General features: G+C 58.4%; 55 protein-coding genes (1 of these 55 only partly in view). 28 read left to right on the top strand and 27 right to left on the bottom strand.

Annotated features, from left to right (window positions below):
• The 3 genes from R6W86_RS09110 to R6W86_RS09100 form a co-directional block, all read left to right on the top strand.
• Window positions 1–354, top strand: partial view of a CocE/NonD family hydrolase gene (locus R6W86_RS09110; RefSeq protein ID WP_410329047.1) — the final stretch only. It extends 1,365 nt beyond the left edge of the window; only the last 354 of its 1,719 coding nucleotides appear in the window; its start codon lies off the left edge, out of view; it ends in the stop codon at window positions 352–354.
• A gap of 105 nt (window positions 355–459) precedes the next feature.
• Window positions 460–834 carry a hypothetical protein gene (locus R6W86_RS09105; protein ID WP_410329046.1) on the top strand — a complete coding sequence of 125 codons (375 nt, stop codon included), beginning with the start codon at window positions 460–462 and terminating at the stop codon, window positions 832–834.
• A gap of 72 nt (window positions 835–906) precedes the next feature.
• A complete protein-coding gene (locus R6W86_RS09100; protein ID WP_410329045.1) occupies window positions 907–1,434 on the top strand; it encodes a GGDEF domain-containing protein in 528 nt (175 codons plus the stop codon).
• Here the strand turns inward: R6W86_RS09100 and arcC are convergent.
• From arcC to R6W86_RS09060, 8 genes are all read right to left on the bottom strand, one after another.
• A complete protein-coding gene (gene arcC / locus R6W86_RS09095; RefSeq protein ID WP_410329044.1) occupies window positions 1,424–2,329 on the bottom strand; it encodes a carbamate kinase in 906 nt (301 codons plus the stop codon). The two genes, R6W86_RS09100 and arcC, sit on opposite strands and share 11 nt — an antisense overlap.
• 15 nt (window positions 2,330–2,344) lie before the next feature.
• The gene (locus R6W86_RS09090; protein WP_410329043.1) at window positions 2,345–3,346 is read right to left on the bottom strand and encodes an ornithine carbamoyltransferase; all 1,002 of its coding nucleotides are present in this window, start codon (window positions 3,344–3,346) and stop codon (window positions 2,345–2,347) included.
• An 18-nt stretch (window positions 3,347–3,364) separates the two neighbouring features.
• Window positions 3,365–4,594, bottom strand: coding sequence for an arginine deiminase (locus tag R6W86_RS09085; RefSeq protein ID WP_410329042.1), 1,230 nt, complete (start codon window positions 4,592–4,594; stop codon window positions 3,365–3,367).
• A 23-nt stretch (window positions 4,595–4,617) separates the two neighbouring features.
• The gene (locus R6W86_RS09080) at window positions 4,618–6,063 is read right to left on the bottom strand and encodes a YfcC family protein (protein ID WP_410329041.1); all 1,446 of its coding nucleotides are present in this window, start codon (window positions 6,061–6,063) and stop codon (window positions 4,618–4,620) included.
• Window positions 6,064–6,140: 77 nt separating this feature from the next.
• Complete coding sequence (arfB, locus tag R6W86_RS09075) at window positions 6,141–6,554, bottom strand: alternative ribosome rescue aminoacyl-tRNA hydrolase ArfB (protein ID WP_410329040.1); 414 nt, start codon at window positions 6,552–6,554, stop codon at window positions 6,141–6,143.
• Between the two features lie 67 nt (window positions 6,555–6,621).
• Window positions 6,622–7,281 carry a hypothetical protein gene (locus R6W86_RS09070; protein ID WP_410329039.1) on the bottom strand — a complete coding sequence of 220 codons (660 nt, stop codon included), beginning with the start codon at window positions 7,279–7,281 and terminating at the stop codon, window positions 6,622–6,624.
• Window positions 7,282–7,388: 107 nt separating this feature from the next.
• Window positions 7,389–8,822 (bottom strand): sensor histidine kinase, encoded by a 1,434-nt coding sequence (locus tag R6W86_RS09065; RefSeq protein WP_410329038.1) that lies wholly within the window; start codon window positions 8,820–8,822, stop codon window positions 7,389–7,391.
• On the bottom strand, window positions 8,819–9,544 hold the full coding sequence (locus tag R6W86_RS09060) for a response regulator (protein WP_410329037.1): 726 nt from the start codon (window positions 9,542–9,544) through the stop codon (window positions 8,819–8,821). Before R6W86_RS09060 ends, R6W86_RS09065 begins: the two co-directional genes overlap by 4 nt.
• 218 nt (window positions 9,545–9,762) lie before the next feature.
• Here R6W86_RS09060 and R6W86_RS09055 point away from each other — a divergent pair, with 218 nt between their 5' ends.
• From R6W86_RS09055 to R6W86_RS09045, 3 genes are all read left to right on the top strand, one after another.
• A complete protein-coding gene (locus R6W86_RS09055) occupies window positions 9,763–10,107 on the top strand; it encodes a hypothetical protein (RefSeq protein ID WP_410329036.1) in 345 nt (114 codons plus the stop codon).
• Window positions 10,108–10,170: 63 nt separating this feature from the next.
• Entirely contained in the window at window positions 10,171–10,695 is a 525-nt protein-coding gene (locus tag R6W86_RS09050) for a cytochrome b (protein ID WP_410329035.1), read from the top strand.
• Window positions 10,696–10,792: 97 nt separating this feature from the next.
• Window positions 10,793–11,902, top strand: coding sequence for a histone deacetylase (locus R6W86_RS09045; protein ID WP_410329034.1), 1,110 nt, complete (start codon window positions 10,793–10,795; stop codon window positions 11,900–11,902).
• A 77-nt stretch (window positions 11,903–11,979) separates the two neighbouring features.
• Here R6W86_RS09045 and R6W86_RS09040 read toward each other — a convergent pair whose 3' ends face one another.
• Both R6W86_RS09040 and R6W86_RS09035 read right to left on the bottom strand, forming a co-directional pair.
• Entirely contained in the window at window positions 11,980–14,508 is a 2,529-nt protein-coding gene (locus R6W86_RS09040) for a chemotaxis protein CheB (protein ID WP_410329033.1), read from the bottom strand.
• Window positions 14,508–15,125 (bottom strand): PAS domain S-box protein, encoded by a 618-nt coding sequence (locus tag R6W86_RS09035; RefSeq protein ID WP_410329032.1) that lies wholly within the window; start codon window positions 15,123–15,125, stop codon window positions 14,508–14,510. The genes R6W86_RS09040 and R6W86_RS09035 overlap by 1 nt, the downstream gene beginning before the upstream one ends.
• A 252-nt stretch (window positions 15,126–15,377) precedes the next feature.
• Here R6W86_RS09035 and R6W86_RS09030 point away from each other — a divergent pair, with 252 nt between their 5' ends.
• The 3 genes from R6W86_RS09030 to R6W86_RS09020 are packed head-to-tail and all read left to right on the top strand — an operon-like array spanning window position 15,378 to window position 17,993.
• Window positions 15,378–15,779, top strand: coding sequence for a DUF4398 domain-containing protein (locus tag R6W86_RS09030; protein WP_410329031.1), 402 nt, complete (start codon window positions 15,378–15,380; stop codon window positions 15,777–15,779).
• The gene (locus R6W86_RS09025; protein WP_410329030.1) at window positions 15,776–16,630 is read left to right on the top strand and encodes an OmpA family protein; all 855 of its coding nucleotides are present in this window, start codon (window positions 15,776–15,778) and stop codon (window positions 16,628–16,630) included. Before R6W86_RS09030 ends, R6W86_RS09025 begins: the two co-directional genes overlap by 4 nt.
• A 4-nt stretch (window positions 16,631–16,634) precedes the next feature.
• Entirely contained in the window at window positions 16,635–17,993 is a 1,359-nt protein-coding gene (locus R6W86_RS09020) for a diguanylate cyclase domain-containing protein (protein ID WP_410329029.1), read from the top strand.
• Between the two features lie 8 nt (window positions 17,994–18,001).
• Here R6W86_RS09020 and R6W86_RS09015 read toward each other — a convergent pair whose 3' ends face one another.
• A complete protein-coding gene (locus tag R6W86_RS09015; RefSeq protein WP_410329028.1) occupies window positions 18,002–18,724 on the bottom strand; it encodes a Crp/Fnr family transcriptional regulator in 723 nt (240 codons plus the stop codon).
• Between the two features lie 182 nt (window positions 18,725–18,906).
• Between R6W86_RS09015 and R6W86_RS09010 the strand changes: the two genes are divergently transcribed.
• The 4 genes from R6W86_RS09010 to R6W86_RS08995 are packed head-to-tail and all read left to right on the top strand — an operon-like array spanning window position 18,907 to window position 21,754.
• Window positions 18,907–19,218 (top strand): hypothetical protein, encoded by a 312-nt coding sequence (locus tag R6W86_RS09010; protein ID WP_410329027.1) that lies wholly within the window; start codon window positions 18,907–18,909, stop codon window positions 19,216–19,218.
• A 41-nt stretch (window positions 19,219–19,259) separates the two neighbouring features.
• Window positions 19,260–19,880, top strand: a complete 621-nt coding sequence (locus R6W86_RS09005) for a DNA polymerase ligase N-terminal domain-containing protein (protein WP_410329026.1) — start codon at window positions 19,260–19,262, stop codon at window positions 19,878–19,880.
• Entirely contained in the window at window positions 19,858–20,715 is an 858-nt protein-coding gene (ligD, locus tag R6W86_RS09000; protein ID WP_410329025.1) for a non-homologous end-joining DNA ligase, read from the top strand. The genes R6W86_RS09005 and ligD overlap by 23 nt, the downstream gene beginning before the upstream one ends.
• A 31-nt stretch (window positions 20,716–20,746) precedes the next feature.
• Complete coding sequence (locus R6W86_RS08995) at window positions 20,747–21,754, top strand: Acg family FMN-binding oxidoreductase (RefSeq protein WP_410329024.1); 1,008 nt, start codon at window positions 20,747–20,749, stop codon at window positions 21,752–21,754.
• A gap of 3 nt (window positions 21,755–21,757) precedes the next feature.
• Here R6W86_RS08995 and R6W86_RS08990 read toward each other — a convergent pair whose 3' ends face one another.
• Window positions 21,758–22,951, bottom strand: a complete 1,194-nt coding sequence (locus tag R6W86_RS08990) for a multidrug effflux MFS transporter (protein ID WP_410329023.1) — start codon at window positions 22,949–22,951, stop codon at window positions 21,758–21,760.
• A 160-nt stretch (window positions 22,952–23,111) separates the two neighbouring features.
• Here R6W86_RS08990 and R6W86_RS08985 point away from each other — a divergent pair, with 160 nt between their 5' ends.
• The 4 genes from R6W86_RS08985 to R6W86_RS08970 all read left to right on the top strand — a co-directional run bounded on the left by R6W86_RS08985 (window position 23,112) and on the right by R6W86_RS08970 (window position 28,429).
• Window positions 23,112–25,694 carry a DUF2339 domain-containing protein gene (locus R6W86_RS08985; protein ID WP_410329022.1) on the top strand — a complete coding sequence of 861 codons (2,583 nt, stop codon included), beginning with the start codon at window positions 23,112–23,114 and terminating at the stop codon, window positions 25,692–25,694.
• A gap of 37 nt (window positions 25,695–25,731) precedes the next feature.
• Window positions 25,732–26,781 carry a mechanosensitive ion channel family protein gene (locus tag R6W86_RS08980; RefSeq protein WP_410329021.1) on the top strand — a complete coding sequence of 350 codons (1,050 nt, stop codon included), beginning with the start codon at window positions 25,732–25,734 and terminating at the stop codon, window positions 26,779–26,781.
• A gap of 356 nt (window positions 26,782–27,137) precedes the next feature.
• Window positions 27,138–27,602: a fibronectin type III domain-containing protein gene (locus R6W86_RS08975; protein ID WP_410329020.1), complete on the top strand. Its 465-nt coding sequence runs from the start codon at window positions 27,138–27,140 to the stop codon at window positions 27,600–27,602.
• Window positions 27,603–27,730: 128 nt separating this feature from the next.
• Entirely contained in the window at window positions 27,731–28,429 is a 699-nt protein-coding gene (locus tag R6W86_RS08970) for a crotonase/enoyl-CoA hydratase family protein (RefSeq protein WP_410329019.1), read from the top strand.
• 76 nt (window positions 28,430–28,505) lie between these two features.
• Here the strand turns inward: R6W86_RS08970 and R6W86_RS08965 are convergent, their stop codons facing one another.
• From R6W86_RS08965 to R6W86_RS08935, 7 genes are read right to left on the bottom strand one after another with little or no spacing between them, the layout of a single operon-like run.
• Window positions 28,506–29,036: a cytochrome C gene (locus R6W86_RS08965; protein WP_175497223.1), complete on the bottom strand. Its 531-nt coding sequence runs from the start codon at window positions 29,034–29,036 to the stop codon at window positions 28,506–28,508.
• Between the two features lie 11 nt (window positions 29,037–29,047).
• Window positions 29,048–29,569: a methylamine dehydrogenase light chain gene (locus tag R6W86_RS08960; protein ID WP_410329018.1), complete on the bottom strand. Its 522-nt coding sequence runs from the start codon at window positions 29,567–29,569 to the stop codon at window positions 29,048–29,050.
• Between the two features lie 17 nt (window positions 29,570–29,586).
• Window positions 29,587–30,198 carry a methylamine dehydrogenase accessory protein MauD gene (gene mauD / locus R6W86_RS08955; RefSeq protein ID WP_410329017.1) on the bottom strand — a complete coding sequence of 204 codons (612 nt, stop codon included), beginning with the start codon at window positions 30,196–30,198 and terminating at the stop codon, window positions 29,587–29,589.
• A gap of 1 nt (window position 30,199) precedes the next feature.
• Window positions 30,200–30,739 carry a MauE/DoxX family redox-associated membrane protein gene (locus R6W86_RS08950; protein ID WP_410329016.1) on the bottom strand — a complete coding sequence of 180 codons (540 nt, stop codon included), beginning with the start codon at window positions 30,737–30,739 and terminating at the stop codon, window positions 30,200–30,202.
• Window positions 30,740–30,750: 11 nt separating this feature from the next.
• Window positions 30,751–31,890, bottom strand: coding sequence for an amine dehydrogenase large subunit (locus tag R6W86_RS08945; protein ID WP_410329015.1), 1,140 nt, complete (start codon window positions 31,888–31,890; stop codon window positions 30,751–30,753).
• Between the two features lie 34 nt (window positions 31,891–31,924).
• Entirely contained in the window at window positions 31,925–33,334 is a 1,410-nt protein-coding gene (locus R6W86_RS08940; protein WP_410329014.1) for an aldehyde dehydrogenase family protein, read from the bottom strand.
• 15 nt (window positions 33,335–33,349) lie between these two features.
• Window positions 33,350–34,672 carry a hypothetical protein gene (locus R6W86_RS08935; protein ID WP_410329107.1) on the bottom strand — a complete coding sequence of 441 codons (1,323 nt, stop codon included), beginning with the start codon at window positions 34,670–34,672 and terminating at the stop codon, window positions 33,350–33,352.
• A 261-nt stretch (window positions 34,673–34,933) separates the two neighbouring features.
• Here R6W86_RS08935 and feaR point away from each other — a divergent pair, with 261 nt between their 5' ends.
• Window positions 34,934–35,845 (top strand): transcriptional regulator FeaR, encoded by a 912-nt coding sequence (feaR, locus tag R6W86_RS08930; RefSeq protein WP_410329013.1) that lies wholly within the window; start codon window positions 34,934–34,936, stop codon window positions 35,843–35,845.
• 27 nt (window positions 35,846–35,872) lie between these two features.
• Here the strand turns inward: feaR and R6W86_RS08925 are convergent, their stop codons facing one another.
• Window positions 35,873–38,065 (bottom strand): LemA family protein, encoded by a 2,193-nt coding sequence (locus R6W86_RS08925; RefSeq protein WP_410329012.1) that lies wholly within the window; start codon window positions 38,063–38,065, stop codon window positions 35,873–35,875.
• Window positions 38,066–38,376: 311 nt separating this feature from the next.
• Between R6W86_RS08925 and R6W86_RS08920 the strand changes: the two genes are divergently transcribed.
• From R6W86_RS08920 to R6W86_RS08900, 5 genes are all read left to right on the top strand, one after another.
• Complete coding sequence (locus R6W86_RS08920) at window positions 38,377–40,773, top strand: M48 family metallopeptidase (protein ID WP_410329011.1); 2,397 nt, start codon at window positions 38,377–38,379, stop codon at window positions 40,771–40,773.
• Between the two features lie 142 nt (window positions 40,774–40,915).
• Entirely contained in the window at window positions 40,916–41,551 is a 636-nt protein-coding gene (locus R6W86_RS08915) for a DUF1326 domain-containing protein (RefSeq protein WP_410329010.1), read from the top strand.
• 16 nt (window positions 41,552–41,567) lie between these two features.
• Entirely contained in the window at window positions 41,568–42,323 is a 756-nt protein-coding gene (locus tag R6W86_RS08910) for a DUF2182 domain-containing protein (protein ID WP_410329009.1), read from the top strand.
• Window positions 42,324–42,402: 79 nt separating this feature from the next.
• A complete protein-coding gene (yeiP, locus tag R6W86_RS08905) occupies window positions 42,403–42,969 on the top strand; it encodes an elongation factor P-like protein YeiP (protein WP_410329008.1) in 567 nt (188 codons plus the stop codon).
• A 122-nt stretch (window positions 42,970–43,091) separates the two neighbouring features.
• Window positions 43,092–43,457: a thiol-disulfide oxidoreductase DCC family protein gene (locus tag R6W86_RS08900; RefSeq protein WP_410329007.1), complete on the top strand. Its 366-nt coding sequence runs from the start codon at window positions 43,092–43,094 to the stop codon at window positions 43,455–43,457.
• Between the two features lie 33 nt (window positions 43,458–43,490).
• Here R6W86_RS08900 and R6W86_RS08895 read toward each other — a convergent pair whose 3' ends face one another.
• Entirely contained in the window at window positions 43,491–44,186 is a 696-nt protein-coding gene (locus tag R6W86_RS08895; RefSeq protein WP_410329006.1) for a pseudouridine synthase, read from the bottom strand.
• A 137-nt stretch (window positions 44,187–44,323) separates the two neighbouring features.
• Here R6W86_RS08895 and R6W86_RS08890 point away from each other — a divergent pair, with 137 nt between their 5' ends.
• Together R6W86_RS08890 and mtgA are read left to right on the top strand one after the other, a co-directional pair.
• Entirely contained in the window at window positions 44,324–45,235 is a 912-nt protein-coding gene (locus R6W86_RS08890; RefSeq protein ID WP_410329005.1) for a malate dehydrogenase, read from the top strand.
• 86 nt (window positions 45,236–45,321) lie between these two features.
• Entirely contained in the window at window positions 45,322–46,023 is a 702-nt protein-coding gene (mtgA, locus tag R6W86_RS08885) for a monofunctional biosynthetic peptidoglycan transglycosylase (RefSeq protein ID WP_410329004.1), read from the top strand.
• Between the two features lie 30 nt (window positions 46,024–46,053).
• On the opposite strand, the gene R6W86_RS08880 is transcribed toward mtgA, so the two are convergent.
• Both R6W86_RS08880 and R6W86_RS08875 read right to left on the bottom strand, forming a co-directional pair.
• Window positions 46,054–48,060: a PA domain-containing protein gene (locus tag R6W86_RS08880; protein WP_410329003.1), complete on the bottom strand. Its 2,007-nt coding sequence runs from the start codon at window positions 48,058–48,060 to the stop codon at window positions 46,054–46,056.
• 253 nt (window positions 48,061–48,313) lie between these two features.
• On the bottom strand, window positions 48,314–49,069 hold the full coding sequence (locus R6W86_RS08875; RefSeq protein WP_410329106.1) for a spermidine synthase: 756 nt from the start codon (window positions 49,067–49,069) through the stop codon (window positions 48,314–48,316).
• 99 nt (window positions 49,070–49,168) lie between these two features.
• Here R6W86_RS08875 and R6W86_RS08870 point away from each other — a divergent pair, with 99 nt between their 5' ends.
• A complete protein-coding gene (locus tag R6W86_RS08870) occupies window positions 49,169–49,921 on the top strand; it encodes a hypothetical protein (protein ID WP_410329002.1) in 753 nt (250 codons plus the stop codon).
• A 17-nt stretch (window positions 49,922–49,938) separates the two neighbouring features.
• Here the strand turns inward: R6W86_RS08870 and R6W86_RS08865 are convergent, their stop codons facing one another.
• Entirely contained in the window at window positions 49,939–50,391 is a 453-nt protein-coding gene (locus R6W86_RS08865; protein WP_410329001.1) for a winged helix-turn-helix transcriptional regulator, read from the bottom strand.
• Window positions 50,392–50,744: 353 nt separating this feature from the next.
• Between R6W86_RS08865 and R6W86_RS08860 the strand changes: the two genes are divergently transcribed.
• A complete protein-coding gene (locus tag R6W86_RS08860) occupies window positions 50,745–50,927 on the top strand; it encodes a hypothetical protein (protein WP_410329000.1) in 183 nt (60 codons plus the stop codon).
• Window positions 50,928–51,090: 163 nt separating this feature from the next.
• The gene (gene putA, locus R6W86_RS08855) at window positions 51,091–54,717 is read left to right on the top strand and encodes a bifunctional proline dehydrogenase/L-glutamate gamma-semialdehyde dehydrogenase PutA (protein WP_410328999.1); all 3,627 of its coding nucleotides are present in this window, start codon (window positions 51,091–51,093) and stop codon (window positions 54,715–54,717) included.
• 66 nt (window positions 54,718–54,783) lie between these two features.
• Here the strand turns inward: putA and R6W86_RS08850 are convergent, their stop codons facing one another.
• The 3 genes from R6W86_RS08850 to R6W86_RS08840 form a co-directional block, all read right to left on the bottom strand.
• Window positions 54,784–55,314, bottom strand: coding sequence for a hypothetical protein (locus tag R6W86_RS08850; protein ID WP_410328998.1), 531 nt, complete (start codon window positions 55,312–55,314; stop codon window positions 54,784–54,786).
• 149 nt (window positions 55,315–55,463) lie between these two features.
• On the bottom strand, window positions 55,464–56,120 hold the full coding sequence (locus R6W86_RS08845; protein WP_410329105.1) for a lytic transglycosylase domain-containing protein: 657 nt from the start codon (window positions 56,118–56,120) through the stop codon (window positions 55,464–55,466).
• 166 nt (window positions 56,121–56,286) lie between these two features.
• Window positions 56,287–56,868, bottom strand: a 582-nt coding sequence (locus R6W86_RS08840) for a dicarboxylate/amino acid:cation symporter (protein WP_410328997.1), incomplete at its 5' end; no start/stop codon positions are given.

The following is a 56,868-nucleotide window of genomic DNA, read 5'->3' as shown; positions in this document are numbered from 1 at the left end:
ACAGCCAGGCTTGCAGTGTCTGATCTGACGGGTCGTTCAACCTGTGAGGTGGCGCTTGATCCCTATGCCGCCGGTTGTGATCCGATTGTGTTTGTTGGCCTTGGCAAACGTGCTGACGGAGAGAGCCGCTGGCAACTGATCGACGATCAGATCAAACCTGTGCGAGGTCTCAAGGACCAGGAAATCATCGAGCTGGTCGGGGTTGCTGAGGCTCTGGCGCCTGGAGATGAGCTCGCCTTGTTGATCTACGGTTTCCATCCCCAGTACCCAGCGAGTTGGTCGCGGGATGCGTTCGTGCCCTTCGTCAATGTTGAGGGAACGGTGCAGTTGCCGGTGTTGCAGGGAGAGCTGTAAGGCACGATGGTACCCGGGCAGGGGTTCCAAGGCGGGACTGGCTTGGCCCAAAGGTGCGGAGTCTTTATCATCACGGACCACCTTCAAAAACCTGGAAGTCCGCCGATGAAGTTCCCAATGGTCACCGTCACACTGGTTTCACTTGCGCTGATCTTTGTCCTCTGGGACCAGACCCGGGAAAAGCCCGAGCCGGTAGACGCCAGCCGCTTCGTCAATCTGGCGACCGATCCGGTTCAGCGGAGCGTGGTCGTGGACTGGCTGGTCACGCAGGTTCCTGCTTTCTGTGAGCAGGCTACCGGCCAGCCTGCGGGCACGGATCTGCATTCAGGTTGCGTGAAGGAGGGCAAGGCACGTAGCTCTTCCTGTCGGCGGGCAATGAACGACCGGTTCCCGAGTATTGTGGCGTCTGATGCAGTCTTCCGGGATCTGTCGATCACCATGATGAATTGCCTGGTGCCGCAATCTGGCCTGGTCAAATGATGTTTTACATTGGAAAGATGGAGCTTTGTGGCGTTGAATTAACTTACCGGGTTCCTGGGGACTGCGGTAGCTTTGTATGTTGCCTTCACCACGGCTGCCGGGGCTGGTCCGTTTATCCGTGAGTATGAGTCTCACAGCGCATTGCTCACTCAGGAGTTTACGGTACTTTTTACCGTAATGGTGCTGTACATCGCAGCGTTTGTGCATCAGAACCGCCGGAAATCGAATGAACTTCGCGAGGCTCTTTCTGAGGTCTGGCAACTGAACCAGGCCTTGGAAGAGAGGGGGCGTCGCCACACCGAGGAGCTGTATGAGGCCAACCAGCGTCTGCAATTACTGGCGCTGACCGATGAGCTGACCGGAATTGCCAATCGGCGAAAGATGAAACGTCTTGGAGAGAATGAAGTAAAACGAAGCGAACGTAGTCAGCAGCCCTTTTCTGTCATATTGCTGGATATAGATTATTTCAAAGGCGTAAACGACCAATACGGACATGCTGTTGGCGACCGTTGCCTGCAAGAGTTTGTGCGGGCCATCGGGTCATCACTTCGATCGGTGGATCGCTGGTTTGAGGGGCGCAATCCCGAGACTAAGGGGTAACACAGGTTCCGGCCCGGCGTTCAAGAATTGCCAGGGCATCCTCCAGCCTGCCAATACCACTGATGCCACCGCTTTCGACGAAATTGCCCGCTGCCGCCATTTTGGGCCCCATGGAGCCAGCCGGCAGGTTCAGCTCGCGGGCCTCAGCGAGGGTCAGTTCGTGGACAGGGGTGGCAGTGTCTTTGCCAAAGTCCCGGTAGATGGCATCCACATCAGTGAGCAGCAGTAAGGCATCGGCCCCCAGTTGTTGGGCCAGCAGCGCGCTGGCGGCATCCTTGTCGATGACGGCCTCCACGCCAACCATGCTGCCATCGTCACGGCGAAGAATCGGAATGCCGCCGCCTCCGGCGCAGATCACGACGACGCCCTGCTCCAGCAGGAGTTTGAGCACCCGAATGTCGGGGATCTCCAGGGGGACGGGCGAGGGCACGACCCGCCGCCACTTGTCACCGTCCTGGGCTATCTGCCAGCCTGCGGCTTCGGCCCTGGCCTCTGCTTCCTTCCTGTCGTAAACCGGCCCGACGAATTTTGTGGGTTTGCTGAAGGCCGGGTCATCCTTGTCAACCAACACCTGGGTAAGCAGGGTCGCCACTGGCCGATCGTGGCCCAGGACATTTTCCAGCTCCTGCTCGATGATATACCCGATCATGCCTTCGGTTTCGGCGCCCAGTACGTCCAGCGGGTAGGCTTCGTCCGGCTTGTAGGCGGCCCCCTGCAGAGCCAGCAGACCTACTTGTGGCCCGTTGCCGTGGGTGATGACCAGTTGATGACCGGCCTGGATGATGCCGGCCAGTGCCTCTGCGGCGATCTTCACATTGGCGCGCTGGGCCTGGGCTGTCAGGGGTTCACCGCGCCGCAACAGGGCGTTGCCTCCCAGGGCTGCTACTACAAGCATGTCAGGTTCCTCCCATCAGTTGCCCAGAGTGGCGACCAGTACTGCCTTGATGGTGTGCATCCGGTTCTCCGCCTGGTCGAATACGATGGAGGCCGGGCTTTCAAAGACCTCCTCGGTCACTTCCATGGCCTCAATGCCGAACTCTGCCTGTATTTCCTTGCCCACGGTGGTTTCCGTATTGTGGAAGGCCGGCAGGCAATGCATGAACTTTGTCCGGGGATTGCCGGTTTTTTCCATCAGGGAAGCATTCACCTGATAGGGCTGCAACAGTTTAATCCGCTCGGCCCACTTTTCCTTGGGTTCGCCCATGGACACCCACACGTCGGTGTAGACAAAATCAACGCCCGCCACGGCGGCATCAATGTCTTCAGTGATCAGGATTCTGGCGCCGGTGGCACTGGCAATTGACTGGGCCTCGTTCTGAACCTCTTCTCCGGGCCAGCAGGCTTTGGGGGCACACAGGCGTACATCCATACCCATTTTGGCGCCACCAATGAGCAGGCTGTCGCCCATGTTATTGGCGGCGTCCCCGATGAAAACAAATGCCACGTCCCGCAGGGGTTTTTCCACGTTTTCCTGCATGGTCAGGAAATCCGCCAGTATCTGCGTGGGGTGGAATTCATTGGTCAGGCCATTGTAGACAGGTACACCGGCGTACTGCGCCAGTTCCTCAACAACCGCTTGGCCGAATCCCCGGTATTCGATGGCGTCATACACGCGGCCCAGTACCCTGGCGGTGTCCTTGACGGATTCCTTGTGGCCGATATGAGTGCCGGTTGGCCCCAGATAGGTTACCCGGGCGCCCTGATCGAAGGCCGCAACCTCAAACCCTACCCGGGTCCGGGTGGAGTTCTTCTCGAAAATCAGTGCGATGTCCTTGCCCTTTAGCTGTGGCACTTCGGTGCCAGCGTATTTGGCGGTTTTCAGGTCCGCGGAAAGCTTGAGCAAAAAACTGATTTCCCGGGGCGTAAAATCCCGCAGGGTCAGGAAATGCCGGTTCTTGAGATTAAAAGCCATGACTCTGCTCCTTCCTTGTCAGACTGCGTCCCGTATTGTCGGGCAGCTCATGCACCGTCCGCCGCCTCTTCCCCGACCCAATTCCGCACCGGGTATCGGAAGCACTTCGATGCCAGCCGCTTCCAGGGCGGCATTGGTGTCATCATTGCGATCGTAGCCAATAACGACCCCCGGGCTCAGGGCCAGTACGTTATTACCATCGTTCCACTGCTCCCGTTCCCGCTCCGCGGGCGTGTCACCACCGGTGGCGATTACCTCCAGGGAAGGGTAGCCAAGTACATCGGCAACAACGTCAAACAGCGGCCGGGGATCCTGCTCAAATGACAGATGCTTGCCATCCTTGCCCGGGCGCAGGTCGTAACACACCATTTCATCGGCGACTTCCTTGAAGCTGGTCACCACGTTGCCTCCACAGAAGGTGAATACGGTATCGAGGTGCATGGCTGAGCGGGTTTTGGGAATCTGGCAGGCAATCACGCGCTCCGCGATTCCGCTATCAAAGAGGGCCTTGGCCAACTGACCGATGGCCTGGGGTGAAGAACGCTCACCCATGCCAACCAGGACCGCGCCATTGCCTACCGGCATGATGTCACCCCCTTCCAGGGTAGCCAGAGCATGGTCCTTGAGGGGGTCACCCCAATGCACGTTAACCTTGCCGGCGAACGCCGGGTGGTAACGGTAGATTGCGCTCATCAGCAATGTTTCCGGCTTGCGCGCGGCCCAGTACATGGGGTTCAGAGTGACACCGCCATAAATCCAGGCGCTGTTGTCCCGGGTGAACAAAAAGTTCGGCAGCGGTGGAAGTACAAATCCGTGAGGCCCCAGGTGGTTGCCAAACAGCCCGGCAGGGTCGAAAGGCAGGTCTCCCACTTCCAGCCCGCCAATCAGGAATTCTGCCAGGGTCTGGCCCGGAAGCCCGTCCATCCAGGCGCGGAGGTCGGATACCATGCCCACGCCAATATGATTCCAGGTAATCCGGTGGTCGAGAATCCAGGCCCGTGCTTCGGGAATATCAAGGGTTTCTGCCAGCAGTTCGTTAACATCCAGCACGTCCACGCCCCGGGCCCGCATCAGCCCGGCGAATACGTCGTGGTCTTTCTGGGCCTGCTTGACCCAGAATACATCGTCAAACAGCAGTGCATCACAGTTGGAGGGTGTCAGTCTCCGATGGGCAAGTCCCGGGCGGCAGACGATGACCTGCCGGAGGGTGCCGGTTTCGGAGTGAACGCCAAGAGTGTTCTCAGCCATGTCGCAGTCTCCTTTGCCGTGAGTCAGAGAAACGCACCGATACTGATGACCACACTGATGAACACCGTGAGGATCAGTAACAGGGGCCAGATAAAAGCCAGCCAGCGGTCGTAGGAGACCCGGCCAATGGCCAGGCCACCAACCACCACGGCGAAGGTCGGGTTGATCAGGTTGACCAGTCCGTTGGCTGACTGGTAAGCGGTGACTACGAGATCACGCCCCACGTTGGCGAAGTCCGCCAGCGGCGCCAGGATAGGCATGGACAGCACCGCAAGACCGGATGAGGACGGCACAAAGAAACTCATGCCCACTTCCAGCCAGAACATCACGTTGATAAAGGCCAGTTCCGGCAAGCCACCCAGGGTGGTTTCCGCGCTATGGAGAATGGTGTCGGCAATCATGCCCTGTTCCATGATCACCACAATGCCCCGGGCCAGGCCGACGACCAGCGCCACGCCCAGCAGGTCGCGGGCACCGTCCACAAAACTGCCGGTCAGCTTCTTCTCGCCCAATCGGGCGACCAGACCGATCACGATGGCCGACCCCAGGAAAAGCGCACCCATTCTGGCCATCCACCAGCCCTGGGAGGAGACACCCCAGATCATTACAGCAAACGTTAGTGCGAAAATAATCAGGGCGATTTTCTGGGTACCCGTCAGGGTGAAATCTTCAATCTCCTCATCACCTTTAAGAAAAATCTTGCGGTGGGCCTCTCTCTGTTTGGCAACCACGGAACGGGATGGGTCCGCCTTGACCCGCTGCGCGTAGCGCATAACGTAGGCGGCACAAATGATGAGGCCTCCCACCAGCAGCACGAGCCGTAACATAAGGCCATCGGTGAATGGAATTTCCGCGGCATTGGAGGCGATAACGGTGGCGAACGGGTTAATGGTCGACCCCAATACCCCGATGCCGGCGCCAACCAGGATGACAGCGACCCCGGTGACCGCGTCATATCCCGCCGAGATGATCACCGGAATGAGAATGGCATAGAACGCCAGGGTTTCCTCTGCCATGCCGTAGGTTGTACCTCCGATGGCAAAGAGCGTCATCAGGATCGGGATCATCCAGATCTCCCGGCCCTCCAGCCGGTGCATGGCACTGCGGATGCCTGTGTCGATAGCGCCGGTGGCATTCATGACACCCAGAAACCCGCCCAGGAACAGAATGAACAGGGCAACATCAATCGCGTTGGCCGCGTAACTGTCCGGATCATAAAAACCCGCCGTTGGCGCCAGCATCACGTCCACAAAACCCTGTGGGTTGGGATCGACCGTTTCATAGGTGCCAGGCACGGCAACCTCGCGCCCGACCTCTTCGTTCATGACCCGTTCGTACTGCCCTGCTGGAATAATCCAGGTGAGCGCTGCAACCAGGATGATCAGTAGAAACAGAATGGTATAGGCTGTGGGAAACCGAGTGGCCAACTCTTCTTCAGGATTCGATGCGGGTTGTTTTTCGTCTGCCATGTTGCCTCCCCTGGCTCCGTGATGAGACTGTCAACCAAACCCAGTATAGACCTCAACGTCACTTGTGCAGCACGCAATCAGGCTTTCACCTTGCCGCGCAGCGCCTTGATCTTTCCTTTTTGGGTTTTCCGGTCCACCCGACGCCGCTGCGAACCCTTGGTCGGGCGGGTCGGCCGGCGGGCCTTCTGCGGTTTTACGGCGTTCTGGATCAGCTCCTTCAGGCGCTCGAGCGCATCTTCCTTGTTCTGCTCAAGGGTGCGGAAGGATTGCGCCTTGATCACTACGATGCCGTCTTTGCTGATGCGCTGGTCGGACAACGCCATGAGTCGCTCCTTGTAAAAGGGCGGCAGGGTGGAGTGGAGAATATCGAAGCGCAGGTGAACCGCCGTGGCTACCTTGTTCACGTTCTGGCCACCGGCACCCTGGGCGCGGATCTGGGTGACCTGGATTTCCCAGTCGGCGAGTTCGACGGCGTTGGAGATTTTCAGCATGGTATGGTGATGGAGTCTGTTGGTGGTTTGGTTGTTGTAACTTTCTGCGCAGGCCAACGGGGGCCAGCTAGCTTCGGAAAAGCCTCGGATTACGCTCGATGAAACCGTCAATCCAGCGCTCGAGAAAGGATCTTGCATCCGGTTTTTTCAGGTAACGCCATCCCAGGAAAGAGATCACGAACGCGCCAATTCCATCCACGATCAGGTCCCACATGGTATCGGTCAGCCCCGAGGGGTCGCCCAGCATGGGTTTCTGCATGTTCATGCCGAAGAGCGAGTCCATGGCAAACTCGAAGATCTCCCAAAGGGCACCGACACCCAAGGCAAACAGGAAGGCAAAGAACGCCACGAAGCCGGGCTTCATGTGCACATGAATCTTCTCCGTTTCGTTCATGATATGAACCAGCAGAAAGCCGATGATGCCCAACAGGAACCCGGACATGGTATGCAGCGCCATATCCCACCACCAGAACCGGGTGTAGTAATCGCGGATCTCGCCAAGAAATAGCGAGGCAAACACAAAGGCAATGGCCGCCAATTGCAACTCCGGGGGAATGTGAATCCGGAATTGCCGCTCAAACAGCACCGGGAAAAAGGTGATCACGATGATCATGCTGGTCAGGAATGCCGTGAACCAACGTTGGCCCCAGACCGCGAAAATCGCTTCAGCCAGCAGGACCAGTTGCAGGGCAACCGTGATTCTCTGATGGGTAATTCGAATTTGCATCTGCACAAGGCTCCCGTGCTTCCCGCGACCCGTGGAGTTACCCTAACACAACAGGTTGCGGAAATGGCGCGTAAGCCGTTTGCCTCGAGGGCGCTCCGGTGGGCCAGTCAGTCAGTCGTCCGGGGTGCTGATATGGGCAACATCACAGACACTCGCAGTCCCTGGTCTTCCGGTCCGGTGCCCAGGTGGATCTCTCCTCCCATGCCCCGAATCAGGGTCCGTGCGATGGCCAGTCCCAGTCCGGCTCCCCCGGTGTCGCGGCTCCGGGATTGTTCCAGGCGGTAGAAGGGCTGGAACACGCGGTCCCGTTCCGGCTCCGGAATGCCCGGACCCTGATCGGTGATGGTGATGATGGCCTCTTTTTCAGAGGCCTCCAGTTTCACTTCGGCCGTTTGCCCATACTTGACGGCGTTCTCAATCAGGTTGCGCAGAGCACGCTTGACCGCCTCCGGCTGGCCTTGGAGAACGCACCGTGGGCTGTCTTCATAGTCCACCGCCAGGCCCATTTCCCGGAGATCATCACAGAGGCTTTCCAGCAGGGTGGCGAGGTCATAACGACGATGTTGCTCCGTGGTGCTACCCCGAATGAAGTCGAGGGTGGCTTCTGCCAGGTGCTGCATCTCTTGCAGGGAATCGAGCAGCCGGTCCCGGTCCTCGCCTTCAGGTAGCATTTCCACCCGCAGGCGCATGGAGGTGATGGGTGTTCGCAGGTCGTGGGCCAGGGCCGCCAAGAGGCGTTCCCGGTCTTCCTGGGCGCGACCCACCTGGAGCTGCATCTGGTTGAAGGCGCGCGTGACCTCGCGAATATCCTCGGGGCCGCGCTCCGGAATCCGGATTTTTTCACCGCGTCCGAAGGCATGGGCGGCCCGGCTCAGCTCGTTAACCGGTTTCAGAATGCGTCGGATCGCTAGCAGAACCGTGAGGATCAGAAGCACGGCAGTGATGCCCACACTGGTGAGGGCCGCTTTCAGCCAGAGCCAGGACGGTGCTGGCGGCTGGGCCCGGGCGTTGAACCACTGGCCCGACGACAATGCCAGGGAAACGCCCAGGATGGGCGGGCATTCGTGGCGGTCCTCCCGATGTCCACGGCGATCGTCATCGTCGTGATGCTCGTCCTTATCGTCGTGGTTCTCGCGGTCTTCATGGTTATCGTCATCCGGTTCCCGGCCCGGCAAGCATTCTGCTTTGTCCGCTTCCATGGCTGATCGTACCTGTTCACCCGTCAGGCCCAGTTCCGTGGCCAGTGGCCGGGTCATGGCTGAGGCTTCGTCGGTGGGCAGGTGAGGCGTGGGATCGATGGAAAGCTGCAGTGAAGGGCTGGAAAGTGCCCGTAGTATGCGCTCCTGACGCTCCGGATCTGTGGTGTCGAGCAGGGTGTAAGCGTCGGCTATCCGCTCAAAAACATGTTCCAGGCTGGCGCTGCGCAGGGCGCCCTGGCGTTCTCCCGCCAGAATCGCGATGGTGATGACCTGTGCCACCACCAGCACGAGGATCAGCAACAGCGCGAGCTGCCCGCCGGCACGCTGGGGCCATAATCTCATTCTCCCGCCTCTTCCACGCTGGCAATCCACTGGTATCCACCGCCCCAGATCGTCTTGATCAGTCTGGGGTTGCGGGCATCCGGATCGATTTTTCGTCGCAGCCGGCTGACATGGTTATCGATACTGCGATCGAAGGCGTCTGCTTCTCTCCCAAGGGTCAGATCCATGAGTTGGTCCCGGGATAGCACCCGGCCGGCGTGTTCCAGGAAGGCCAGCAGCAAATTGTATTCGGCGGTGCTGAGTGAAACCTCGACGCCTTCCGGGTCGACCAACTGGTGACGGTCCACATCCAGGGTCCAGCCCTCGAACGTCAGGCGTTGCCCGGCCATCGGGCTGCGCTGGGGTGGTAATGCTGTGGTTCGGCGCAGAACTGCCTTGATGCGGGCCAGAAGCTCGCGCGGATTGAAGGGCTTGGTCAGGTAGTCATCAGCGCCCATTTCCAGGCCGACGATGCGATCTGTCTCCTCGCTCATGGCAGTCAGCAGGATGACCGGTAACTCGGTATGCTCACGGAGGTAGCGGCAAAGGGTGAGGCCATCGTCTCCCGGCATCATGATGTCCAGCACGACCAGGTCCACGGAGTGGGCTCTCAGCTGCCGCTTCATGGCATCTCCGCCATCCGCCAGCAGCACTCGAAGGCCGTGCTCCTGCAGATAGCGGCCGACCAGGTCGCGAATGTCCTGATGGTCGTCGACTACCAGAATCGTGGGAGAAGCGCTCACTCATTACTCCGTCTGCTTGACTGTTGCACCGATTATAGGGGACTTGCCGGGGCACTTGGGCACGAGGTTGTCAAAAATCATCCCGATTCGGGCACTTGCGACAATTTGCGACAAACTCGGCGCCCGACCGAGACAATTCTGCGACGTTTCTTTGGTGCAATGATTCCCGACCAGCAATGACCTTTCGTCATGGGTTTCATCACAAAAGGAGTTCCACCATGAAAAAAACCACCACGATTGCCGCTCTATCCGCCGCTGCTTTGCTCAGTGCCGCACCACTTCTGGTGTCCGCGGACGATGATTACAGGGATGACAACCGTTACGAGCATCGCCGCGACGGAAAGCCCATGAACGCAGATCTCAAACAGTACAGTACTGAGGAGATGCGTATCATGGCCCATGGCCAGGCTCTGCGCCGGTTTGGTCCCGGGGTGGACGTCTCCGTGGAGGAGACCAGGGATGGTACCTATCTGGTGCAGTTGCGGGACGCCGACCAGAACCTGATCCGGGAACAGGAGTTCAACCGTTATGGTGCACCGGCTCGTGATTCGCGCCGGGACTGAGATCCGGTAGTCAGCGCGAGGGCCCGGGGAGGGCTCTCGCCACCCTGCTGAAGGAGATTGAAGATGACCGTGATGGATGTTGAGAACCGTTATGGAGCTGTTTCCCGTGCCGTGCACTGGATTATGGCGGTGTTGCTGTTGCTTATGCTTGCCAGCGAAGTCTGGTTCGAGGCATTGGAAGACAGTCTCTCGGAAGCCTCATTGATGGCGTGGCACCAAAGCCTGGGGCTGGCATTGTTCGGGCTCGTGCTGTTTCGTGGCCTGTGGCGATGGCTGAATCGTTCGCGCCTTACCCCGCCTGAGTACTGGGCGACCATGGCCAGGTTGGGACATGTCGCGCTGTACGCACTGATGATCCTGATGCCGCTGTCCGGACTGGTGACGTCGCTGGGGGAAGGGGACCCCGTCACCTTCTTTGGCTGGACGCTGTTTGGCTCGGGCCCGGAAATGGAGTGGCTGGAAGAAAGTGGGGAGGACGTCCATGAGGTTCTGGCCAACGTGCTCTGGCTGATGATTGGCGTTCACGTGGCGGCAGCGCTGGCGCACCAGTACCTGCTGGGTGACCGGATAATGAAGCGCATGGCCTGATTGTCGGGTATCGGTTTCATTGACTATGCTTTGATCAGCGGTGCAGGTTGCCCGGAAGGCACCGGCATCCCCTGAACAAAAACGCATGGAGCTAGCTGTGACTGAGCAAAGAGATGTCACCGTATTTTACGATGAACGGGTACTCAATCACGCCCCCGATGTGAATGCAGCCTTTCTTCCCGGGCGCCTGGACAAACGCGTCCGGGCGATCCTCGCGGGCCTGAACGTCCAGTGGAAATACCCTGAGCACCCCGGGCGCATTCATGCCATTCTGGATCTGCTCAAGCGTGAGCCGGTGGAAGGTGTTCGGTTTGCATCGGGCAAGGTCGCCACGCGGGATCAGCTGGCCCGTGTTCACACCACGTCTTATCTCGATGATGTATTTTCCCTTCGCAACAAGAATGCCTGGCTGGATGTGGATACCACGGCTGTATCTCCCGGTAGTATCGAGGCTGCCGAGGTGGCGGCGGGAACAGCTATTGCAGCGGTTGAGGCCGTGGTTTCAGGCAGTACCCAAAGCGCCTTTGCGCTGGTCAGGCCCCCCGGCCACCATGCAGAACCGGTGCGCGCGAGAGGCTTCTGCCTGTTGAACAACGTTGCGGTTGCGGCGGCCCACGCACTGGCCGAGCTTGACTGCGAGCGGGTGCTGATTGTCGATTGGGATGTCCACCACGGCAATGGTACCCAGGACATTTTCTGGGCCGACCCGCGTGTCATGCTGTTTGATATCCATCGGGCCTCACCTTTTTATCCGGGCAGTGGCAATTTGCAGGAGGTGGGTGCAGGGTTGGGCGAGGGTGCCACGGTGAACGTGCCCATGCCGGGCGGTGCCGGTGATGTGGCATACCTCCGGGCCTTCAACGAGATCCTTGTACCGGCCGCAGAGTATTTCAAACCTGATCTTATTCTCGTGTCCGCGGGGTTCGACGTCCACTGGTACGATCTTGCGATGAATGTGTCCTTTGAGGGCTGCGCTGCCATGACCGGTGTTCTGCAGTCATTGGCAGACCGGCTGTGTGAGGGTCGGTTGGCCTTTGTCCTTGAAGGCGGCTACAACACGGAGTCACTGGCCCATGGCGTACGCTCTGTTCTGAAGATCCTGGCCGGCGGAGCGGTTCCGGAGCCCAAAGAGTGTGGCATGGATGCGGTGGAGGAAGCCATCGCGTTTCACCTCAGTGCATTTAAAGAGGATCCCACTGGCGATTGAGCCGTTCGGATCAGTGCACTGATGACCGGGTGATGGCATCCCGGGTACCGGATCAGCGGACTGAGACCGGGTAAGGGTCATGTCCGGGGCTGCTTCCGTAGCGACGATTCCAGCTTCTTGGTGTCGGTAATATCCACCAGGGTGATGACCACGCCGTCGATGACATTATCCAGCCGCCGGTAGGGCATGATCCTGACGGAGAACCAGCGGTCATCGGTGGTGGCAATCTGTTTTTCGTTGACCGCCAGCGTGCTCAGCGTTTGCCGGGCATCTTCCTGAAGCTCCGGATAACGGAGGCTGGTGTTCAGGTCGCTGAGCGGGCGGCCGATGTCACTTTCGCGGAGGCTGATAATGGCGGTGGCGCGCTCGGTGTAGCGCCGTACATTCAGGTCCTGATCCAGGAACAGGACCGCGATTTCGATGCTGTTGAGTACATTCTGCATATCGCTCTGGGCGAGCGCGAGGTCATCCAGCTTGGTTTGCAGCTCTGTGTTAATGGTTTGCAGTTCCTCGTTCATCGACTGCATTTCTTCTTTGGATGTTGTCAGTTCCTCATTGGCGGACTGCAACTCTTCGTTGGTGGACTGAAGTTCTTCATTGGAGGCCTGCAGTTCCTCCCGGGACAGCTTGGCCTGCTGCCGCAGGCTTTCGATTTCCTGCTGATACCGCTGAATCTCGACAGCGTAGTCCGAATCGGTGGCCTGGGCGGGCTTGCGGCGCCGGGATGCAGCCGGGACAGGCGCATCGCGGAACACCACCATGGTCATGCCCTTCAGGGCATCAGGCTCATGGAAAACCTGAATGGTTACATCAACAGCCTGGGTGCCTGAGCCGGTCTGAACCAGTAGTCCGGTCAACTCCACCGGCTCCGGTTGAACCGATGCCCGTTTCAACGCGGAATACAGTGCTTCTCTCAGTCCGTCACGGGCCATGGCGTGGATGTTCCAGTTGGCCTTGCCGGCGGCGGGTTCCAGATACTTCCCGGTGCGCCCACTGATGTACACGATGTCAGCATCGGCATTGAGCACCACGGCGGCGGGTGCATAGACCTGCAGCAACACATGATCCGCAGCGGATTGCAGGGTGTTGATGGTCTCCGGTGGAGGGGCCTGGTTTGATGGCACGGGTTGCTCCTTGGACAGGGTGGACATGGGAGGAAACGATTCCAGCAGGAACTCCGAGTGGCGGATGGCGTCGTAGGGCTTGCTCCGGTACAGGCGTATTTTCGGCTTCAGGGGGGCGAACAGATGGCTCAGCCGGCCAACGGTTTCCGAACTGCCCAACATTAACAACCCGTTCGGGCGAAGGCTGTAGTGAAACAGGGGAAGTATCCGGCGCTGTAGCGTCAGGTCGAAGTAAATTAGAAGGTTGCGGCAGGCAATCAGGTCCAGCTGGGTGAACGGCGGGTCCAGGATGACATCATGGCGGGCAAACAACACCTTGTCCCGTATCGATGGGCGTATCTGATAATGATTGTCGTGTTTGGTGAAAAAACGCGCCAGCCGGGTCTCGGACACGGTGTCTTCAATACTGAGTGGGTATTGTCCTTTTCGCGCGATAGCAATGGCCTCCGGGTTGATGTCGGAGGCAAAGATCTGCAGGTCGGGATCCCGACCTTGCCCTGCCTGCTCCAGCGCCTCGGTAAACACAATGGCGAGCGAATAGGCCTCTTCGCCGGTTGAACACCCCACCACCCAGGCACGCAGCTTGAGTTCAGGCGACTGCCTGGCGAGCAACTCGGGCAGGCCCTCTTCAATCAGATAATTCCAGGTGTCAGGGTCCCGAAAGAACTGGGTGACGCCGATCAACAGTTCCCGGAATAACAGCTGCACTTCCTGTTTGTTGGCGGCCAGGAAGCGGGTGTAATCGGCCAGTTCCGAAATGCGGTGGATGGCCATGCGTCGCTCAATCCGGCGGTTCAGAGACGTGGGCTTGTAGAGCGAGAAGTCATGTCCGGTTTGTTCTCGCAGCAAGTGAAGAATCGGGTCGAGCCGTTTCAGCGAGGCGCGTGCGGTGTGGCCCTGTTCCGGACCTTGATCGGGCTCGGGAACGCGCCGGACGTAAGCCAGTATGCGAGCCGGTAATTCCCCGGCGGGTGCCACTATATCGGCGCAGCCGGCGGCAATCGCGCTTTTGGGCATGGCATCGAACTGGGCCGACCCGGGTAACTGCACCACTGACAGTCCCCCAGTGGCCTTGATGGCCTGAAGGCCGAGGGTGCCATCGGAGCCCATGCCGGAGAGTACGACGGCTATGGCCTGCTCGTTCTGTGCGCTGGCCAGGGATGAGAACAGCACGTTGATGGGGAGACGCATGCCGCGGGGTTGCGCTGGCTGGTCCAGCTTCAGGGTGTTATCCAGCACCCGTAACTCCCGGTTTGGCGGGATGACATAAATGGAATTCGCGCGAACGGGCATGTTCTGTTCGGCTTCATACACCGGCATTTCGGTATAGCGTTGCAGGAGTTCCGGCAATAGCGCCTTCTGGGTGGGGTCCAGATGCTGCACCACCAGAAACGCCATGCCGGTATTGCAGGGAGTATTCCGGAAGAAGTCTTCGAGGGATGCCAGGCCGCCTGCGGAGGCGCCAATGCCAACAATGCGCATCAGGAATTGACAGGAGGTGTCGTGGTTTCGGTCAGTATCATCAGAATGCTGTCTCCGCCGGCAGAGGGCCTTGCACTGATCGTCACCCGTCTTTGATCCGGGAGCTCAACCGAACCTTTTGCCGCATCCCGGCTGCCGGACTCCTGTTCCCCGGAGCTTGGCAACAGTGCGTTCACTGCGCCCTCCTGGCCCGATGCCAGGAGCGAGCTCATTGCTTTGCCGGAAAGCGTCCTGGCGGATTCGCCGAAAAGCACGCCCGCAGCCTGATTGCCTTCAATAATCACGCCGTCGTTAGCAATTATCAGATAAGCCACGGGAGCAAGTTCATAGAGCGACTTGTAATGGGCCAGTTCCTCTGTCAGTTCATGTTCGTTGGCCTGAAGTTGCTCAAAAAGAATATCCACCTCCACCTGATAGGTTTGGAGCTCATGGAGCAATTTAAGGGCATCGGCAGCGGATTCGGGAGAGCTCGCCCGTTGGTAAAGCAGTTGTAATGCATCCACGCTCAGTGTGCCGCCGCGGTTGGGTGGCGGGACTCCATGGTCGATCAGGTCCCTGGCGCTGCGGCGCAGCCGTTCATAGCTCTCGGCATTCGGGTATTCGCGGGTGTCGACCATAGTGCCTCCCTGACTGTGCCTTAAAAAACCGATGTCTGAGTTGCGTCAATTGAGTCTACTCCACCTTGAGACACCCGAATAGCAAGGTTGGGTGTTTTGCCAGGGGACGGTCTTGTGTGCGCTAGCGAACGGACGCTGTCCGGGCCGGGCTCTAGTGTGAAGGATAAGGAGCGTTGCCGGGCCGTTCGGGCTTGGTAGTGCACGGGCTCTTGACCTGGGCCCGGGCAGCTCCGTGGCATAAGGAGCCATGCTATGACGATGCACGTAATTCGCCGGGCCGCCGAACGTATCGGCCTGTCCACTATCATGTTTCTCGCAACACTGACCCTGGTCGCCTGTGCGTCGGCGCCGTTACCACCGACTGAGTCTTTGAATATGGCCAGAGATGCCATTGCCAGTGCTGAGCAAGCCGAAGCTCGCCGCTATGCTCCCGCGGAACTGGAAGAGGCGAACCGGCATCTCGTGGCCGCCAATCAGGCCGTCGAGGCGGAGCGCATGACCGAAGCAGATCGCCTGGCCAAGCAGGCCAGAGTGGCCGCAGAGCTGGCAATCGCGAGAACGGAAGCGGCGAAGGCCGCGGAAATCAATCGCGAAATGGAGCGAAGTGCTGAAGCACTCGAAGAAGAAATGCAGCGTCAGGGAGAACCGCAATGATCATCCTATCCTTTTTAAAACCGGTTCCAGGCGCGAAAACCGGAGCGGCAATAGTGCTTTCCTCGGTGCTACTGACGGCATGTGCCATGGCACCGATGAGCCCTGATGGTTCGGAAGATGTGCGCGCCAAGTTGACCGAACTGCAACAGAACCCAGACATGACGACTCATGCCCGCGTTGAGTTGCGCGATGCAGAAGCAGCAGTGCAGCTTGCTGAACAACCGCTGGATGATGACGAGGCGGCGTTGGCGGCTCATCGGATTTACATGGCCAACCGGATGATTGAAATCGCCCGAGCCAAAGGCGAAACCCGGCTGATGGAGGCCGAACGGGAATTGTTGGGCGAACGGCGGGATGCGGCCAGGCTGGCGGCACGAACCCTCGAGGCGGACCGCGCACACTCCGAAGCCAGCTCACAGGCAGAAGCTGCCGCTCTGTCAGCCCGGGAAGCCGAGGAGCTTCAACGGCAGATTGACACCCTCGAGGCCGAAGCAACTGAGCGGGGACTGGTCCTGACCCTGGGTGATGTTCTGTTTGCCACTGGTAGTGCTGAGATTCAGGGCGGTACTAACCAGGATCTGGAAAAACTGGTGGACTTCCTCAAGGAGTACCCCGATCGCCAGGTGTTGATCGAGGGCCATACGGACAACGTGGGCAGTGCCGCCTTCAATCAGACACTGTCACGCCAGCGGGCCGAGTCGGTCCAGCGGTTTCTGATTAACCGTGGCATCGACAGTCGCAGACTGACGGTATCCGGTTTTGGTTTTGAGCGCCCTGTCGCCAGTAATGACACTGCACTGGGTCGCCAGCAAAATCGGCGGGTTGAAGTCGTTATCGAAAACAGGGAGTAGAGGTATGCTGCGATATCGAGACTTCTTCCCGCTGGCGGCGGACAGGCAAACCAACGCCGGCCCTGGTACGGGTATTTCGCTGAGCGATACCTTGCCACTGGGTATTCTTGTGACAGACCGGGAGGGCAAATGCCTTTACAGCAATGCCGCCTATCAGAAGCTTTGTGGTTGGACTGGCGATGAGTTGATCGGCTCGCACTGGAGCGCGGTTATCCACCCGCAGGACCATGACAAGGTTGTCCGGCACTGGGATGCGGCGGTGCTGGGCCACAAGTCCTTCCTGTGTGAGGCGCGGATGAAGCGTTCGAACGGAGAGGTTGTCTGGACCCGCCGTAATGCCGCCCTGCTGGCGGATACCATGCCCGGCCACGGATACGTGCATACGTTAGAAGATATCAGCACCTACAAAGCCCATGAGCGAGCACGGAAAAAGGCCGAGGAGCAGCTATTTGAGGAAAAGGAGCGGGCACAGGTCACCCTCGACTCCATCGGTGATGCGGTGCTAAGCACTGATATCGATGGGCGGGTGTCCTACATGAATGGTGTGGCGGAGACCTTGACCGGATTCAGCCGCCAGGAGGCCATCGGGCGACCACTGAGTGAGGTTTTTCAGGTGTTGGATGCGGATTCCCACAAGCCCATGGCCGATCCCGCGCGGCGAGCCATCCAGTCGGACAGCATTGTTGCTCTGGAAGCGAACGCGCTGTTGGTGGCCAGAGACGGCGTGGAGCTTGCGATCGAAGACTCGGCAGCACCTATTCACAACCGATACGGCGTGGTTGTCGGAGCAGTGATTGTGTTCCATGACGCCCGCTTTTCCCGGGAAACCACCGCCCGCATGGCGTACCTGGCACAGCATGATGCTCTGACCAATCTGCATAACCGCAACGCCTTTTATGAGCGATTTGAGCAGTCTCTGGCGCTGGCCAGGCGGCATGGCCAACAGATGGCCCTGCTGTTTATTGATCTTGATAATTTCAAGGGTATCAATGACGTTCTTGGCCATGAAAGCGGTGACATGATCCTGATCGCACTGGCCGGCAAACTGAAGGCGTGTGTAAGAGCGACGGATACGGTCTGCCGCTATGGTGGGGATGAGTTTGTGGTGTTGTTGGGCGAAATCGCCCAACCCGATCATGCCTTTGCCGTTGCCGATAAAATTCGGGAAGCCGCTGCGGCCCCCATGGTGATCGGTGGGCATGATGTGGCGTTGCAGCTCAGCATCGGAGTCAGCGTCTATCCTGACAACGGGGAGACCGCCGATGAGCTTCTGAAAAGAGCAGATACGGCCATGTATCGGGTCAAGATCTTGAATCGGCGCCCCGTCGCCGAACACTTGCCCCCAGTTTCAGCGGGTCGATAACGACCGAACTAATCCCGGGGGTTTTGAGAGGCCAGTCGGTCGGTTTCCCGCTTGACCACGGCATAGCATTCACAGCAAAGCCCTTCGAGTGCTGACCGGTCAATTACGATTATGTGACCGCGATGATATTCGATGATGCCCAGTTTCTGAAGCTTGCTGGCGGCTTCGGTGACCCCTTCGCGACGGACACCCAGCATGTTGGCAATCAGCTCCTGAGTCATCTTCAGATGATTATCTGGCAGGCGATCAAGAGATAACAGCAGCCAGCGACACAGTTGCTGATCGATAGTGTGGTGGCGGTTACACACTGCAGTCTGGGACATCTGGGTTATCAGTGCCTGGGTGTAGCGTAGGGTCAATACCCTCACGTCGGGATTATTGTCGAACTCAACCTTGAGGTCCGGGGCGGACATTCGGTAAGCGAACCCCTTGCTTTGCACAACCGTTCGGCTTGGGGTGCTGTCTCCGCCCATGAATACTGCGATACCTGCAATGCCTTCATTGCCCACCACCGAGATCTCGGCGGACGAGCCGTTGACCATGACGTAAAGCAGCGAAATGATGCAGTCGGTTGGAAAATAGACAAACTCAATAGGCTGGCCGGATTCGTAAATTACCTGACCCAGGTCCAGTTCTACCAGTTTGAGCCGGGGAAGGATCCGTGCCTTGGCACTCTCCGGCAGGGCGGCCAGCAAGTGATTCTGCTCGGGGGCGGTAGGAGTGTCGTTCATGGTCTCCTTCCTTGAAGAGTAGTTGTTGAGTGTAGCATTCCAAACTTAGCACAAAACAATCATTCTGGCCGAATCAAATCCAGAACGAGGGGGCTAACAGGCGGCAATTCATCCCCGCACTTTTCTGCTAGTATCGCGGGCCAAAATGGATGCAGTTGTCGAATCCCTGGAGATTACAACCCGTGAAACATCCGTTTCCCTTTGCTATTGCCGCTAGCACTCTTTTGTCCGGCTGCCAGACCTCCAGTTACATGTCTTCCGCCGCAACCGATGGTGACGGCGTCACCTGCAACGAAATCTACCAGGCCTTTGATGCCTACAGTCAGGACCGGCAATCCGCCAGTGCATGGGCGCAACTGAGCCGTCTGATCAGCCCGATAGCGAGTAATTATGCCGAGATGGGTGTGAATACCGCGTCGAAGTACTACGATCAGATCAGGGCCAGTGCGAACCTGGCGCTTTCAATGCGTGGCTGTCAGCCAATACGTCAGTGAGTCCCGCAAGCGCGTTAGGATCGCCTGGCAAGGAGAGCTGCATGAGCGAGAAGCTTGCCAGTTACAAGAGAAAAAGGGATTTCCGCAAAACCGGTGAGCCGTCCGGTAACGGCGGCTTGGCCGGGAGCAGGCCGATATTTGTCATTCAGAAGCATGATGCCAGTAACCTGCATTATGACTTCCGCCTGAACATTGGCGGTGTGCTCAAGTCCTGGGCGGTTCCCAAGGGGCTGTCCACCGCCGCTGGTGAGAAACGTCTGGCCATTCGGACGGAGGATCACCCGCTGGAGTATGTGGACTTTGAAGGTATCATCCCTGAGGGGCAGTATGGCGCCGGTACGGTGATGGTCTGGGACACCGGTGCGTTTTCCTCCCTTGAAGAAGACGGTGCCGACCCGGGTACTCTTGAAAAACACCTTGAGGCGGGCAAACTCAAGATTGAGCTTGCCGGGGAAAAGCTGCAGGGCGGCTACTCTCTGGTAAGAATGGAAACCGGGGAATCCGGGGAGCAATGGCTGATCATCAAGATGGATGATAGCCAGGCAGACGCCAGGCGCAATCCGGTCTCCACCGAGCCGGATTCGGTAATCAGTGGCCGATCGCTCAAGGAAATTGCCAGGGATGAAGAGGAATCGGGCCATGCAGATAAGTCATCCCGATAAGCTGATTTTTCCGGATTCCGGGATTAAAAAGCGCGATCTGATTGATTATTTCCGGAAAATAGCACCAATCATGCTGCCCCACCTCAGGGGCCGACCTCTGACCCTCAGGTCCTTTCCCGAGGGTATCGGCGAGGAAGGCTTTTTTCTGAAGCATGCTCCAGAGCATTTCCCGTCCCACATTGAGCGCCTTGAAGTTCCCATGCGCAGCAGGGTTGGGAAAACCATGCTTATGGTTACCGCGGATAAGGCGAACGACCTGACCTGCTTCGCCAATCAGAACGTGGTGGAACTTCATGTTGCCTTGTCCCTGGGGGAGGCACTCGATCGACCTGACCAGATGATTTTTGACTTGGACCCTTCCGATAATGATTTCGAGAAGGTGCGCGAGCTGGCGCTTGGGCTCAAGTCGCTCCTGGGTCAGCGGGATTTGCCATCCTTCGTGAAGACCACCGGTTCCCGTGGTGTGCATGTCCACGTGCCACTGCGTCCGGAAGAAACCTTTGAACGGGTCAAGCCGGTGGTGCAGCGGTTAGCGGAGGAACTCCTGACCCGTTGCCCGGACATTGCAACCATGGAGCACCGTAAGGAGAAGCGGGGGAACAGGGTGTTTATCGATTACCTGCGCAATGATTACGGTATGACGGCTGTCGCCCCATACTCCTTGCGGGCTATCGAGGGAGCGCCGGTCGCTACGCCGATCTCATGGTCAGAACTCAAGGACAGAAAGACCGGACCGCAAAGCTGGGGGCTGGCCAACATATTCCGTCGGCTCGGGGCAAAAAAGGACCCGTGGCAGAATTTCAAACGGCATCGGGTGAGTTTGCCGCATGCCTGAGTGCAGGTAATCGTTGTCGGGAGGGCTAAGAATGGACTACACGGATGAAGTAAAACAACTCTGGCGCCACCACGATCTTGGCAGCGGCGATGCCCGGTATTCGGCCATCATTCGGTATGCCACCATGGCTGCCTCCAGCCACAACACTCAGCCCTGGCAGTTCCGGATAGAGCCGGGCCGGGTCTGGATCCTTCCGGACCTGTCACGGCGATGTCCGGCGGTGGACCCGGATGACCACCACCTGTATGCAAGCCTTGGCTGTGCCCTCGAGAACCTGCTTCAGGCCGGGCGGGCAGGTGGCCTGGAAGGGCATCCCGAATACGACCCGTCGACGACCGGAGTGAAGGTTGAATTTGAGGAAATGGCCCCTGTCCGGACGGCTCTCTTCGAGGCGATTCCAGAGCGGCAATGCAGTCGGGTTGAGTTTGATGGCGAACCCCTGACACGAAGAGAAGCCGAGCTCCTGACGCAAGCAGGCACTGGTGACGGTGTTTCGGTTCTTCTCATCGACAACGAGGAGCAGAAAGAGCAGATCACCCGCTATGTGGCCGAGGGAAACCGGGCCCAGTTTGCGGACGGTGCCTGGGCCGCTGAATTGAAATCCTGGATTCGTTTCAGCGCTGACGAGGCGGCACGCAACGGTGATGGTCTGTACGGTCCGGTGATGGGCAGCCCCTCAGTGCCTCGATGGCTGGGATTGCTTGCAATGAAGTTCGGCTTCTCGGCAAAGGCCCAGAGCCGCAAGGACTTCCGGAATATCCAGAGTTCCTCTGCGATTGCGATTCTCTACTCCGAGCGTGATGACAAACACCACTGGATTGAAGCGGGGCGATGCTATGAACGATTGGCCCTTCAGGCTGCGGCCCTGGGCCTGCGCACGGCGTTTATCAATCAACCGGTGGAGGTTGCTGCAATCAGGCCGGAGTTTGCGCGCTTTCTCGGCATTGATGAACGGCGGCCGGACCTCGTGGTGAGGATCGGCCACGGTCCGGAAAGCCCGCGATCACTGCGTCGTCGGGTAGAGCAGGTGCTGGTCTGATGGTCAGGTTGCCGGGGCCATTTCCCGTGCGACAGCACGGGGCGCGCCCGAGGCCAGGATAACGGCTCCGGTAGAGCATGCCAGCATGCTGGTCACGATCGGCAGCAGGGCGTCGCCACCGAACAGCGATGACAGGGCGCTGATGCCGCCGGCGATGGTGAACTGGGAGGCACCCAACAGGGCGGCTGCGGTCCCACCGAGATGCGGGAAGTATTCGAGGGCATTGGCCATGTTGTTGGGCACGATGCCGCCCTGGCAACCGATGGCAGCGATGATGCAGGCCGCGACCAGCCAGAACGGGCCCTCCAGCAGGACGACCGCCACCAGTGCCACCAACGCGGCAAACTGCATCGCCACCTGAACCCGCAGGAGAACGACTGATGGAAAGCGTCTCAGCAAAGGCCGGTTGATCAGGTTCAGAATCGCCATCACAGCGATATTGGCGGCGAACAGAATCGCAAACATGCCATTGGAGAGGCCGAACCACTCCTGGTAGATAAATGAGGAGTGAGTAATGAATAGCAGCATGGTGCTGAAACACAGCACCTGGATACCCACGAAACGCATGGTGGTCCGGTGGCGGAGTACCAGAAGGTAGTTGGTAACCAGGGTGCGTACCGGAGTGGTCGCCGGTGGCCTCGGTTGCAGTTTGGGGAACAGCGCAACATGCAGCGCGAATACCAGAAACACTGCGTACCCGGCCAGCACCAGGAATATGCTGTGCCAGTCGCCCAGAGCCAGCATCAGGGCGCCCATGGATGGGGCTGCTGCAGGCGCGATAAACATGATCAGACCAATGAGGCCAAACAGCCGCGCGGCTTCCTGCCCGCCAACCTGATCCCGGACAATGGCCGGGACGGACACTGCACAGAAGGCTCCGCCTATGCCCTGGATAACCCGCCAGAGCACCATATTAGAGAGCGAATCGGAGAGCGAGACCATCACGGCAGCGCCCGCAAAAATGGCGAGCCCACCCACCAGAATCGGTCGCCGGCCATAGCGATCAGACAGCGGGCCGCCTACCAGTTGAGCCAGCCCCAGGGTTGCCACATAGGCGCTGAGGGTCAGGCCGACATCACTGTGGGCAATACCGAGACTATCGGCGATGCTGGGGAATGCCGGCAAATAGGCATCCAGCGCCAGGGGCCCGAGGGCCACGGTCATTCCGAGCAGTAACGCAAGCTGAAAATGGGACAAAACCTACCTCCTTGAGAAGGTAGAAAGCTAATAATAATTCTCACCTGATGCAATGGGCAGTTTCCGAAAGCGTGATCAGGGGATCTGCAAGTTGTTGGTTGTCTGCGCATAATAGTACCCGAAATGGCCGCGGCAGTTGTGCGTAACCGGGGAGATGGGTGTGGAAGTATTATTCGTCGTTTTTATCGTGGGATTGGCGTTGTTCATTCCTGTCGGCTCGGTGCTCGGGCTCCTTGCGTTCCGTCAGGGTGGCGCTCAATCGAGGCGAATCGAAGGGCTCGAGCAGGAGATCGCATCGTTACGGGGAGAAATTGCCAGCCTCAGATATCGGACGGGGAGGGAAGAGGCTGACCCGGATACCTCGGAATCGCTCCAGCCGGAACCCCGGCAAGAACCTCCGGAGATCAAGCCCCGTCCGTCGGTGGAGATGGAATCCCCGGAACAGGTCAGGGCGCAAGAGGATGTTCAATGGCTCTCGGGAGAGCCGGAAGAACCGGTCAGGGCTGGCCGGTTCTTCCGGGCCCTGAGGGAAAACTGGATGGTCTGGCTGGGCGGCCTGAGTGTTGGTCTGGCAGGCATCTTCATGGTCAGTCATTCCATCAGTGCCGGTCTCATCGGCCCGACTCAACAGTTCCTGTTGGCTCTCATCAGCGGTCTGGTGTTGCACTGCGCCGCTGAACTCCTACGCCGCCGCCAGCAAGGCGCGGGTGAGGTCTTTGCGGCGCTGGCCGGGGGAGGGAGTATCACCTTGTATGCAGCGCTGCTTGCAGGTGTGCACCACTACGGTCTCATCAGTTCGATGGCCGGCCTGATTGGTTTGGCGATAGTGTCACTCGGCACCATGGTCATGGCGCTGGTGCACGGGCCATTACTGGCTGTCATGGGATTGAGTGGCGCCTACCTGGTGCCCATGCTCATTGGCGGCGAGGACGGCAGCGTTACCTTCGTGTTGTCCTACAGCTTCCTCGTCACCCTGAGTTCCCTGCTGCTGATGCGCTATGTCTTCCGGGAGTGGCTCTGGTATGCCACCCTGGCGGGTGCTTTGCTGTGGTGGCTGCTGACCAGTTCTGCCGTGCCGGTTGAGGTGTCGACCGCCTGTTACCTGACCGGGTTGTTCCTGGCTTTTGCGATTCTGCCGGGCAAGGTGCAGCAGAATGCCTGGCGATTACGCCAGGCCTTTCTTCCCTTGCTCGCACTCTGGGCGGTTTCAGTTGCGGGTCAGCCGGCAGATGCTCCGTTTTTCTGGGCCTGGCTGTTGATTGTTCCGGTGGCCGCACTGATCCCGCAGAGCCGCGGGGCGCTCTGGTTCCTCCCCTGGGGAGCTGTGCTGGCCAGTGCTATTGGCTGGTTGGTCTATATGAGCCGCACCAGTGCCGATGTCGTTTTCCTGGACCAGTTTCCGGCCGGGCAACGCGCGGCGTTTGTTACTTACCTGATTTCAGCAACGGTCCTCACGGTTGCGCTGGCGCTTTGGCAATGGGTGCGTCATCCCCGTCAGCGACGCTGGGCTTCCTTGATGCTGCTCTCGCCACTGGTCTGGCTGACCCTCGGCTGGTTGCTTCTGCATGGGTATGAGAGGACAACCCTATGGGCTACGGGCACGTTGCTACTGGCGGGTCTGTATGGTGTGCTGGCCTGGCAGATGGAGCGGTTTGAACGCTACCGAGAGGGTGTGGTCTGGGCGGTACTGGCGGCCCATATCGGTTATTCCCTGGCTGCCGTGATGATGTTCCGCGAGGCATCGCTGACCCTGGCGCTGTCGGTCCAGTTCATCACTCTGACGTGGCTGGCGCGACGTTTTCAGATGCCTGATCTGTATATTCTGCTCAAGCTGGCCCTGGCATTGGTGGTCGCGAGGCTGACCTTCAATCCGTGGCTGCAGGGTTATGATGCCGGCGTTCACTGGTCGCTCTGGACATACGGCGGCGCGACGGTGGCTGCGGCAATTGCCACCCGGATTGCGGACCAACACCATGGCATCCGGCCCTGGCTTGAGGCAGCCAGTCTGCACCTGCTGGTGCTGTTCCTTGGCACCGAACTGCGCTACTGGCTGTATGACGGAGATATTTTTACCCGGGAGTACAGCCTGACAGAGGCCACCATCAATACTTTGCTCTGGGGTGCCCTGAGCCTGACCTACCTCTACCGGGCCAGGGCCAGTGAGTCGCTGGCCTGGCTTTACCGGTTGTTCTCGCGAATCCTGCTAGGTTTGTCCTGCCTGAGCTACCTGGCTCTCGTAACTGTGCACAATCCCTGGTTGGGAGGCAGCGTAATCAGTGCAACGCCTGTGTTCAACATGCTGCTCCCCGCCTACGGCGGGCCGGTACTGCTGGCGCTTGTCGTCAGCCGGTTGCCTGGTTTCGGCTCCCGGTTGGTCTCCCGGTGGTTTGCAGCGGGGAGCTTCTTCCTGTTCACTGCCCTTGAAATCCGGCAGCTTTGGCGTGGCAGCGACATGGCGCTGGTTTCCGGTGTCTCCGAGGGCGAGCTGTATACCTATTCGGTAGTCGGGATGCTGTACGCCATCGCGGCAATTCTCTATTCCGGTGTCAATCACAGTCTCAGGCTGTACAAGGCGGGGATGGCATTGCTTGGTCTTGTGATCGCCAAGATCTTCCTCATCGATATGGCCGGCCTGCAGGGATTCTGGCGGGTTGCGGCCTTCATGGGGCTGGGGCTCGCCTTGCTGGGTCTGGCGTGGCTGTATCGGAGGACACCTCGCGCGCGCGGACCGGACATGAGCTAGTTTGATGATAATGTAGATAACCTGGTGGGGGAGTAGAGTGCTGGAACATCTGGAAGCTGGTCTGCAGGCATGGTTGTTGCCCGGGTTGTCGGCATTGCTGGCCGTGGTAGCCACTTACGTGACCTACCGGCTGGCGTTGGCGCTGGTCCGACGCTTTTCCCGATCCAAAACCGTTCCTCGCCTGTTCCTTGATGCATCGGCCCGCGCACTGGGCGTCGTGCTCTGCCTGTTCGTACTGGCTGGCGCACTCAAGGCGGCTCCCGACGATTTACCCCTGGTTTACGCAGTGCGGCATGTCACAACCCTGCTGCTGGTTCTTGCTCTGACCTGGGCCGCTGTGCGACTCACCTCAGCAATCGGCGATGTAATCGTGGCACTGAATCCGGTGCTCGAGGGCCAATGGAAACGCGCCCGCAAGGTGGAAACCCAGACTCGCTTCCTGGTCCGCTGCCTGAACATACTGATTGTGATTATCGGGCTCGGGGCCGCGCTTATGACCTTCGAGTCGGTGCAGCACATGGGCGCGAGCCTGCTCGCCTCGGCGGGTGTTGGCGGCATTATCCTGGGCTTTGCTGCGCGGCCGGTTCTCAGTAATCTGCTGGCCGGCCTGCAAATTGCACTGACCCAACCCTTTCGCATTGACGATGTCCTGCATGTACAGGGTGAGTGGTGTTGGGTGGAGGAGGTCACTGCCACCTATGTGGTGCTCAGGGTATGGGATTTGCGAAGGCTGGTCGTCCCGTTACAGTGGTTCATCGAAAATCCCTTCCAGAACTGGTCACGCAACAATTCAGACCTGCTGGGAACGGTCTTCATCTGGGTGGACTACACCATGCCGGTGGAACCGTTGCGGGAGGAGTTCAATCGCTTGCTCCAGGCTTCCAGCCAATGGGATGGAAAGCTCGGCACGGTTCAGGTGACCGACTCCAGTGATCAGGCGATGCAGATCCGTTTCCTGATGAGCGCGCCGGATTCCAGTCAGAACTGGGATCTGCGGTGTGCCGTTCGCGAAGGGCTGGTCACGTTCATTCAGAATAACTACCCGGATCACCTGCCCCGCGTTCGGGCCAGGCTGGTTGAAAGCTAGCCAGATCAATTTACCGTCATAATTGCCCGGCACTGACCCCGTGCCGCCTGGCGCCATGTTTCCTTGCTCTACTCACACAGTTATCCACAGATATTGTGGGTAAACCTGCCTGCCTTTTTTCATCGATTTCAGCCTTTTCCGCTTTTGTTACGATTTCCTGTCGGAAAATTGACCATTTTGTAACTAGAATACCGACAAACTTCACACCCATAATCCGTCGCGTTTAACACAATTTCACAAATTCGACGATTTATTGGTGTCTATTGACTATGAAGCGCGTCATTAATACGTCAAAGGCATGGACGGCTGCAGTGTTTATGGGGATCGTGCTCACAGGGTGTGGAGGCGATTCCAGTGTGTCAGCAGGCTCGGCTGACGGCAGCAATGATACGAGCAGCTCCTACGATTCCGGCACCAAGTCCAGTGGTGAGCGAGTCAGCTCCGACTCGGGCAGTGGCGACACCGTAGTCAGCGACAGCTCCCCGGGTGGTGAGACAACGGGGGCTGTCGATAGCGGCACAGCAGACGAGAGCCCGGTAACCAGCGAGCCGGCGGTAACCGGTACCGCCAAACTCAGCTGGGTTGCGCCGGCCACCCGTGTGAACGGCGAAGGCCTTGCCATGGGCGAGCTGGACAGTTACATCATCAGCTATGGCCAGGACGCATCCGATCTGAGCAAAACCATCGAGATCAACGACGCCAGCACAATGGAATACACCATCAATAATCTGGGCACCGGCGAGTGGTTTTTCTCGATCCAGGTTGTCGACACCGATGGCCTGGTCAGTGCCCCTTCCGATGTCGTTAGCAAAACAATCTGAATAACCGTCTCGTTCTGGCGCCCAACTGTCACGTCAGGGATTGAATCTCCCGGGCGCCTCACCCACAATCTTGGCTTCTGTTAAGTTAACAAACACTCACTTTATGGGTGGTCAGAAGGGAGAGACCGGTGACCGAGCTTGTTAGTTATGAATTGAACGATGGAATTGCAACGATTGTCCTGAACAACGGTAAGGCGAATGCCCTGAGCCACGAGGTGTTCGAGGCGCTGAACAAGGCGCTGGATCAGGCGGAGCAGGACAAGGCCGTGGTTATCCTGACCGGGCAGCCGGGTGTATTCTCCGCCGGCTATGACCTGAAAGAAATGCAGAAGGGGCCGCAGGAGGCCGCCGCGCTGGTGAAAGTCGGCTCCACCCTGACTCGCCGCCTGGCGGCATTCCCCCTGCCGGTGATTGGCGCCTGCAGCGGTCATGCCATTGCCAAGGGCGCGTTTATCCTGCTGTCGGTGGATCATCGCATCGGCATCGAAGGGCCGTTCAAGCTGGGCCTGAACGAGGTGGCCATCGGGATGACGATGCATCATGCCGGCATCGAGATTGCCCGCCACCGCCTCAACCCGCCGCACTTCTATCGTTCGGTGGTGAATGCGGAAATCTATAATCCTGAAGGTGCCGTTGAGGCCGGTTATCTGGACGAGGTGGTCGGGCAGGATAGGCTGCTTGAGCGGGCGAGTGCGCTGGCCAACCAGTTCAAGCAACTGAATATGCGCGCGCACCGTGAAACCAAGGTGAAGGCCAAGGCCGAGTATCTGGAATTGCTCGACCGTTGTATTCAGCAGGACGCCGAGAACCTGGGCTTGAGAGGTTAATTAAGGTTTTGTTTGCAGGCTGTCACAGTCTGAATTGGTTGGGCCCCTGATGGAAGCGGGGCCCGACTTGGAAACTTCAAGGGGAGGGCATGGCTGCCTTTGGGATGTGGATGCCCATGGTTTCCATTCGATTAATAAGGTTTCTCCTAAGCCCCGGCAAGTCTTTGATTTTAATGTTCCTGTACGCTTCCACTTCCTCTCCAGTGTAGGGCCTGAAGTTCTCAGGAGAGCTTCCACCAGCAATCCCTTCTTCACGGAGCATCCAGTTCAGTAAATCCGCCAGTTGCTGGTTGCTCAGCGCTGACTGCGAAGAGCCTGGAACCTGAACCAGAAAAGCCCGGCCCCCTTCCACCTTCAGGAAGTTGCCGACAAAGCCTGTCATTTGGGGGATTCCGTTGCGCGGAGATCCTTCCCCGTTGGTCAGATGACAACCCAGGCATTGCAGTCGGTAGTTAACCGAAGAAGAGTAACCTGCCTGGCTCAAGGGTGTCTGCTCGGCCTCGTTACCGGGAGCTGGCCTCTGAGTAGTGTCAGGAATCACCCTTGCCTCTCCAAACGGAGAGGCAAGGAGCAGGGTTAACGACATGGCCAGGATGGATGGTTTCATCACATTGCCTCTCAGGTTGCGATACCCCGAATGACTGCGACGGTGCAGTTATACACATTGCTTTCTGCACCCAGGCACCAGTTGATGTCATTGTTGTTGAACGGACGGTACATCGGTTCTTCACTGTCATTTCTCGTACAGGCGCATTGGCCGCAGCTGTGTTTACCACAGCAGTCATTGTAGGAAATGATGTAATCAATACCATCGGCCGGATTGCGGCAGGTGCCCACCCAGGTGACCTGAGAGGTTTCAGTACCCGGAGGGCAGCTGGTTACCGATCCGCCGCAGCAGCTGCAGAGGAAGCCATCGACAGAGCAATAACGCCAGTAATCGCAGCTTGTCGGGTCTCCGGGGTCGCCGGCCTTGGGAGACTCGGCTGCCAGAGCCTTACTGGTTCTGTCGATGGGCAGTAACACCGGGGCCGCCGTACCGATTGCCAGGAGTGAGCCAAATTTTGCGATGAAGTGGCGTCTGCCGGAGGTATTGGCAACATGGCGTGATGAACGTTCAAAAAAGCGATCTAGAAATTTCATTTTATTATTCTCCCTGATCAGGACGGCGTATGAATGCGCGGAGATTCGGATTGGGTCTTCAGATACTGCTGAAGCGTTGAAGACCCCATCAATTCGGTTTCAAAGAGGCTGTCGAGGTGTTCCCGGGAGTTGACCAGCCCCTTGGCTTTCAAGGTGCCCTTGGCATCAATCAGTGCTGCGTAGGGCAGCTTGCCAATCTGAAAAGTCATGCCGATCTCCGGGCTGACGACGTAGCGGCTGTTTTCCAGTCCTGCATCTGCAATCAGCTTTTCCTGGGCGGCAGGGTCTCCGTCACTGACATATACAACATCAAGATTATCGCTTGAACGATCAATCGCTTTGATTGCGGGAATCAGCGACTTACAGATAGGGCAGGTGGGGGAGAGGAAAAACAGCAGTGTCGAGCGCTCGCCGGCATAACCGATATTCACCGGCTTTCCAGAGCGGTCTGCTGCTGTCACCTGAGGAGCTGGCTGGCCCACCTCCACACCTTTGTCCATCATCAGTGCGCCTGCCGGGGCAATGCGTGAATGCAGGACTCCGATCTGACGGATAAGTCCCAGAATAACCACCGCAGTGGCGATCAGAAGAAGCCAGAGTAATACGTTTGAAACAATCAGTGCTTGCATCTTATTTGTCTCCTGACAATTTGATCAAAAGGGGTCTGTTGGCCAGCCAAAGATCTGCTGCGGCATAGAGCAGAACCGCGACGGTACCGGCGGCAACCATGACGAAGTTGTCGTGCAGGGATACGGTCCTCTCGAGCATCGGGAAGAGCGCGCCAAGCGCAAGAACTCCGAGAAAGAAATTGCGAAGCAACAGCATGGGATGGAGTGGTTGGCGCATGGCCGGGCCGGAACATCCACAGTCCATATCATGGCGGCCGCGCATCAGGTTAATGCCGATGGCCAGGGCATACGCGGCGATCAATGCCAGGGCGACCGAGGCTGCGTATGGTCTGCTGGTTGTCCAGAGCAGGCCAGCCGCGGTCAGAAGCTCTGTCACTGGCAGCGCGAGCGCGATGACAGGCGTCAGGAAGGAGGGAGTCAGTCGATACTCTTCCACCTGGCGCCGAAACCAGTGCGGTTTTCTGAGCTTGTGACTGGCAGCGCTGGCGAATATCACGCTCAGGGCCAGTGCTGCTGCCGTGCTGATAATGGGATCGATCATCGGGTTACCCCTCAGTGGTTAATAACCAGTGTCGGTGTTTTGGTGACCCCCGCCATGGTTCCTGTGTGTTGGCCCGAGCCCAGATCAAAAATCTCCAGTCCACCTTCAATGTTGGTGCCAAGCAGGAGAGGATCGTCGTCGGAGGTTGCGCTGAGGCTCCAGATCAGGTTGGGGGACTCCAGGGTTCTCATTTTTTCGCCGGTTTTAAGGTCAAACTCCCAGATAATGGTACTGGGGTCTTCCCACTTGTGGGGTTTGTGATCCGGGTGCATCAGGACATACATGCGGTTCAGGGCCGGCGCTGTAGCAATAAGCTGCCAGCCGCCGGGGGCCCAGCCCTCGGCTCTTTGTTCTTCTGTGGTCAGGGACCAGCGCGGCAGTATTTCGGGTTTCTTCCCGGAGAGATCTGCCGAGAGCACGTCGCCGTCTGTGGTGACAAAGTAATAGGTTGAGCCCACGTTTGTTGCCCGTTCAACCAGTCGTTCCAAGTCGGGGTCGAAAAACTTCGTGGATGTCCGATTAACTTCCTTGCCGGCATCGTTCAGAGTAATAACCTGAAGCGAGCCGTCACCGCACAGTGACGCAAACCTTCGATCTCCCACGGGATAGTTGAGAATACATCCCTGGATGGCGAGTTCATTCACAACTTCCTGTTTTTCCGTGTCGACAACGGTCACCGAGGTGGATGGTGTGAAGTTGTAGATGTAGACGAATTTGTCATCCGCGCTTGTGTTGAGGGCGAAGCGCTCCGTGAGAGTAAAGGCACGCTTGGTCGGGATTTTGACTTCCCATTTCGGGGACAGAGTGGTGCTGTCCCAGGCTGTCAGGACATCGGTCCGATCGCCCCGGGTGTAGCGACTGAAAAAGATGTCCGCCGTGTACACGGTTTTACGATCCTTCGACAGAGCCGCAGGAGCCGCGTGTCCAGTGGGTATCATTCCGAGGTAGGTTTTCGAGTCAGGGTCGACTACCACCACCCGGGTCGAAACCATGTTGTTGAACTCGAAATCAACCATATAGCTGCGATGGTCACCTGGGGCCGATAGCACGGTGTTGCCTACCGATTCCTCAGGTAACACTGCGAAAGCTGAGGCGCTGATCAGCCCGGAGGCCAGCATCAGGCCACAGGCCAGTTTCTTGTATAAATGCATAGTTTGGGTCCTCGTTTGTTGTTTTGTGTCGATTCTATTTTTTCAGGCTGATCACCCGGGCCTGGGTAACGGCCTTGAGCCCTTCGAGTCCGAACTCACAGCCATAACCAGAGGCCTTGTTGCCGCCAAAAGGAACCATGGGGTGGATGGCGCCGTGCTGATTGATCCAGATAGTCCCGGCTTCCAGGCGACTGGCCGTTTCCGCGGCGGTGGCCGGGTCATCAGCCCAGACTGAAGCTCCCAATGCCGCCGGGAGCCGGTTGGCAGAAGCGACGGCCGCATTGAGATCGCGATAGCGCACGATTGGCAGAGCGGGGCCAAACTGTTCTTCGTCAACGAGTCGCTGGCCGTCGTTGATGTCGCCAACCAGAGTCACTGGCAAAAAGTATCCTTTGTCTGGTGTATCGCCGAACTCTCTCACGTCGCACTGGTTTGCCCGGGCATCGGCAATCAGTTCGCGGACTTTGTCGTATTGCATTTTGTTCTGCAGGGGGCCAATCAATACGTTCTCGTCAGTTCCGTCGCCGATGGTCATCTGGCTGGCAATGTTGCCGAGTGAGGACATGACCGCTTCGTAGTCATCCTCGTGAACATAGAGCCGCTTGATGCAGGCACAGGTCTGGCCCATGTTGAGGAAAGCACCCCAGAACAGGCCCTCGGCGATGGCACCGGCGTTTGTTCCGGGCAAGACAATGGCAGCGTCATTACCGCCCAGCTCCAGAGTGATCGGCGCCAGGTTGTGAGCCGAGGCCTCAATAATCCGCCGGCCCGTGGCCTCGCTGCCGGTAAACATGATTTTGTCGATGTCGGGGTGACTGGTCAGTTTGCTGCCAATGCGCCCGTCTCCGGTTATGGTGTTGAGAACGCCGGGCGGCAGCACCTGATTGATCAGCCTGACCATCTCAAGTGTTGCTATGGGGGTGTACTCCGAGGGCTTGAGAACCACGGTGTTGCCCATTCGAATTGCCGGTATGATCTGCCAGATGGCAATCATCAGCGGCCAGTTCCACGGCGCTATCGCGGCCACGACACCCAGGGGAACACGGTGCAGCGTGTCCTTTCGTTCGTCGTCTTCGTAGACGACCTCCGGGGCCAGTTCCAGGCTGGCGGGTACCTGTGTCCATCCGACGCAGGCCTGCATCTCGAATCTTGAGCCCGGCCCGGACAGGGGTTTGCCCTGTTCCCGGGTGATCAGGTCCGCAAGGTATTCCGAGTTTTCTTCCAGGACCCTTGCGATACGGGCGGTTATCTCTGCGCGGTCCTTGTCGCTGCGCCGTGCCCAGGCTGGCTGAGCTGCTCTGGCGGCGCTGACTGCCTGTTCCACTTCATCTTCGGTGCTGATCGGAGCCAGCCCCAGCAAGTCGCCGTTGGCGGGGTTGAAAATCTTCTGATTTTCAACCGGTTCTGCGAGTTCACCATTCACAACGTTTTGATACTTTTGCATGCGTCTGCTCTCCAATCAGAAACCGATGACGGCAATAATCTGGGCATAGGTGCTCAGGTCATCGTCCTGATACTGGCTTCCGCCATTGGCTGCACTGTTTTCAGGTTTGTAGAAACCAATCACCGGGCTGATGAACAGGTTTTCGCGCACTGCCCACTCTGCATAAAGGTCAATTTCCTGACTGTCCAGCGTGCCGGTGCCCTGATTGGTATCGCTGAAATCAAAGAACAACGCACCTACGGCCAGGTTAGATGTCGGATAAGCTTTCACACCCAAGTGGAGTACGTCGGTGTCAGTGTTGAAGGGGCCGGCATAGTTGGCCGCGACTTCGCCCTGGAACCAGGTGCCGTAACCGCGGTTGAATCCGAAGAAGAGTGGGTCGAAGCCTTCGTCAAACTGAGAGAAGCGGGCGCTGACTTCCGGAGCCCATGTCACTTCCGAAAAGCTCCATCCGGCTTCGAGGTACCATGCCTCGGCATCCGGCCGGCTGGCATCGCCCTGATCCTGGGTCACGATTTCGCCAGAAAGAAAAAGCTGCTCTGTACCGGCGTTACCCTGATAGCGAAGGCTTGTGGTTTTCTGGCCATCCCTGTTGCTGAGACCTAGCGCCTGGGCATAGTTATCGTCTACATCCAGCCCCTTGATATGCATGAGGCCGAAGGTGCCATAGGGAGCAACGTATTCGAGGTTTATCCCTGCCAGTTCGGTATCGGCCTGGGCGTTGTTGTCTGATTGCAGCCAGAACACGTCAGAGCGCAGGCCGGAGTCGCCACCAATGCGCGCAATGGCTGTGCTGTCGAAGGCCTTTCGTGCGGCCAGCCAGTAGGCGCCACCGCGATCGAAGTCGAGCCCGCCGCCGTTGAGGTTGTCGCCAAGGTTGAGAGAATCGCCGTTGATCAGGAACCCGTCACCAATGGCGAAATTCTGTCGCCCGACGGATACGTCCAGTCCATCAGTGCCGAGCGCGGGGAGAAGGTTGCCGGAACGGAAGCCGATGTAGGCATCCTCAAGGTCGGTCCGTCGCTCATCGCCGGAAGTAAAGCCGCCGGCATCGCCGTCGCCCCAGGTTCCCGAGGAAAGGACATTGACGGCGCCATAGGTGGTTGCCGCCTGCGTCAGGTTATAATGACCTGATACGCCGAACTTGATATAGCCCTCCTGCCAGAAGGCGCCGCCCCGATCAGTGTCGTACAGGTAGTTCTTGTCGCTGCTGAACACGCCCGCTGCTATTTCAAGGTCGCCGTTCAGTTCGTAGTCCGCGCCACTGGAAAGGGAAGCCGCCAGTGCGGACGGGATGATCAGCTGGGAAGTTAAAACCCACAAAACGGGGTTGTTCAGTCGTTGGTTCTTAAACATTCTGACACCTTGTTCTTGTTGGTCTGAAAGCCGGTATCACCCTCATGCCGGTTTGCCATGAAGATCTTGCCGAATTGGTAAAAGCTCCAAAGGCTATGTTCGTCAACTTCGGCTCTGAGTACTTTCTCTCCCGTGCCAGAACGTTCACTGATTGCGCCAGAGATGAACTGCGTTTCCTTGACATTTGTTCAGTGTTTGCTCATTTTGAGCCACATTGTGATACAAATATAAGAGGTCACAACAATGCTTCCGTGTTCCAATTCCGGCGCTCAGTTCGAAAGCTGGATCAATAATATCAACGCCATATGCGGCCCTTTCGCTGCAGATCCTATGGGCGGTGAATTCTCTGGCATTATTGAAAAGGTTGGTGGCTCCGGCCTGAATATGTCGAAAGTGGAGATTCAGGGGGCAGATCTCTATCGGACGCCAAAAGAGATACGGAAAAGTGGAATTCCTGATTTTTTCTGTGTCTTTCAAACGGGAGGGGAGTCTTTCGTCGAACAGGCGGGTAATCGATCCTCCATGGAGACGGGGGACATCGTGCTGATGGATTCAGCTCTACCCTTCCGTTTTTCCTATCCTCGGGAAGCTCAGCAGATTTCGCTCATTCTTCCGCGCGATATAATCGAGCGGGTACTGAGCCTGAGTAAAATCGAGCTGGGTGTGAAAATCCCCGCCGATTCCCACATCGCCAGCTTTGCAAGTCGACTGGTCAAGGAAGCGTCTCTTCATCAGAATCTGGAATTTGATGAAGGCGCCGCGATACTCGATTCTCTTGCAACCCTGATTAAACCATCAGTGCTTAAGAGCATCAGTGGTTCTGACCCAAGGGACCGGGTGTTCCGGGATGCCTCTGAATTTATCAAAGCAAACATCGGACAGCCGGGACTGAATGCAGACATGGTCGCGAATTCTATTGGAGTGTCCGTTCGCAGTCTTTACCGGGTTTTTTCGGCCCGTTCAACTACTCTTTCGGAATTCGTGAAAGCACAGCGTCTGGAAATGTGTGCGGAATACATCCGAGCCCATCGGGGAAAGCTGAATTTGACGGAGGCGGCCTATCGATTCGGTTTCTGCAGTTCAAGTTACTTTTCTACGGCCTTCAAACAGCGGTTTGGACATACTCCCTCACAATTTAAAAAACACTGCACTTGATGGTTCCTTGAGTAGGCGTCTACGCCATTAGGTCAGTCGCGGTGCAGCCCGGAACCGGAACAGCTTCGCCAGCATCAGGTCGGGAAACGACTGGATCCGTGTGTTGTAGATCATCGCGCTTTCGGTGTAGCTGTTTCGCAGCAGCGACAGGTAATTCTCGGTCTCGGCCATGATGGCCATGAACTTCCGGATCACCTCGTTGTTCTTGAGGTCCGGGTAGTTCTCGATCCGGGCCTGCATGGCCCGGGTTACTTTCTGCTCGAAGCCGGCCAGTTTCTCGACATCTTTTCCCGTTTCCATGGTTGCCGGATTGGCTGCCCTCAGCTGTGCGATGGCTTTTAGCAGCTGCTTCTCATGGGCCAAGGAGGCCTTCACCACCTTTTCCAGGTTCGGCCAGAGATCGTGCCGCTGTTGCAGGATGGTGTCGATATTGGCCCGGGCCCGGTTTACCCGGTTTTTCAGGAAGACGATGTCGTTGTAGTGCAGGATGCCGATGTATAGGCACAGCAACAGGGGTACCGTGAGCGCCGCCATCATCAGGTTGTCCGGGCTGAAGGTGCCGTCGGCCGCGAACACCGTGGTGGCGGCAAACAGGGACAGGCCAAGACTCAGGGCGATGCCGACAAAGCCTCGGGCGCCCCGGTCAAGCACGATGTCCTGCTCTTCCTTGGCGCTGATCAGGAAGGGAGAGTTGTTGTCCTGCCGGATGCTCAGCCGGTCTGACTGTTCCTTGTCGAGCCCCGCGAAGCCGAGGCAATAGACGTTCACGAAGGTATCCAGCAGTCTGACGGTGTAGCGCCGGTCACCCCGGGTTTCCTGGTGGAATTTCGGGTATTCGATGGTCGCCCCTTCCGGGTGGACCAGCACCTGGCCGTGAGGATCTTCCAGCCAGAAAGACACCCGCTCGGATCGCTCTTCTACTGTGCGCCACTTGTCATCTTTTCCGCCACCCTCGCGTTCTTCAACCTTGTAGTCAAAGGCCACGCACTTTTCATTTTTCAGCGGGTCGCGAATGGGCGGATGCGCGTCATCCACGTCGACCATGCCTTTGAGTTCGGACAGCCCGAAGCTCAACCCCCGGGTACTGCTGGTGGGAACCGCTTCGATCAGGCGCTTGAGCTTGACCGTGCGGATTGCGAGGAATATCAGTAGCACCGAGAGCGCTGCGCTTCCCGCGGCAAAGATCCAGCTCTTGGTGGAGTGCTGGTATCGGCCTTGTGGCTGGTTTTCCACAATCTTCCGGACCCTGGACGTGGTCTGGTCGTCCAGGTCCGGGAGCGGCAGGCGCTTTTCCACAAGGCTGCGGAACATCCACCGGTCGAGCCAGCCGCTGGTGCTCTGGCGGATAAGCTGTTGCAGGGCCGCCACGTCAGCGAGCAGAAGGGGATTGTTCTCGTGACCGTTGAGCTGCTCGTACCGCGCCTCATAAAGTGTGGCAATGGCGGACCATTCCTGCTTCAGCTTGGCGATGCCGAGGGCCGAGAGCGTTCCGGTTACAGCCAGGGTCATCGCCAGCACATACACCCAGAACCGGTGCACCTTCAGGGCGGTCAGCCCCAGTGCCAGTCCCAGGGCGAGCAGGCCGGTGGCGATGGAAATCCGGATGGCGGCGCCGAAAAGGCGGTCACCGCTGTCTGCCTCCAAAGGGCGATCGGAAATAAGCGCTGGCAGGCTGAAAGTCGTGAGGTCAGAGAAGGTTACTGACTGCTCTCCGGCATCGTAACGACCGATGATCCGGGCGGTTTCGCCGGGTTGCAGGGTCCACTCCGAGTAGATCCTGTCTCCCCTTCGGGTGCGATAGGAGCGGGCGATATTCCATTCCACTGATGACAGGTTGTGGCCGGGCTCGATCAGCACGCTGCCACTCTGGTCCTCGACGCGAAAGCTGCCGCCACGGGAGCCGGAGTCCAAGGTGCGGATGCGCAGGTCCCCGTCAGAATCCCGGTACTCCTCTTCCAGTTTGTAGCGGTAATACACCGCCTCGGTATTGGAGTAGGGGGTTGTGACCGTGTCTGCCGCCACACGCACCTCACCGGCAATCACGTAGGGTCCTTTGGCCAGGGCGCCGATGGGCGTTTCTGGCAATCGCTGCATCTGGCGAGCCTCGGCAAGTTGCCCCAGGCCGGTCTGCATTAGGTGGAAGGTGCCGGCAAGGGCGGCGATTGCGAGCAGGGCCATGACAATCCGGCCGGGAACACTGGCGATATTGAGGCGCCGCATGGAGTTAACAGTCCTTTTTTTGGTGGTGCATGAGAGGCGGCAGTATACCCTGATCAAATTACCTTCACATTCGGCGGGGTCACACAGCAAAGGGCTTGCAGGCACCTGTCCTGATGTTGCCAACAAAGTTATCCACAGAATCTGTGGGAAAAGTTTTTCGTGATGCTGGTCAAAAAAACGGCATTAGACCTTTCGCGATAGGTGCCCTGGTTCACGGTGCGCTGGACCAATCTGCGGCAAACTCACGTCAGGGTGATGAATTGTTTATCCGTTCGCCCGTTTATCCGGCCACGAATGTGAGGAGAAGTGTCGTGCAAGGATCGTCATCCAGTGATTTCCGCGTGGAGTCTGCAGGTCGCATCCTGGAGGGGTTTTCAACCGAGAAGGTGTCAGAGGCTCTGGCTACCCGGTTCCGCCTGAAGCCTTCGCAAATCGGGCTGATGGTATCCCGGCGCGTTGTGATCAAGCGTGGGCTGACCCAAGACCGTGCGCAGAAGCTGGAGGCTGCACTCCGGGCATCGGGGCTGGATGTCTCTGTGCCGGAGCTGCAGTCCGGGCCGGAACCCTGCAAGGAGCAGGACGATCTGGAGGCCTTGTTGCCTGACACGATTCCCTCCATGCCGCTGAGCCTGGCTTACCGTGCCGGATTGATCGTCGTGATGGCCCTGAGCCTGATTGCACCGCTTTTCTACTTCGGGTTGATAGCGGTTGCCGCCGGTGGTCTGATTTGGTCCCTCACTTTGATTCCCGATCAGTTGGCCGAGTCGAGCTCTATCGCCGGGACGCTGCTCGCCGGATCTGGCTCTGTTATTTGCGGCTTGTTTCTGCTGTTCCTGGCGCGCCCCCTGTTTATCCGGTATTCCTCATCTCCAACGTTGACGCTGGATCGCCAGAAACACACTCGGGTTTTCAACGTGGTTGATGCATTGTGCCAGAGTATGGGACTGCCGCCGGTGCAGGAAATTCGCGTTGATAATCGTATCACCGCCTCTCTGGAGCCGAGCGAGGGGCTGCGCGGCCTGCGCCGTCGGGAGCTGACCCTGACGGTGGGGATGCCGCTGTTCGCTGGTCTCGATATTCGCCAGATGGTTGGTGTGGTCGGTCATGAGTTCGGCCACGTTGCCCACCCGACAGCAATGTTCGCCAATTACCTGATCAACAGGGTCAACCGTTGGCTCGCCAACCGATCATTGGTGGGAGATTCGTGGGACGCCGTTCTGGAACGTTGGCAAGGCAAGTCGCCAGCGCTGGTTGATCATGCGGTTCTGCGGCCGGCCCAGATAATGATCGCCATGATCCGCAGCCTGTTCAGAGGCATGTTGCTTTTCAACCTTCGGATCAGTCGTCAGCTGTCACGCAAAATGGAGTACGAAGCTGACCGCTATGAGTGCTGGCTGACCGGCAGCAAGGCGTTTGAGATGACCGCCGAAAGGCTGCACATGCTGACGTTTGCCGATCAGTACGTGCAAGCCGCCAACGCCCGGGCCCGAGAAGAAGGCAGGCTGATGCGGGATCTGCCGCGAGCCGTCAGCGAAAGTGCCGATAACCTGAATGCCGAACAGCGGCAGACGGTTCTGGATGCAATGGGCGAGCAGCAGGCCTTCGTGTGGGATGCCCACCCCGCGGATGTTGACCGGATCCGTCACGCCCTGGAGCTGGAATTTCCGGGCGTGGTGCGGTTCGAAGAACCTGCGTCCAGATTGCTTCGGGACTTTGATCACCTGTGTGCGGCTATCACCCGGCAATCCTATGTGGATTCTGGCATCCAGGATGTGGAGCGTTACCTGGTCGATAACGAGGAGGTTCTGCAGGTGAAAAAGGTCAGTGATGAAGGCGACGACGCTCTGGATCAGTATTTCAATGGCCATCTGAGCAGCCGTTTCCTTCATCTGGACGCTGGCCGGGAGGGGCAGCAGACACTGCAGCAGGTCATCGATACCCTGCGTGGACGGCTGCCGGAGTTGGCGGCACTTCAGGAGGCGTACTTCCGGGCTGTCCAGCTTCATACCGACCGGACCCATGGCAGGGTCCTGCTGGCTGAAAAGATCGCCATCCAGCCGCGGGAATTCGGCCTGACCACCCAGGAACTCCGGGACGCGGACCGCGCGGTCGAGGATGCATCGAGTGAATGGAGGGATCTGGGCAAGCGGCTGCGGGATATTGATCGCCTGTTTGCCCGGCGGATGTATCTGGCCATCGACCAGATGCCGGCGGACGATGGGAAGCTGGCCTCAACCATGCTGGAGAGTCTGTCCACGTTCCCGGTTCTTACCCTGCCGATACGCCACCTGAGCAGCTACGCCGCTACCCTGGAGGGTCTGCTGAATGAAAATGACAGGGCCAGATTGAAGCGCACCGAACCGGCGATCGAGCATGCTGCCAGCCGCTGCCGGGAATCCATCATCCAGTTCTACAATGCGGCGGCCCGGATCACCCTGTCCCTGCCCGGTTACCAGGGTACCCTGAGGGAACACGCCGGAGCTTCCGGCCTGCCGGGAAGCAGGAACGGCAGGGACCTGACGGCCAGGGAGCTTGATCCCCATGAAATCCTCCGGGTTGCCCGGCAGTGTGAGGAGTTGGCAAATGACGCCTACTGCCGATCCATGGCCATGATGGCGAGGCTTTGTACAGAGCAGGAGGCGCGGATGCGTGTTCGCCCGCTGAAACTGCTTCGTTTTGGCAGTGGGGCCATGGGTGCAGTTGCCTGAATCCGGACTGGGCGGCCTTTAAATCCGATTCGAATATTCCTTTATTTTTGTGTCTGGAACAGTCTATTGCAAAGGGTGTTTCCGGTGTGCTGATGAACTAGTCTGGACGGGTGAGGCTGCGTTACAGAAAGGAGTAACGGAGATGAATAATACAGACTGGAGAATCAAGGGATTGGAGTTTGTGAACTGCAACTGTGATCCGGGATGTCCTTGTCAGTTCATGTCCCGTCCCACTCACGGGGACTGCCACGCTTTTGCGGCAGTCAAAATACAGGACGGCTATTTTGGTGAGACGCGCCTTGATGGCCTGTCCTTCGCTATGACGCTGAAGTGGCCCGGTGCCATTCATGAAGGCAACGGCCAGGCCCAGGCCTTTGTGGACGAGCGGGCGACAGCCGAACAGCGGGATGCCCTGATGGCGATCCTCTCCGGGGACACTTCCGAGCCAGGAGCGACCTTCTTCAACGTGTTTGCCAGCACACTGACCAAGATGTTTGACCCTGTTTTCTGCCCGATCGAGATTTCCTGCGATGTCGAGAATCGCAGGGCGCAGGTGCGGGTGGCGGATCTGATTGAAGGCAGCGCTGAGCCGGTTATCAATCCAATTTCCGGTGAGCCGCACCGGGCTCGCATCGATTTGCCCGAAGGGTTCGAGTACGCCGTCGCGGAGGTGGCCAGCGGGCGCACTGATGCCCGGGCCGACGTGCCCATGGGGTTTGATGGCACGCACTGCCACCTGTCACACCTGGATATTGGCCCCACTGGCGTCTACCGATAGTTTCGGGTCCAGAAACATGGCCGGGATCAACGCCCGGGGCATGCCCCGGGCGTCACTGGTTACGCTGGCGGCACTGCTGGCGATTGCGGGTGTTTGCTGGTGGTACTTGCTTGATATGGCAGCAGGTATGTCTGCGGGTGGTTCCATGATGCTCAGAGAGTGGACACCCGTTTACTTTGTCATGATGTCGGTGATGTGGAGCGTCATGATGGTGGCCATGATGGTTCCCAGTGCGGCTCCTATGGTTCTGCTGTACCGTCAGGTTGCCAGGACCAACAAACTGGCTCGGGAAGCCCTGGGCACCGGACTGTTCTGCGCTGGGTATTTTGTTCTCTGGACCCTCTTCAGCCTGGTTGCCACAACCCTGCAATGGCTGCTTGAAGAGTGGGCATTGCTCAGCCCCATGATGCGCAGCCAGAGCGTTGCTCTGAGCGGAATCATTCTGATCGGTGCCGGCCTCTACCAGTTTTCCTCTCTCAAGCAGGCATGCCTGAAGAATTGCCGGGGCCCGCTGTTTTTCATTACCCGTCATTGGCGCCCGGGCCCGAGGGGTGCATTCGAGATGGGGATCATCCACGGGGCCTACTGTGTGGGGTGCTGTGGCGCGTTGATGGCCCTCCTGTTTGTGGGCGGGATCATGGATCTGTTGGTGATTGCGGCCCTTGCGGTGATCGTTCTGCTTGAGAAAACCGTGCCTGGCGGTGAGTGGTTGGCCAAGGGCGTGGGGTTGACCGCGATTGTCCTGGGCATTGTGGTTATCGCCTCTGCCTGATTGTGGCTATCGCTTATCGTCTTAAGTCGTGGTATATCAGAGGCCCCCTAGTTTTCATTTTCTTTCGGGACCAGAAGCAATGCCAAAAGCCAGTGAAATCAAAAAGAATCAGGCCGTTGAGTACGAGGGACGGGTTTACTTCGTCAAGGATATCGAGCGCTCCGTGCCCCAGGGGCGTGCCGGAGGTAGCCTGTACCGCATGCGTATGTACGATGTCGTGACCGGCCAGAAGCTGGACGAAACCTTCAAGGACTCCGACATGCTGAACCAGGCGGACCTGGTTCGCCGGCCGGCCACCTTCTCGTACGCCGACGGAGACGAGTACGTCTTCATGGACACCGAGGATTTCACCCAATACATGCTCAACAGGGAAGCCATCGCTGACGAGCTTCTGTTCATCAACGAGGACACAGAAGGGTTGATGGTTATTCTCGTGAGCGATTCCCCGGTGGCCCTCGACCTGCCGCCAACAGTCGAGCTTGAAATCGAAGAAACCGATCCCTCTGTCAAAGGTGGTTCCGCCACTGCCCGGACCAAGCCGGCCAGGCTGACCACGGGCCTCGTGGTTCAGGTGCCCGAGCACATCTCCACCGGCGATCGGATCAAGATCAATGTGGAAGAGCGCAAGTTCCTGAGCCGGGCCTGAACTGCCTCGTCAGGGCGCAGGTGCATTGCCGTGCCTGGTTTCAAGTACTGGCAATCAGACACTCGCGCCCTGATTTCGTGTTAGGGTAATAGTGTCAGTCCCAACCTTTGGGGGAGGACGCTATGAAGAATGCCTCTGGCAAACTCGTGGTGTACTACGATGGTTCATGTCCGGCGTGCATCAAGGATCGCCGGTGGTACGAAAAGCTGGCCGGGAAGACCAACGAGTCCGTTGAATGGTTGGATATTACCGGCCGTGATGACATCCTGCGCCAGGAGGGTATTGATCCCGACAGCGCGCTGCGAGAGCTGCATGTCAAGGACAGCGAGGGCGCCATTCATCGGGAAATGGACGCCTATATTCTGTTGATGTCCCGTATCCCGGTGCTGAAGCCGCTGGCCTGGTTGATTGGCCTGCCGGTGATTCGGCCCCTGTTGGCCCGCCTTTACCATTCCTGGGTCGACCGAAGGCTTACGGGGCAGGGTTGAGCTTCGCCTGCCGGCTTTCAATGACCAACTGCGTCAACACACGGAGCTGATTTCCTCAGCCGTCAGGTGGCGATAGCCGCCAATGGCAAGTGCCGGATCCAGCGCCAGGCTGCCCATGCTTTCCCGGTGCAGCGAGGTTACCCGGTTGCCCAAAGCGTGGAACATACGCTTGACCTGATGGTAGCGACCCTCGTAAATGGTCACACGGGCCTCGCGTTCGTTGATCTGTTCCAAGCGGGCCGGAGAGGTCTTCAGCTGCTCGTAATCAAACCAGATGCCCTCGGCAAATCGCCCAGCCGTATCTGGAGAAATCGGATAGGCGGTGGTGACCCTGTAGACCTTGGGGATCTTGACCTTGGGTTCGGTCAAGCGCCGGGACCAGACGCCATCGCTGCTCAGAATCAGGAGCCCGGTACTGGCGCGGTCGAGGCGGCCGCCGATGTGCAAATGGCTCCTCAGAGCCGGGTCGATCAGCTCCATCACGGTTGGATGCAGCGGATCCTGAGTGGCACTCAAATAGCCTGCGGGCTTGTTCAGCATCAAGTAATAAGCCGCCTCTCCATGCTGAATAACTTCCTGATCAATACTGACTTCCTGGAACCTGCTGACATCACAGGCACCCTCCCGACAGATGCTGCCATCAACGCGAACCCGACCTTCAGCAAGTAGAATATTGGCCTGGCGGCGGCTGATGCCGTTCTGGTTGCTGAGGATGCGTGAGAGTTTCATTGGTCCTGGAAGCGGTCGAGGTTGAGCCGGGAAAACCCAGTTTAATGCCAACGGCACAATTACTGCTATGTTCTATTGATAATGTGACGGCGGCTTTCCAGCCGGGCGTCTGTCATGCGGAACACCTGGGGGAGAGTATGAAAGTATCGGTAATTGGAACTGGTCATGTTGGCTCCACGCTGGCCTTCGTCCTGACGCTCAAGAATCTGGTCAAAGAATTGGTGCTGGTGGGGAAAACACGCGAGTCTGCAATGGGGGATGTCCTGGATCTCCGGCATGGTCAGCTGTTTGTGAATACCCCAACCCAGGTCAGCGCTGGAACACTGGCGGACAGCGCTGGTTCCGACATCATCGCCATGTGTGCATCTGTGCCCACGCCCAAAGACATGAACAGCCGTCTGGAGCTGGCGAAAGGCAATGTCAAGCTTATGCGTGAGCTGATGCCGGAGTTGGCCCGGCTGTCGCCTGATTGCAAGGTGGTGATGGTGTCCAATCCGGTGGACGTTCTGGTGCACTATGCACTGGAATGTACCGATCTCAGACCGAACCAGGTGGTCGGTACAGGTACCCTCGTGGACTCATCGCGTTTCCGGCAGTTGCTGGCGGAAGAGCTCCGGATTCATTCCGGGGATATCCGCGCCTACATTCTGGGGGAGCATGGTGATAGCCAGTTTCCTGCCATGAGTTGTGCCGATGCAGGTGGTGAGCCTCTGGATCCGACACCTGCACGGTATGCGCTCGCTGACCAAGCCTCCAAAGCAGGGTTCGAGGTGTTCAAGTATAAAGGCCACACCAATTATGCGGTCGCCCTCGCTGCCGCAGAGATCATTGAATGCATTATCACGGACGCCAAACACACGTTGCCGGTCAGCTTGCAGGTGGATGGTTTTCTTGGTGTCAGTGACGTATGCCTGAGCCTTCCAGCGGTAATTGGTGGCAACGGCATCGAGCGTGTGCTGCATCCTCGCCTGAACAAGCGGGAGGAGGGTGAGTTTCTTCACAGTGCGGAGGTAGTCAGGCAAGTGGTTGCTTCCGCCAGGACTGACTAACCATCCGTTAATTCTCCGGCAGTGTTCCTGGCGAGGGTGCCTCGGGTATAGTATCGCCTTTCATATTCTGGAGAGAAAGAGTGCTAATGGCGCGAAGGAGGTCTGACTCTCTGATTCGCAAAGCTCTCCGGTGGTTGATTTGGAGCGTTCTGGCGTTACTCGGGGCCTTGACCCTCGTGTTGCTGCTTTTCCGGTTTGTGAATCCGCCAACCTCGGCGTTCATGGCCGCCTACTGGTTCGGTCATCCCGATCAGAACCTCCGGCAGGAATGGGTGCCTTACGAACAGATCTCACCCTGGATGCCCCTGGCCGTTGTCGCCAGTGAGGACCAGCGTTTTCCTGAACACTGGGGTGTGGATTTCAGCGCCATCCACAGTGCGGTGGAGGAATACATCCACGGGGAGGGATTGCGAGGTGCCAGCACGATTACCCAACAGACCGCAAAGAATCTTTTCCTGTGGAATGGCCGAAGTTTTGTCCGAAAGTCCCTGGAAGCCGGGCTCGCTATCACCCTGGAGGTATTGTGGCCGAAAGAGCGCATCCTTGAGGTCTACCTTAACATTGCCGAATTCGGGCCGGGTATCTACGGTGTAGAGGCCGCGAGCCGGGCTTTTTTCGGGATTCCGGCGAGCCAGTTATCAAGAACCGAGACGGCTTTGCTGGCGGCGGTATTGCCCAACCCCAAGGTATTCCGCGTAGACCAGCCATCGGCTTATGTCTGGGAGCGGGTCGGTTGGATCAACCGACAGATGGGTCAGTTGGGGCTGGGCTATCTCAGAGGGATATGAAGGCCGCCCCGGGGGCGGCCCCCCTCCGGTTCAGGGTGTTACCGGCCCATTGCAGTACAGCACGTCGCTGACGTCCTCGCAGCTCCACTGGAATATCCAGAGTCCGGTGTTGCGATCCGATCCCAGAATATACTGCTGGCCCTCAATTTCGGTGACATGAACACCCCAGAAGTTGGATCCTTCTGCTTCACCATACTCATCGCCGGCGATAAAGCGGCCCACCTCGTGCATGTTCCAGGAGACAACGCCTTCGCCTTTCATGTTTCCATGCAGGTGGCCCGGCCGCCACTCGACTGCGCGCATTCCGAGGGAGTACCAGCTGATGAATGTACGGTCAGGATCGTTGGGGTCCACTTCCAGGTTGTGCATGGTCAGGTCCCCGGCCCCACTGGCCAATTCAGGATCCGTGAGTTCCGCCGGCGCGTAGTACCCGATTTCCCCGAGGTAGCCCACTTCCACGGATTCGGCATCTTCACCCATGCCTCTGGGTACTGTCATGGTCGTTCTGACGTTGTTGAGCGTGTGGAAGTATCCCCAGCCGTCGAAGGCCGCGCCCAGGGTAGCAACCAGGCCCGGACTGGACGGATCGGGCAGAACGGGGTTCATGCCTCCGGGGCATGCCTCCGGGTCATAGCCGTCAATGCCGAGGATGGCATAGCCGGTGGAGCGGGGGACGAACAGCATGGGAATGTCCCCCTCAACCAGCATGGAGACTGTTGCTTCGCAATTGCCCTCTGCCGCTGAATTGAAGACCACGCCTGCCTGGTAACCTGCGGCCTGGACAGTCTGCGCCTTGGTGGTAAACGCACAGTCACCGCGTTCGATCACCGCAATCGTCGCGCCCACATCCGCGGCAGAGGGCAATGAGCCGCCACAGGCCCGCCCGACGAAGGCGGTCTGCCCGCTCACTTCGTCAACCGCTCCACCGATCTGGGGAACATCGCTGCCCTGGTTGGCTCGATAGTCTTCGCCCGCGACCGTGATCGCAGTAAAGAGGGAGTCGAAGTCTTCATCACCACCAAAAATCTTGTCGAAATTGGGACCGGCGAAGACTGCTGCGTGGGCATTACCCTCGGGAGGTGAGGTGCCGTAAACCGGATCGGTCTCGGGGTAAGTGGAGTCGGCCAGGAAAACCGGATTGCTTGGATTGTTGATGTCGAGAGTGATGAACCCGGCATCCCAGTACGAGAGGACGGCCTGCCAGTTCTCGCCCGATCCCGGATCCATGTCGTTCACCCAGACATCGTGCAGAAGCGGGGCCGCAAAACTACCCATGAAGAGCTGACCGTCGTCGGCGATTTCGGGATTGGTTGCCAGCCAGGTCCCGATTCCTGTCTCGCTGATCAGTTTGGGTGACTGGGGTTTGGAGATGTCGACGATCTTCAGGTCGTCCACAGCCACGTCATCCACCACGAGCATGTAGGTAGTGCCTTCCGCCGTCGTCCACGGGAAGACATTGTGGACCGGAAAGTCGAGGAAGTTCTGTTTGAGTGGGTGCGGGCGACTCGGGTCAGTCACGTCCCAGAGCGAAACACCCACCTGGCCTTGTTGATAGCCACCATTTCCGCCGCCGATGGCAAGCCCGTTGCCGAGAGTCGGCCCACAGGGCTCAAGAGAATGGATCAGCACGTCACGACCATCTATTTCGGTCACCTTGACGTCGTTAATCCTTGTCTGGGGCGGGGAATTGATCATGCCCACGGTGACCGGGTTGGCCGGATCCCGGATGTCCGAGATGTAAACGCCTGCGCGGGTGCAATCCGGTTCCTGGAAGGTGCCGATGTAGGCGTATCCATCTTGGGCCCAAACGTCGGTATAGAGCCCGTCCGAAATGCCGCCCAGCGTGTCCCGGCCGATCACAGTAAAGCCATAGTTCTGGTTAGCAGGCACGTGGCCGTCGGGAATGGGGGTATCGTGGGCGGGATGCAGGTTGGTGTCTCCGTCCGATACCAGCTGGTCGTCCGCCAGGGCGGTGGTGATCAGGGTTGATAAGAGAGCGATGGCGATACAAGGCCGCCATAGTGAGTTCATAGCCATGATTTGTCCTTTTTCTTTTGGCACGGCGCCATCCCGTGGCTCAGGGTGGGGTCGGCTGACTCCTTTGCTGCGGGATGACGATCCCGTGATTGAGTGAGTACAGGCAGTACGTCGCAAAACCCTGCCTCCATCAACCATAGCAATGACCTGCAGCCTGCATTATTCGATTTTGACGCAAAGAGCGGGCAATTAGTTGTTTCTGTGATAAAAAATAGATAGCTGTCTGCGACGAGTAATAACACGGAATCCAGGGTCAGCCTTCCAACAGGGAGAGATTTTTCATCAACTTGCGCCAGCCGATGGGCAAACGCTCCTCCAGTTTCTTCAGGTGCGGCACGTCCAGGGGCCAAGGGTAGAAGGGTTCCTTGCAGCCGTATATGACGGTGTTATTGGTCTTGCTGTGGAAGTAGAGCAGGCAGGGAAACTGGCGCACCAGCTCGCGGAACAGGCCGCCGCTCTCATCCGGTACCTTGTGGTAGTTCAGGATCAGCCAGCCGTTGTCGGTGAGGGCGTTGCAGCAATCCTTGATAAATCGGCGCTGGCCCTGGGCAGGGCTCATGCGATCCGCGTTGTATAAGTCGGTAAAGATCATGTCGGTGCTGGCCGGGGGGAGTTCTGCGACGGCCTTGCTGGCATCGGCGATGGTGACCTCCATCCGGTCGGAATCCGGAAGTGCAAACCACTCCCGCGCTATTTCGAGGACTTTAGGGCGTAACTCAATGACGTGAACCCTGCACTCGGGAAACAGTCGATACAGACCATGGGCCAATGCGCCTCCGCCGAGGCCGAGCACGGTCACATGGGCCGGCTCGGTGAACGCCGCGGGTATGAGCATGGCGCGGCTGTATTCATGCACTGGCAGGTACGGAGTGGCCCGGGCGATCTTGCTCTGCTCGAAGATGGAGTCAAAGCTCAGAACCCGATGTTTGCGGTCGTCAATGACCAGGATGTTGCCCAGGGCATCCCGGGTCACGTGAACGATTTCACCCCGGATTTCAGGTTTCTGCATCATGAAAATGTGTGGTTATCGGCTATGGTGTCAGTAAGGGCCTTGTTGCCCGGCCAATGGAGAGTATCCGATTGCGAGAGTTCGTGCAGGTCTGCTGTTATGACAACCCTGTCTGAAGGTGCCCGGCACTACGTGCTGATCCTGCTTCCGCGCCTGCTGAAAGACGTGGAGCGTATAGGTCTGCCCGAGATTATCAGGACATCCGGGTTCAGCGAACAGGAAGTCACTACGCTGTATTTCCGCTTTGTCTCCATCGCCCGGGTGTTGCCTGTGGAGCTGGAAGGTATCACTCCGGACATCTGGGAACACCTGGTTTACTGCGTGCAGGTCATGACGGGCATGGTGAACGCCGCATCCCTCGATGACCTGATCGAGGCGCGGGAACGGGCTGTTCGCAAGTATCTGCCCCATGCCCGCAAGAGTCTCGAAGAGGAATTCGAGGAGCTGCGCAATGAGGGCACAGTGGATTTCCGGCTGGCCGGTTTGTTGCGCCAGGATGAGTCCCCGGAGCATTCCCGGGATCTGTGCATGGAGGCCATCCGGCGGGAGCGGGAGGAGCGCTTCGAGTCAGTCCGCACTCTGGATACCGGCGCACTTGGTGCTCACCAGGCGTTTATTGTCGAGTCGGCGAAAGCCTTCGTTATTCGAGAGATGGAAGCCGCGCCGGACGACTTCGGTGTTCTCGATCTGGTTATCCGGCTTCTGGATCTGCTCAGGATGGTGTTGATCCTGGAGGCCCGCTCAAAACCCGGTGAAAGTCCTGTGTCTTCTGACGTCTCCGTGGAGCGGATCGTGCTGGGGCTGGGCAATGTGCTGTACAAGCAGGAGCTGGGTCTCGAGGCGGCCGGCTGAGTCTTCCACTCTTGCATTCAGATGCCCGTATCCTTCACATTCTCCATGACGACAAAGGTGCTGGTCTGCAATACGTGGGGCAGGCTGGAGATCTGCTCTCCAAGTACCTGCCGGTATTCCGCCATGTTACGGGTGCGGATCTTCAGCAGGTAATCGAAGTTGGCCGCCATCATGTGGCACTGCTCGACGGCGGAAATCTGCTTGACGGCCTCGTTGAAAGCGGCGAGAGCGTTGCTGCTGGTGTCGGACAGGGTAACCTGGGCAAAGGCGACATGGCTCAGCCCCAGCTTGGTCTGGTTCACCAGGGCGGTGTAGCCGGTGATGTAACCCTGCTCTTCCAGCCGACGCATACGAACCTGGCAAGGTGTCTTGGAGAGACCGACCCGCGTGGCAAGTTCGGTAATGGTGATCCGGGAATTCTTCTGCAATTCCCGAATAATTGAATGATCAATTCTATCCAGTTCGACCATGATTTGGTCTCCTGCCAAGCTTAACGTCTGTATCGATAGTGGAATATAAGCAAAATGCCTGTATTTTGAAACTATATGGTCAAAGTCCATTGCTATCACTTCGGATGTTCCGAGGAGCTTTTTCCACGCAGGAGACAGTGCCGAGGGCGAGCTCAACGTCAAGCTCTACAGCCAGGAAGCTTTCCGGGAAATCTGGAACGGTTTTGCCGAGAACGACGGGTTCAACCAGCTGGCTGTTGCACAACCGCCGTCACAACCTGGACCCGGCTGACTGCGAGGCACGATACCGGGGGCCCTTGGCCGAGGTGCTGGCCTCGATCGATTGTTAACGGTCATACCTGAAAGTTGCTGGTATGGGCACTATGCTGAGTACAGGCAGTAAAGCGGTTCCGGAGACATTGTCGGCTTATTGTGCGTCTGCTGAGAGCCGCTACTGGCTGATGGACATGATCGAGATTTCCGGTCAGTTGTGTCAGGACCTGGAGAATGTGGCCTGGGTGTATTTCCGGTTGGGGGAAAGCCTGAACTTAAGTTAAAGGAAATATGCCTGAAATATAAATTTTTTGTGGTTAATTGGTAATTATAAGGTAGTCAAAAAAGTTGCAATGCGGTGCAGCCCTTATATTTATGGGCAAATCGTCTTTTTTATTCTCGGTAGAATGCGAGAGATACAAGACAAACAGCCAAGAGGGTACAACTATGAGACAGCAGTCAGTGAATCCTGACCTCAACGAACACCGCCAGGCAATCCGGAAGAACTATCTGGCGGACGAGCACGCGGTGATTCACAAGCTGATTGCTGATGCTCAGTTGTCCCAGGCCAAGCGCGAGGCGATCTCCGCCCGTGCCGCAGACCTGGTGCGTAGCGTCCGCAAGAATGCCCGCCCGACCATCATGGAGAAGTTCCTGGCGGAATACGGACTCACCACCAAGGAAGGCGTTGCCCTGATGTGTCTGGCCGAAGCCCTGCTGCGGGTGCCGGATAACCTCACCATCCATGACCTGATTGAGGACAAGATCACCTCCGGTAACTGGGGCGCCCACGTGGGCAAGGCCCAGTCGGGGATGATCAATTCCGCGACCGTGGCACTGCTGATGACCAGCAACCTGCTGAAGGACTCGGAGCGCCAGAGTGTGGGCGAGACTCTGCGTAAGCTGGTCAAGCGCATGGGCGAGCCGGTAGTCCGCACTGTGGCCGGGCAGGCCATGAAGGAGATGGGGCGCCAGTTCGTTCTGGGGCGCGATATTGGGGAAGCCCAGGATCGTGGGAAGGACTACGTCGAGCGGGGCTACACCTATTCCTATGACATGCTCGGTGAAGCCGCCCGCACCGATGCGGATGCCCAGCGCTATTACCAGTCATACTCGGATGCCATCGACAGCATCAGCAAGAACTGCAAGGGCGATGTGCGCACTAACCCGGGCATTTCCGTGAAGTTGTCCGCGCTGCTGGCCCGATATGAATACGGCCATAAGGAGCGGGTCATGAATGAACTCATGCCCCGTGCCCTGAAACTGGCCAAAAAAGCGGCCGCATCCAACATGGGCTTTAACATCGATGCCGAGGAACAGGATCGTCTCGACCTGTCCCTGGATGTTATCGAAGCCATTCTCTCCGACCCGGAACTGAAGGACTGGGACGGCTTTGGTGTGGTGGTTCAGGCATTCGGCAAACGCTCCGCCCAGACTCTGGACTGGCTGTACGCGCTGTCCGAGAAACTGGACTGTCGGATCATGGTACGCCTTGTGAAGGGGGCCTACTGGGACGCCGAGATCAAGCGTGCCCAGGTGATGGGCCTGAGCGATTTCCCGGTGTTCACCCGCAAGGCCTGTAGTGACGTTTCCTACCTGTCCTGCGCCAAGCAGTTGCTGGGCATGACTGACCGCATCTACCCGCAATTCGCCACCCACAACGCGCACTCTGTGTCGGCGGTTCTGGAGCTGGCAAAGGATCTGGACCGTTCGAAGTTCGAATTCCAGCGTCTGCACGGTATGGGCGAGTCCCTGCACGATCAGGTACTGCAGGACAGCGGCGTACCCTGTCGGATCTACGCACCGGTAGGTGCCCACAAGGACCTGCTGGCCTATCTGGTACGGCGCCTGCTGGAAAACGGCGCCAACAGTTCTTTCGTGAACCAGATCGTCGATACCAGCATTACCCCGGAAGAAATTGCCAAGGATCCCATCGACGCGGTGCTGGCGCTGGGTGAGAACATCTCCAGCAAGGCCATTGTGCCGCCGGCGAAGATTTTCGGTGACCGGCGTCGTAACTCCAAGGGTTGGGATATCACGGATCCGGTGACCGTGGCGGAAATTGAAGAAGGCCGTGGCAAGTTCAGGGAACACCAGTGGAAAGGCGGCCCCGTGCTTGCGGTGGAGTCTTCCAGCGACGAAGTCCACGAGGTCCGTAACCCGGCCAACCCTGATGATCTGGTGGGCCACATCACCTTCACCTCCGAGGCCGATATCAGCGCAGCCCTGGACGCCGCCCAGGAGGGCTTCAAGGGCTGGTCTGCCAGATCGGCCGAAGAACGCGCGGCCTGCGTTCGCAAGGTGGGTGACCTGTACGAGGAACATGCCTACGAGCTGTTTGCCCTGACCACCCGTGAGGCCGGCAAGTCCCTGCTGGATGCGGTAGCGGAAATCCGCGAGGCGGTCGACTTCGCCATGTTCTACGCCAATGAAGGCATCCGCTATGAGAAGGATGGCGAGGCCCGTGGCGTCATGTGTTGTATCTCGCCGTGGAACTTCCCGCTGGCGATCTTTACCGGCCAGATCCTGGCCAACCTGGCGGCGGGTAACGCCGTTGTGGCCAAGCCGGCCGAGAGTACCTCGCTGCTGGCGGTACGCGCGGTTGAGCTGATGCATGAGGCGGGCATCCCCCGTGATGCCATCCAACTGCTTCCGGGTACCGGTGCCACCGTGGGCTCCGCGCTGACCTCCGATGCCCGCGTGACCGGTGTGTGCTTCACCGGCTCTACGGCCACTGCCCAGCGTATCAACAAGGCCATGACCGAGCACATGGCACCGGACGCGCCGCTGGTGGCCGAAACCGGCGGCCTGAACGCCATGATCGTGGACTCCACCGCGCTGCCTGAGCAGGTGGTGCGGGATGTGCTCGCCTCTTCGTTCCAGAGTGCCGGCCAGCGCTGCTCCGCACTGCGGATGCTGTACGTCCAGAAGGACATCGCCGACAACCTGCTGGAGATGCTCTACGGTGCCATGGAAGAACTGGGTATCGGTGATCCCTGGCAGCTGTCCACCGACGTGGGCCCGGTGATCGATGAGCCGTCCCAGAAGAAGATTGTCGACCACTGCAACAAGTTCGAGCAGGCTGGCAAGCTGTTAAAGAAAGTGGACGTGCCGACCAAGGGCCGTTTCGTTTCGCCGGCGGTACTCAAGGTCAGCGGCATCGAGGAGCTGGAGGAAGAGATCTTCGGCCCGGTACTGCACGTGGCCACCTTCGAAGCAAAGGACATCGACAAGGTGGTGGACGCCGTCAATGCCAAGGGCTACGGCCTTACCTTCGGCATCCACAGCCGGGTCGATCGCCGGATTGAGCACATCGCCAGCCGGATCCACGTGGGCAACACCTACGTGAACCGGAACCAGATTGGCGCCATCGTGGGTTCCCAGCCGTTCGGTGGTGAAGGCCTTTCTGGTACCGGTCCGAAGGCGGGGGGGCCGCTGTATGTCCGTCGTTTCCTCAAAGGGGCAACTGTCGAGAAGCCGTCCAGCTCCAGCGACAAGGTTATCAGTGCGGACAAGGCACAGAAGCTGATCAACCAGGTGGCCTCGGTCAAGGCACCCAGGCCTGAGGAGCGTCAGGAAACCCTGAAGCCGTTCTTCGGTGAGGTTCCGGCTCCGATGGACAAGGGCTACCTGGAAATGCCCGGGCCCACCGGTGAGCAGAACCATCTGTCCTTCCATGCCCGGGGCGTGGTCCTGTGTCTGGGACCGGATGCCGATTCAGCCATGGAGCAGGCGGCAACCGCGCTGTCCCAGGGCAACCAGGTGGTAGTCATTGCGCCGGATGCCGAGAAGAAGGTGGCGGATGCCGCCAGGGCCGGCCTGCCCATTGTGGCAGTCAACGGTGTGCTCGATCCGGACGCCCTGGCCGAGTTGTCCGGCTTCGAGGCGGTGGTCAGCGTGGCCGAGAAACCGCTGCTCAAGCAATATCGGCGGGCTCTGGCCAAGCGTGACGGCGCACTGCTGCCGCTGATCACCGAGCATACGCTGGGTCAGCGTTTCGTCATCGAGCGACACCTGTGTGTCGACACCACGGCCGCCGGTGGCAATGCCAGCCTGATCGCATCCGCGGAGTAACAGCCCGGATGTCGAGACCTCCAGCAGTCCGGCCTGTCAGAGACGGACTGCTGGTGCCTCTCCCGGTTACTCCATCGTGACCGGTACCATGATGTGCGCGAAGTCAGTGCCTTTCCACATCACGTAGGGCCCGCCGTTGTAGGGGTCCGTTGGCAGTGAATCCAGTATGGCCGGGTCCGGAACGATCACCATCAGGTGAGGCCCCTCCTGCACCCACTGATTGTCCGCTGTTTCACCCTCAGCATAGGGGTCGATGTTGCTGGCACCACCATCTCCGGCCAGCATGTAGGAGATGCCCAATTCCGAGTTGGTGTTTGCGTTCTTGTTGATCCAGGCATCGGCCCACTTTTGCCAGGGTCCGTCCAGGCACATTGGTGAAGTGCCCTGAAGGGTTGGCGGGGTGGGAAAGCAGACGTAGCCATTGCTGCCTTCCTGGAGGACGTTATTCTCCCAGTCCATGACCGTGACCTGATCTCGCAGGGACACCGGTGCGGCGCTCAGTGCATCCATGAGCAGCTTGTCACTTTCCTGGGCGATGGATTGGCCGGCAGTAAGTAGGGTAATGGCTGCGGCTAAAAGGCCGATAGGGGTTTTCATGGTCTTGCCCTCTTTGGGTCGCAGAATGCGACCTGCTTCAAAGGCAAGTATGCGCTGATTACAACCACTCCGTAGGATTATTGCTCTCTTAACCAACTGGTTAGATCGCTTCTGGCTATATCGTTAGCTGGTTTCCAATCGCAGGGCATTTAGCGGGCTGCGTATCGCTCGTGAAGAATGCCCACCCGCTCAACGTAGGCTTTTGTTTCGGCATACGGAGGGACGCCCTTGTATCGGGTGACGGCTCCCGGGCCGGCATTGTAGGCAGCGGTTGCCAGGCGTATGTTGCCGTTGAAGCGGTCCAGCATCCGGGCCAGATAGTTCACGCCGCCACGAATGTTTTCAGCCGCTACCATGGCGTTGCCCACTCCGAGCTCCTGGGCGGTGCCTGGCATCAGTTGCATCAACCCCTGGGCACCCTTGGGCGAGAGGGCCTTCGGGTTGAACGCGGACTCGGCGTGAATGACGGCTCGAACCAGGGCGGGGTCCACTTCAAATTCCCGGGCCGCAGTCTGGATTTCCTGCTGGTAGGGTTTCAGGAACAGCGGGGTCTTGCGCCAGTCGACCTTCGAGTTCGGGTCACAGGCGTAACAGTGAAAGCGGATGACATCGAATCTGGCATTCGCCGGCTGAATGCTGCTGTAGGAAACAACCCCGTTTTCGTCGGTGTAGCGATAGACCGTCTCATTGCCGGTGGAGGCAATCGGGTCGTCGTGGCTCTTTGTGTTGGTGTACTCGACGGTGCCATCCGGATGGACAATGCGCTTGATGCCATCGGCCAGCGCCGGCGTGGCAACCGAGAGCATCAACAGGGTAAGCGCGAGGGAAGGAATGTGTGATCGTTTTGCCATGGTCCAGAGTAAGCCGGTAACTGCCAGTAATAATCGAGTAGCCTATTATTTCAGTCCCTGGCCCTGTGGCAAAGGGCCAGGGTCTCATTAACTGTAATCCGACTGATGCGATTTGTTGCGGTTATGAATCGGCCGGCGCCGGTTCCGGTGGTAACCGGGTGCCGGACCAGTTCTCCATCAGTCGGCAGGTCACCAGATCACCGGTGACGTTGATGGCAGTGCGGCACATGTCCAGAATCCGGTCCACCCTCATGATCAATGCGATACCGCTCGGCGGTATGCCCACGGTCTGGAGTACCATGGCAAGGATGACGATGCCAACGCCGGGTGTGGCCGGCGAACCGATGGACGCGCCGACCGCCATGGCAACCACCAGCGCCATGCTGCCCCAGCTAAGATCAATGCCATAGACCTGGGCCATCAGGCCAAAGACGGCGAAGGGCGCCAGGCGCATTGCCCATTTCACCACGGTCATGCAGACCTGTTGCAGGGAGTCAAGCAGGTCCAGCATAGGTCGGGACTTTTCCGGTGCCATGCTGACGAGTGCGATTCCGACGATGATCGAGAAGATCACTACCTGCAGCATCTGGCCCTCCACCATGGCATCCAGGGGATTGCCGGGGAGCAGCCCCAACAGGGTCTGGGGAAGATCCTCGACACTGGGCATCGTGGCATTCACCACCTCGTCAGAGGGTTCCGTCGC

The sequence above is a fragment of the Marinobacter sp. genome, assembly GCF_046484525.1.
Taxonomy (GTDB): domain Bacteria; phylum Pseudomonadota; class Gammaproteobacteria; order Pseudomonadales; family Oleiphilaceae; genus Marinobacter.
The sequence above is the reverse complement of the archived record's forward strand: the minus strand, read 5'-3'. Positions and strand labels throughout refer to the sequence as shown.

Bases quoted from the DNA above. Each gene is read 5' to 3' on its own strand.
- R6W86_RS09105 (WP_410329046.1), top strand. From the start codon at position 460: ATGAAGTTCCCAATGGTCACCGTCACACTGGTTTCACTTGCGCTGATC.
- arcC (WP_410329044.1), bottom strand. From the start codon at position 2,329: ATGCTTGTAGTAGCAGCCCTGGGAGGCAACGCCCTGTTGCGGCGCGGT.
- R6W86_RS09090 (WP_410329043.1), bottom strand. From the start codon at position 3,346: ATGGCTTTTAATCTCAAGAACCGGCATTTCCTGACCCTGCGGGATTTT.
- R6W86_RS09085 (WP_410329042.1), bottom strand. From the start codon at position 4,594: ATGGCTGAGAACACTCTTGGCGTTCACTCCGAAACCGGCACCCTCCGG.
- R6W86_RS09080 (WP_410329041.1), bottom strand. From the start codon at position 6,063: ATGGCAGACGAAAAACAACCCGCATCGAATCCTGAAGAAGAGTTGGCC.
- arfB (WP_410329040.1), bottom strand. From the start codon at position 6,554: ATGCTGAAAATCTCCAACGCCGTCGAACTCGCCGACTGGGAAATCCAG.
- R6W86_RS09070 (WP_410329039.1), bottom strand. From the start codon at position 7,281: ATGCAAATTCGAATTACCCATCAGAGAATCACGGTTGCCCTGCAACTG.
- R6W86_RS09065 (WP_410329038.1), bottom strand. From the start codon at position 8,822: ATGAGATTATGGCCCCAGCGTGCCGGCGGGCAGCTCGCGCTGTTGCTG.
- R6W86_RS09055 (WP_410329036.1), top strand. From the start codon at position 9,763: ATGAAAAAAACCACCACGATTGCCGCTCTATCCGCCGCTGCTTTGCTC.
- R6W86_RS09050 (WP_410329035.1), top strand. From the start codon at position 10,171: ATGACCGTGATGGATGTTGAGAACCGTTATGGAGCTGTTTCCCGTGCC.
- R6W86_RS09040 (WP_410329033.1), bottom strand. From the start codon at position 14,508: ATGCGCATTGTTGGCATTGGCGCCTCCGCAGGCGGCCTGGCATCCCTC.
- R6W86_RS09035 (WP_410329032.1), bottom strand. From the start codon at position 15,125: ATGGTCGACACCCGCGAATACCCGAATGCCGAGAGCTATGAACGGCTG.
- R6W86_RS09030 (WP_410329031.1), top strand. From the start codon at position 15,378: ATGACGATGCACGTAATTCGCCGGGCCGCCGAACGTATCGGCCTGTCC.
- R6W86_RS09025 (WP_410329030.1), top strand. From the start codon at position 15,776: ATGATCATCCTATCCTTTTTAAAACCGGTTCCAGGCGCGAAAACCGGA.
- R6W86_RS09020 (WP_410329029.1), top strand. From the start codon at position 16,635: ATGCTGCGATATCGAGACTTCTTCCCGCTGGCGGCGGACAGGCAAACC.
- R6W86_RS09015 (WP_410329028.1), bottom strand. From the start codon at position 18,724: ATGAACGACACTCCTACCGCCCCCGAGCAGAATCACTTGCTGGCCGCC.
- R6W86_RS09005 (WP_410329026.1), top strand. From the start codon at position 19,260: ATGAGCGAGAAGCTTGCCAGTTACAAGAGAAAAAGGGATTTCCGCAAA.
- ligD (WP_410329025.1), top strand. From the start codon at position 19,858: ATGCAGATAAGTCATCCCGATAAGCTGATTTTTCCGGATTCCGGGATT.
- R6W86_RS08995 (WP_410329024.1), top strand. From the start codon at position 20,747: ATGGACTACACGGATGAAGTAAAACAACTCTGGCGCCACCACGATCTT.
- R6W86_RS08965 (WP_175497223.1), bottom strand. From the start codon at position 29,036: ATGAAACCATCCATCCTGGCCATGTCGTTAACCCTGCTCCTTGCCTCT.
- R6W86_RS08960 (WP_410329018.1), bottom strand. From the start codon at position 29,569: ATGAAATTTCTAGATCGCTTTTTTGAACGTTCATCACGCCATGTTGCC.
- mauD (WP_410329017.1), bottom strand. From the start codon at position 30,198: ATGCAAGCACTGATTGTTTCAAACGTATTACTCTGGCTTCTTCTGATC.
- R6W86_RS08950 (WP_410329016.1), bottom strand. From the start codon at position 30,739: ATGATCGATCCCATTATCAGCACGGCAGCAGCACTGGCCCTGAGCGTG.
- R6W86_RS08945 (WP_410329015.1), bottom strand. From the start codon at position 31,890: ATGCATTTATACAAGAAACTGGCCTGTGGCCTGATGCTGGCCTCCGGG.
- R6W86_RS08940 (WP_410329014.1), bottom strand. From the start codon at position 33,334: ATGCAAAAGTATCAAAACGTTGTGAATGGTGAACTCGCAGAACCGGTT.
- feaR (WP_410329013.1), top strand. From the start codon at position 34,934: ATGCTTCCGTGTTCCAATTCCGGCGCTCAGTTCGAAAGCTGGATCAAT.
- R6W86_RS08925 (WP_410329012.1), bottom strand. From the start codon at position 38,065: ATGCGGCGCCTCAATATCGCCAGTGTTCCCGGCCGGATTGTCATGGCC.
- R6W86_RS08915 (WP_410329010.1), top strand. From the start codon at position 40,916: ATGAATAATACAGACTGGAGAATCAAGGGATTGGAGTTTGTGAACTGC.
- R6W86_RS08910 (WP_410329009.1), top strand. From the start codon at position 41,568: ATGGCCGGGATCAACGCCCGGGGCATGCCCCGGGCGTCACTGGTTACG.
- yeiP (WP_410329008.1), top strand. From the start codon at position 42,403: ATGCCAAAAGCCAGTGAAATCAAAAAGAATCAGGCCGTTGAGTACGAG.
- R6W86_RS08900 (WP_410329007.1), top strand. From the start codon at position 43,092: ATGAAGAATGCCTCTGGCAAACTCGTGGTGTACTACGATGGTTCATGT.
- R6W86_RS08895 (WP_410329006.1), bottom strand. From the start codon at position 44,186: ATGAAACTCTCACGCATCCTCAGCAACCAGAACGGCATCAGCCGCCGC.
- R6W86_RS08890 (WP_410329005.1), top strand. From the start codon at position 44,324: ATGAAAGTATCGGTAATTGGAACTGGTCATGTTGGCTCCACGCTGGCC.
- mtgA (WP_410329004.1), top strand. From the start codon at position 45,322: ATGGCGCGAAGGAGGTCTGACTCTCTGATTCGCAAAGCTCTCCGGTGG.
- R6W86_RS08880 (WP_410329003.1), bottom strand. From the start codon at position 48,060: ATGGCTATGAACTCACTATGGCGGCCTTGTATCGCCATCGCTCTCTTA.
- R6W86_RS08875 (WP_410329106.1), bottom strand. From the start codon at position 49,069: ATGCAGAAACCTGAAATCCGGGGTGAAATCGTTCACGTGACCCGGGAT.
- R6W86_RS08870 (WP_410329002.1), top strand. From the start codon at position 49,169: ATGACAACCCTGTCTGAAGGTGCCCGGCACTACGTGCTGATCCTGCTT.
- R6W86_RS08865 (WP_410329001.1), bottom strand. From the start codon at position 50,391: ATGGTCGAACTGGATAGAATTGATCATTCAATTATTCGGGAATTGCAG.
- R6W86_RS08860 (WP_410329000.1), top strand. From the start codon at position 50,745: ATGGGCACTATGCTGAGTACAGGCAGTAAAGCGGTTCCGGAGACATTG.
- putA (WP_410328999.1), top strand. From the start codon at position 51,091: ATGAGACAGCAGTCAGTGAATCCTGACCTCAACGAACACCGCCAGGCA.
- R6W86_RS08850 (WP_410328998.1), bottom strand. From the start codon at position 55,314: ATGAAAACCCCTATCGGCCTTTTAGCCGCAGCCATTACCCTACTTACT.
- R6W86_RS08845 (WP_410329105.1), bottom strand. From the start codon at position 56,120: ATGCTCTCGGTTGCCACGCCGGCGCTGGCCGATGGCATCAAGCGCATT.